The organism is Mycetohabitans sp. B46, from assembly GCF_037389205.1.
GTDB lineage: Bacteria > Pseudomonadota > Gammaproteobacteria > Burkholderiales > Burkholderiaceae > Mycetohabitans.
In genome coordinates this window covers 1-57169 of record NZ_JADBGL010000014.1, presented here as the reverse complement: position 1 = coordinate 57169, position 57169 = coordinate 1, and the positions used below count along the sequence as shown (strand labels likewise).

Annotated in this window: 51 protein-coding genes, 2 tRNA genes and 8 pseudogenes (1 of these 61 cut by a window edge); 36 read left to right on the top strand and 25 right to left on the bottom strand. The window is 60.5% G+C overall.

The features are described 5' to 3' along the window. The 3 genes and pseudogenes from IHE30_RS13655 to IHE30_RS13645 all read right to left on the bottom strand — a co-directional run. A pseudogene (locus IHE30_RS13655) lies at nucleotides 1-18 on the bottom strand (two-partner secretion domain-containing protein); its annotated part reaches 7206 nt to the left of the window's first position; the annotation flags it as partial. An 18-nt stretch (nucleotides 19-36) separates the two neighbouring features. Further along, a complete protein-coding gene (locus IHE30_RS13650) occupies nucleotides 37-321 on the bottom strand; it encodes an ESPR domain-containing protein (protein ID WP_337691336.1) in 285 nt (94 codons plus the stop codon). Between the two features lie 41 nt (nucleotides 322-362). Continuing rightward, nucleotides 363-2018 carry a ShlB/FhaC/HecB family hemolysin secretion/activation protein gene (locus IHE30_RS13645; RefSeq protein WP_337691345.1) on the bottom strand — a complete coding sequence of 552 codons (1656 nt, stop codon included), beginning with the start codon at nucleotides 2016-2018 and terminating at the stop codon, nucleotides 363-365. A gap of 241 nt (nucleotides 2019-2259) precedes the next feature. Between IHE30_RS13645 and IHE30_RS13640 the strand changes: the two genes are divergently transcribed. After that, nucleotides 2260-2415, top strand: a complete 156-nt coding sequence (locus IHE30_RS13640; RefSeq protein ID WP_337691335.1) for a hypothetical protein — start codon at nucleotides 2260-2262, stop codon at nucleotides 2413-2415. Nucleotides 2416-2848: 433 nt separating this feature from the next. On the opposite strand, the gene IHE30_RS13635 is transcribed toward IHE30_RS13640, so the two are convergent. Together IHE30_RS13635 and IHE30_RS13630 are read right to left on the bottom strand one after the other, a co-directional pair. Next, a complete protein-coding gene (locus IHE30_RS13635; protein ID WP_337691334.1) occupies nucleotides 2849-3478 on the bottom strand; it encodes a LysE family translocator in 630 nt (209 codons plus the stop codon). A 251-nt stretch (nucleotides 3479-3729) separates the two neighbouring features. Beyond that, nucleotides 3730-6222, bottom strand: a complete 2493-nt coding sequence (locus tag IHE30_RS13630; RefSeq protein ID WP_337691332.1) for a penicillin-binding protein 1A — start codon at nucleotides 6220-6222, stop codon at nucleotides 3730-3732. Nucleotides 6223-6573: 351 nt separating this feature from the next. Here IHE30_RS13630 and IHE30_RS13625 point away from each other — a divergent pair, with 351 nt between their 5' ends. Beyond that, on the top strand, nucleotides 6574-7257 hold the full coding sequence (locus IHE30_RS13625; protein WP_337691330.1) for a PspA/IM30 family protein: 684 nt from the start codon (nucleotides 6574-6576) through the stop codon (nucleotides 7255-7257). A gap of 59 nt (nucleotides 7258-7316) precedes the next feature. Next, nucleotides 7317-8531: a tetratricopeptide repeat protein gene (locus IHE30_RS13620; RefSeq protein WP_337691329.1), complete on the top strand. Its 1215-nt coding sequence runs from the start codon at nucleotides 7317-7319 to the stop codon at nucleotides 8529-8531. A 73-nt stretch (nucleotides 8532-8604) separates the two neighbouring features. Here IHE30_RS13620 and pdxR read toward each other — a convergent pair whose 3' ends face one another. Then, complete coding sequence (gene pdxR, locus IHE30_RS13615) at nucleotides 8605-10122, bottom strand: MocR-like pyridoxine biosynthesis transcription factor PdxR (protein WP_337691328.1); 1518 nt, start codon at nucleotides 10120-10122, stop codon at nucleotides 8605-8607. Between the two features lie 118 nt (nucleotides 10123-10240). Between pdxR and IHE30_RS13610 the strand changes: the two genes are divergently transcribed. After that, entirely contained in the window at nucleotides 10241-10711 is a 471-nt protein-coding gene (locus IHE30_RS13610; RefSeq protein WP_337691327.1) for a carboxymuconolactone decarboxylase family protein, read from the top strand. A gap of 268 nt (nucleotides 10712-10979) precedes the next feature. Continuing rightward, nucleotides 10980-11204: an MscL family protein gene (locus tag IHE30_RS13605; protein ID WP_337691326.1), complete on the top strand. Its 225-nt coding sequence runs from the start codon at nucleotides 10980-10982 to the stop codon at nucleotides 11202-11204. 54 nt (nucleotides 11205-11258) lie between these two features. Here the strand turns inward: IHE30_RS13605 and IHE30_RS13600 are convergent, their stop codons facing one another. The 3 genes from IHE30_RS13600 to IHE30_RS13590 are packed head-to-tail and all read right to left on the bottom strand — an operon-like array spanning nucleotide 11259 to nucleotide 15601. Then, a complete protein-coding gene (locus tag IHE30_RS13600; RefSeq protein WP_337691325.1) occupies nucleotides 11259-13262 on the bottom strand; it encodes a response regulator in 2004 nt (667 codons plus the stop codon). An 18-nt stretch (nucleotides 13263-13280) separates the two neighbouring features. Continuing rightward, the gene (locus IHE30_RS13595) at nucleotides 13281-13730 is read right to left on the bottom strand and encodes a response regulator (RefSeq protein WP_337691324.1); all 450 of its coding nucleotides are present in this window, start codon (nucleotides 13728-13730) and stop codon (nucleotides 13281-13283) included. Continuing rightward, nucleotides 13727-15601, bottom strand: coding sequence for a sensor histidine kinase (locus tag IHE30_RS13590; RefSeq protein WP_337691323.1), 1875 nt, complete (start codon nucleotides 15599-15601; stop codon nucleotides 13727-13729). Before IHE30_RS13590 ends, IHE30_RS13595 begins: the two co-directional genes overlap by 4 nt. A 270-nt stretch (nucleotides 15602-15871) precedes the next feature. Here IHE30_RS13590 and IHE30_RS13585 point away from each other — a divergent pair, with 270 nt between their 5' ends. After that, complete coding sequence (locus tag IHE30_RS13585) at nucleotides 15872-16306, top strand: hypothetical protein (RefSeq protein WP_337691321.1); 435 nt, start codon at nucleotides 15872-15874, stop codon at nucleotides 16304-16306. A gap of 55 nt (nucleotides 16307-16361) precedes the next feature. Here the strand turns inward: IHE30_RS13585 and IHE30_RS13580 are convergent, their stop codons facing one another. From IHE30_RS13580 to IHE30_RS13560, 5 genes are all read right to left on the bottom strand, one after another. Beyond that, nucleotides 16362-17288 (bottom strand): CysB family HTH-type transcriptional regulator, encoded by a 927-nt coding sequence (locus IHE30_RS13580; protein ID WP_337691319.1) that lies wholly within the window; start codon nucleotides 17286-17288, stop codon nucleotides 16362-16364. A gap of 17 nt (nucleotides 17289-17305) precedes the next feature. Beyond that, the gene (locus tag IHE30_RS13575; protein WP_337691318.1) at nucleotides 17306-18367 is read right to left on the bottom strand and encodes a sulfate/molybdate ABC transporter ATP-binding protein; all 1062 of its coding nucleotides are present in this window, start codon (nucleotides 18365-18367) and stop codon (nucleotides 17306-17308) included. Nucleotides 18368-18387: 20 nt separating this feature from the next. After that, complete coding sequence (gene cysW / locus IHE30_RS13570) at nucleotides 18388-19293, bottom strand: sulfate ABC transporter permease subunit CysW (protein ID WP_337691316.1); 906 nt, start codon at nucleotides 19291-19293, stop codon at nucleotides 18388-18390. Continuing rightward, the gene (gene cysT / locus IHE30_RS13565; protein WP_337691314.1) at nucleotides 19290-20186 is read right to left on the bottom strand and encodes a sulfate ABC transporter permease subunit CysT; all 897 of its coding nucleotides are present in this window, start codon (nucleotides 20184-20186) and stop codon (nucleotides 19290-19292) included. Before cysT ends, cysW begins: the two co-directional genes overlap by 4 nt. Nucleotides 20187-20297: 111 nt before the next feature. Further along, nucleotides 20298-21323: a sulfate ABC transporter substrate-binding protein gene (locus IHE30_RS13560; RefSeq protein WP_337691312.1), complete on the bottom strand. Its 1026-nt coding sequence runs from the start codon at nucleotides 21321-21323 to the stop codon at nucleotides 20298-20300. A 241-nt stretch (nucleotides 21324-21564) separates the two neighbouring features. On the opposite strand from IHE30_RS13560, the gene lexA reads away from it, so the two are divergent. The 3 genes from lexA to IHE30_RS13545 are packed head-to-tail and all read left to right on the top strand — an operon-like array spanning nucleotide 21565 to nucleotide 23336. Next, nucleotides 21565-22212 carry a transcriptional repressor LexA gene (lexA, locus tag IHE30_RS13555; RefSeq protein WP_337691310.1) on the top strand — a complete coding sequence of 216 codons (648 nt, stop codon included), beginning with the start codon at nucleotides 21565-21567 and terminating at the stop codon, nucleotides 22210-22212. A gap of 20 nt (nucleotides 22213-22232) precedes the next feature. Further along, on the top strand, nucleotides 22233-22649 hold the full coding sequence (locus IHE30_RS13550) for a hypothetical protein (protein ID WP_337691308.1): 417 nt from the start codon (nucleotides 22233-22235) through the stop codon (nucleotides 22647-22649). Nucleotides 22650-22673: 24 nt separating this feature from the next. Next, complete coding sequence (locus IHE30_RS13545) at nucleotides 22674-23336, top strand: DUF2939 domain-containing protein (RefSeq protein ID WP_337691306.1); 663 nt, start codon at nucleotides 22674-22676, stop codon at nucleotides 23334-23336. A gap of 28 nt (nucleotides 23337-23364) precedes the next feature. Here the strand turns inward: IHE30_RS13545 and IHE30_RS13540 are convergent. Continuing rightward, nucleotides 23365-23792, bottom strand: a pseudogene (locus IHE30_RS13540) (universal stress protein); the annotation flags it as partial. A gap of 84 nt (nucleotides 23793-23876) precedes the next feature. Here IHE30_RS13540 and IHE30_RS13535 point away from each other — a divergent pair. From IHE30_RS13535 to sctF, 4 genes and pseudogenes are all read left to right on the top strand, one after another. Further along, a complete protein-coding gene (locus tag IHE30_RS13535; protein ID WP_337691304.1) occupies nucleotides 23877-24005 on the top strand; it encodes a hypothetical protein in 129 nt (42 codons plus the stop codon). Nucleotides 24006-24525: 520 nt separating this feature from the next. Beyond that, nucleotides 24526-24749, top strand: a pseudogene (locus tag IHE30_RS13525) (IS5/IS1182 family transposase); the annotation flags it as partial. Between the two features lie 82 nt (nucleotides 24750-24831). Next, entirely contained in the window at nucleotides 24832-25125 is a 294-nt protein-coding gene (locus tag IHE30_RS13520; protein ID WP_337691303.1) for a hypothetical protein, read from the top strand. Continuing rightward, complete coding sequence (sctF, locus tag IHE30_RS13515; protein ID WP_337691344.1) at nucleotides 25126-25365, top strand: type III secretion system needle filament subunit SctF; 240 nt, start codon at nucleotides 25126-25128, stop codon at nucleotides 25363-25365. Nucleotides 25366-26172: 807 nt separating this feature from the next. On the opposite strand, the gene IHE30_RS13510 is transcribed toward sctF, so the two are convergent. Further along, the gene (locus IHE30_RS13510) at nucleotides 26173-26373 is read right to left on the bottom strand and encodes a HigA family addiction module antitoxin (RefSeq protein WP_337691301.1); all 201 of its coding nucleotides are present in this window, start codon (nucleotides 26371-26373) and stop codon (nucleotides 26173-26175) included. 149 nt (nucleotides 26374-26522) lie between these two features. On the opposite strand from IHE30_RS13510, the gene IHE30_RS13505 reads away from it, so the two are divergent. After that, nucleotides 26523-26744, top strand: coding sequence for a hypothetical protein (locus IHE30_RS13505; protein WP_337691300.1), 222 nt, complete (start codon nucleotides 26523-26525; stop codon nucleotides 26742-26744). Further along, complete coding sequence (locus tag IHE30_RS13500) at nucleotides 26741-27010, top strand: hypothetical protein (RefSeq protein WP_337691298.1); 270 nt, start codon at nucleotides 26741-26743, stop codon at nucleotides 27008-27010. The genes IHE30_RS13505 and IHE30_RS13500 overlap by 4 nt, the downstream gene beginning before the upstream one ends. A 145-nt stretch (nucleotides 27011-27155) precedes the next feature. Here IHE30_RS13500 and IHE30_RS13495 read toward each other — a convergent pair. Continuing rightward, a tRNA-His gene (locus tag IHE30_RS13495) sits at nucleotides 27156-27231 on the bottom strand. Between the two features lie 133 nt (nucleotides 27232-27364). Further along, a complete protein-coding gene (gene dusA / locus IHE30_RS13490) occupies nucleotides 27365-28390 on the bottom strand; it encodes a tRNA dihydrouridine(20/20a) synthase DusA (protein ID WP_337691296.1) in 1026 nt (341 codons plus the stop codon). 494 nt (nucleotides 28391-28884) lie between these two features. Between dusA and IHE30_RS13485 the strand changes: the two genes are divergently transcribed. From IHE30_RS13485 to IHE30_RS13470, 4 genes are all read left to right on the top strand, one after another. Then, on the top strand, nucleotides 28885-29013 hold the full coding sequence (locus IHE30_RS13485; protein WP_255710750.1) for a hypothetical protein: 129 nt from the start codon (nucleotides 28885-28887) through the stop codon (nucleotides 29011-29013). 337 nt (nucleotides 29014-29350) lie between these two features. Then, nucleotides 29351-29611 carry a type II toxin-antitoxin system TacA family antitoxin gene (locus IHE30_RS13480; RefSeq protein WP_337691295.1) on the top strand — a complete coding sequence of 87 codons (261 nt, stop codon included), beginning with the start codon at nucleotides 29351-29353 and terminating at the stop codon, nucleotides 29609-29611. Continuing rightward, entirely contained in the window at nucleotides 29608-30105 is a 498-nt protein-coding gene (locus tag IHE30_RS13475) for a GNAT family N-acetyltransferase (protein ID WP_337691294.1), read from the top strand. Before IHE30_RS13480 ends, IHE30_RS13475 begins: the two co-directional genes overlap by 4 nt. Nucleotides 30106-30537: 432 nt before the next feature. After that, nucleotides 30538-30966, top strand: a complete 429-nt coding sequence (locus IHE30_RS13470; RefSeq protein WP_337691293.1) for a hypothetical protein — start codon at nucleotides 30538-30540, stop codon at nucleotides 30964-30966. Between the two features lie 152 nt (nucleotides 30967-31118). On the opposite strand, the gene IHE30_RS13465 is transcribed toward IHE30_RS13470, so the two are convergent. Both IHE30_RS13465 and IHE30_RS15240 read right to left on the bottom strand, forming a co-directional pair. Then, nucleotides 31119-31406 (bottom strand): DUF1488 domain-containing protein, encoded by a 288-nt coding sequence (locus tag IHE30_RS13465; protein ID WP_337691291.1) that lies wholly within the window; start codon nucleotides 31404-31406, stop codon nucleotides 31119-31121. A gap of 85 nt (nucleotides 31407-31491) precedes the next feature. Beyond that, a pseudogene (locus IHE30_RS15240) lies at nucleotides 31492-31602 on the bottom strand (heme-degrading domain-containing protein); the annotation flags it as partial. A gap of 68 nt (nucleotides 31603-31670) precedes the next feature. On the opposite strand from IHE30_RS15240, the gene IHE30_RS13460 reads away from it, so the two are divergent. After that, a protein-coding gene (locus tag IHE30_RS13460) for an IS3 family transposase (RefSeq protein WP_337688634.1) occupies nucleotides 31671-32791 on the top strand; the annotation gives its coding sequence in 2 pieces (ribosomal slippage) (nucleotides 31671-31929 and nucleotides 31929-32791; 1122 coding nt in all). A 42-nt stretch (nucleotides 32792-32833) separates the two neighbouring features. Here IHE30_RS13460 and IHE30_RS13455 read toward each other — a convergent pair. Then, nucleotides 32834-33229 (bottom strand): annotated as a pseudogene (locus IHE30_RS13455) (heme-degrading domain-containing protein); the annotation flags it as partial. A gap of 227 nt (nucleotides 33230-33456) precedes the next feature. Here IHE30_RS13455 and IHE30_RS13450 point away from each other — a divergent pair. The 10 genes and pseudogenes from IHE30_RS13450 to IHE30_RS13405 all read left to right on the top strand — a co-directional run. Next, nucleotides 33457-33533 (top strand) — tRNA-Met (locus IHE30_RS13450). Between the two features lie 349 nt (nucleotides 33534-33882). Then, complete coding sequence (locus tag IHE30_RS13445) at nucleotides 33883-34428, top strand: NUDIX hydrolase (RefSeq protein WP_337691290.1); 546 nt, start codon at nucleotides 33883-33885, stop codon at nucleotides 34426-34428. Nucleotides 34429-34496: 68 nt separating this feature from the next. Further along, nucleotides 34497-35237: a leucyl/phenylalanyl-tRNA--protein transferase gene (gene aat / locus IHE30_RS13440; protein ID WP_337691288.1), complete on the top strand. Its 741-nt coding sequence runs from the start codon at nucleotides 34497-34499 to the stop codon at nucleotides 35235-35237. Nucleotides 35238-35578: 341 nt separating this feature from the next. Next, the gene (locus tag IHE30_RS13435; protein WP_337691287.1) at nucleotides 35579-36433 is read left to right on the top strand and encodes an arginyltransferase; all 855 of its coding nucleotides are present in this window, start codon (nucleotides 35579-35581) and stop codon (nucleotides 36431-36433) included. 39 nt (nucleotides 36434-36472) lie between these two features. Continuing rightward, entirely contained in the window at nucleotides 36473-37519 is a 1047-nt protein-coding gene (locus IHE30_RS13430; protein WP_337691285.1) for a quinone-dependent dihydroorotate dehydrogenase, read from the top strand. An 83-nt stretch (nucleotides 37520-37602) separates the two neighbouring features. After that, nucleotides 37603-38403 carry a cystine ABC transporter substrate-binding protein gene (locus IHE30_RS13425; protein WP_337691283.1) on the top strand — a complete coding sequence of 267 codons (801 nt, stop codon included), beginning with the start codon at nucleotides 37603-37605 and terminating at the stop codon, nucleotides 38401-38403. A 12-nt stretch (nucleotides 38404-38415) separates the two neighbouring features. Then, nucleotides 38416-39075 carry an amino acid ABC transporter permease gene (locus IHE30_RS13420; RefSeq protein WP_337691282.1) on the top strand — a complete coding sequence of 220 codons (660 nt, stop codon included), beginning with the start codon at nucleotides 38416-38418 and terminating at the stop codon, nucleotides 39073-39075. A 334-nt stretch (nucleotides 39076-39409) separates the two neighbouring features. Continuing rightward, nucleotides 39410-39718: pseudogene (locus IHE30_RS13415) on the top strand (glycosyltransferase family 4 protein); the annotation flags it as partial. Between the two features lie 69 nt (nucleotides 39719-39787). Further along, nucleotides 39788-40908 (top strand): IS3 family transposase gene (locus tag IHE30_RS13410; RefSeq protein WP_337688634.1). Its coding sequence is split into 2 segments (ribosomal slippage): nucleotides 39788-40046 and nucleotides 40046-40908, totalling 1122 coding nucleotides; the frame shifts between segments, so codons are not numbered across the junction. Between the two features lie 47 nt (nucleotides 40909-40955). Then, nucleotides 40956-41822, top strand: a pseudogene (locus IHE30_RS13405) (glycosyltransferase); the annotation flags it as partial. Between the two features lie 83 nt (nucleotides 41823-41905). Here IHE30_RS13405 and IHE30_RS13400 read toward each other — a convergent pair. Both IHE30_RS13400 and IHE30_RS13395 read right to left on the bottom strand, forming a co-directional pair. After that, a complete protein-coding gene (locus IHE30_RS13400) occupies nucleotides 41906-43798 on the bottom strand; it encodes a serine aminopeptidase domain-containing protein (RefSeq protein ID WP_337691280.1) in 1893 nt (630 codons plus the stop codon). Nucleotides 43799-44485: 687 nt separating this feature from the next. Continuing rightward, the gene (locus IHE30_RS13395; protein WP_337691278.1) at nucleotides 44486-45502 is read right to left on the bottom strand and encodes an amino acid--[acyl-carrier-protein] ligase; all 1017 of its coding nucleotides are present in this window, start codon (nucleotides 45500-45502) and stop codon (nucleotides 44486-44488) included. A 399-nt stretch (nucleotides 45503-45901) separates the two neighbouring features. Between IHE30_RS13395 and IHE30_RS13390 the strand changes: the two genes are divergently transcribed. The 4 genes from IHE30_RS13390 to IHE30_RS13375 all read left to right on the top strand — a co-directional run bounded on the left by IHE30_RS13390 (nucleotide 45902) and on the right by IHE30_RS13375 (nucleotide 50826). After that, nucleotides 45902-46537: a GNAT family N-acetyltransferase gene (locus IHE30_RS13390; RefSeq protein WP_337691276.1), complete on the top strand. Its 636-nt coding sequence runs from the start codon at nucleotides 45902-45904 to the stop codon at nucleotides 46535-46537. After that, the gene (locus IHE30_RS13385; RefSeq protein ID WP_337691274.1) at nucleotides 46534-48255 is read left to right on the top strand and encodes a mannose-1-phosphate guanylyltransferase/mannose-6-phosphate isomerase; all 1722 of its coding nucleotides are present in this window, start codon (nucleotides 46534-46536) and stop codon (nucleotides 48253-48255) included. The genes IHE30_RS13390 and IHE30_RS13385 overlap by 4 nt, the downstream gene beginning before the upstream one ends. Continuing rightward, nucleotides 48237-49493, top strand: a complete 1257-nt coding sequence (locus tag IHE30_RS13380) for a glycosyltransferase family 4 protein (protein WP_337691273.1) — start codon at nucleotides 48237-48239, stop codon at nucleotides 49491-49493. The genes IHE30_RS13385 and IHE30_RS13380 overlap by 19 nt, the downstream gene beginning before the upstream one ends. 76 nt (nucleotides 49494-49569) lie before the next feature. After that, entirely contained in the window at nucleotides 49570-50826 is a 1257-nt protein-coding gene (locus IHE30_RS13375; RefSeq protein ID WP_337691271.1) for an oligosaccharide flippase family protein, read from the top strand. A 12-nt stretch (nucleotides 50827-50838) separates the two neighbouring features. On the opposite strand, the gene IHE30_RS13370 is transcribed toward IHE30_RS13375, so the two are convergent. Continuing rightward, complete coding sequence (locus IHE30_RS13370; RefSeq protein ID WP_337691269.1) at nucleotides 50839-52452, bottom strand: hypothetical protein; 1614 nt, start codon at nucleotides 52450-52452, stop codon at nucleotides 50839-50841. 319 nt (nucleotides 52453-52771) lie between these two features. Between IHE30_RS13370 and IHE30_RS13365 the strand changes: the two genes are divergently transcribed. Next, entirely contained in the window at nucleotides 52772-53929 is a 1158-nt protein-coding gene (locus IHE30_RS13365) for an acyltransferase family protein (RefSeq protein WP_337691268.1), read from the top strand. Nucleotides 53930-54060: 131 nt separating this feature from the next. Here the strand turns inward: IHE30_RS13365 and IHE30_RS13360 are convergent, their stop codons facing one another. Beyond that, complete coding sequence (locus IHE30_RS13360; protein WP_337691265.1) at nucleotides 54061-55350, bottom strand: hypothetical protein; 1290 nt, start codon at nucleotides 55348-55350, stop codon at nucleotides 54061-54063. Nucleotides 55351-56272: 922 nt separating this feature from the next. On the opposite strand from IHE30_RS13360, the pseudogene IHE30_RS13355 reads away from it, so the two are divergent. Then, nucleotides 56273-57169, top strand: a pseudogene (locus tag IHE30_RS13355) (hypothetical protein); the annotation flags it as partial.

The window sequence follows — 57169 nt, the reverse complement described above, 5'->3', positions numbered from 1 at the left end:
ATAAGTATTGCGCGACACACCGCCCGCGTTGGGGGCTTAGATGTTAATCAGCGGCACGCCGTTGGCGGCGTTCAGTACGGTTGGCTGCTGATCGCGCGGCGCGCCAGGATCAGCCACGATCTGCGCTTGTGCGAGATCAACGACCAGCCCGAGCGACAACAGAATCGAAAAATCCAGCACCCGCATCGTCGTCAGTAGGCTGCAAGCCGATCGTGCGGCCCGAACGCCGCGTGACTTGCCTTGACTGGCGACATGCTCCGCCACGGCTATCTGTACACCACGGGCCCGATTAAAGACGACCTGATACAAATGTGAATTCATGACGGGTATCCGGTAAAGAGAACAGTCGCCAAAGTCGGTGCCTAGTATGACCAGCTGACGTTAAAGCCGGCATTGAAGCGACGGGTCTGAAAACCCGCCGGCTTGCTAAGCGGCGTACCGGCAAAAACATCCCAAAACAAGCCCTTGGCCCCGCCGCGCAGGCCAATCACGGCACCCGCTAAGTGCTGCCCAATCAAAAAGCTTGTGGACGGCCCGCCCACTTCTGCATAATCCGCACCCAGATAAAGCGTCTGACCGGTGTGGCCCAGCGACCAGCCTAGGTCATTGCGCACCAGCCAGCCTCGGTCGCCGATCAAGGCGCTTTCGCCATCAAAACCGCGCACGGTATAGCGCCCACCGATGGAAAAGCGTTCCGGCAACGCCAGCGGTGTGCGGCTCCATTGTCCGCGCCATGCCATGGTGTAGCGCAGTTGCTGTGCAGCAATGGTAAATGGAATGGTCAGTTGGGCATCCGCGGTAATCAGCGATGGACGCGACGTCCCCTCACCCAAAAATTCCTCCGGCGCCGGCTGAGCCCCCAACATGCCCGTACCCTTGCGGTACGCCACGCCGCTCTCCAGCGTGGCGGAGCCGATGAATTCGCGGTGACTTAACCCGATTTCCCAGCCTGCCGTGTGGCGGCGCTGTACCCCGATCTCGGTGCCATTAACGAAGCTGCGCGCATGGCGTAACCACCCGCGCACATGGGCGTAGGTCTTGCGCACGGCATCGCGATAAAGCAGGCGCGAGAGGCGCACCTCAGTGAAATCGCCATCGCCACCGTAGCGGTAGGTTTGGTAAGCACCCGCGACCGACTGGTGATAATCATAGCCACTGGTCGTGAAGCCCAAGAGCCAGTAACGATACGGCACCTCATAGTGAACGGTATAGCCACGCGTGCCTTTGGGGCCGCTGTGACCACCGCCAAGGTCGTGGTTAAAGCTGGCGTAAAATAAATCGTTTAGCGTCCACCAATTGTCGTATGAGACAGTCACACTACCCTGGTATCGACCGGTGTACCGGCTGCCTGCATCGTCGATAGCGACGTTCAGGCGGACCGGATGCGCCTGTGTCCACGCAATCACCAGGTCGCTCTCGCCAGGCTGGGCGTCGAGCCCTTCGGCCGGCGTGATTTGGATGTCAGCGTCGGCCGTCGGCACACGCTTAAAGTTTTCTAGCCCCTGCTCGATGTCACGCAGGTTAAGCAAGTCGCCTGAGGTAATTGGTACAGCGTTCCACCGCGTCGCGCGCGCACTGCTGTCGTCGGTGAATCGGATCGCTCGGATCCGCCCCGGAATAAGCGTCAGTGCAAGCGTGCCGGTCTTCAAATCCTGCGACGGCGCTAGCACGCGCGTGGTCACATAGCCACGCGCGACGATCGCGTTTTGCACTCGCTTCATCGTCAGGTTGATGCCTGCCGTGCCCAGGCAGCGGCCAATGGCCGGATCGCCCGGCGGATTGGCCGCCGCCAACGCCCATTGGAAGTGCATGGCCGTGTCACCGTCGAGTTTAATGCGCTCGATGCGAAAACAGGGCGACTCTTCCATGGGAAGACGCGCTTGCTCAGGTGCTAACGGGCGTGTCAGCCGCACGTCCGGCGTGGCCTCGCGCTGCTGTCGAAGTACGCGCTCACGCTCCTGTTCGCGCAGCGACTGCTGCTCGGTACCGTCAAGCGGCAGTGCATGCACCAACATCATGGGCGCCAGGCCCACGCAAAACCCTACCCCTTTTCCGCCCCACTGGCGACGACAAACCGCTGGCTTCTCCTTTTTACTTATCATCATAATCACTTCTGCCTAGCGCTGGCAGCTCAATAAAGCACGCTAGGGCCGATCCTAGCAGAACTCGCGCACCACACACTCGAGCTGCCGCCACGGCCTTCCGCTATAGGCGGGCTGCGCGCGTGAAGGCATGAGGAAGCGATCGGCCGACGCCACCATGTTGATCGATGCACGGACCCGGGCCGGCATTGTCGCGCGCATTGAGCAGGGCATCGCCAGCGGCGAACTGCACGCCAATGCCAATGTCCGCATCTTGTCTACGGTATTCGACCGTTTCCTGCTAGGGCTTTCCACTTTGGCTAAGCCCAGCTAGGGCTTTCCACCTTGGCTCAGGACGGCGTTCGCCACACCGTCATGGATACCGCTATCACCCATGTCATGTCGATTTGGGACGCATCGCGAGTAGTCACGGACAATGAATTTCCTTAAGTGAAACGCTGCTAAGCCAAGCAAGACTGGCTGCCCAAACTAGGCTGATAAGGTGCCGCTAAGGCTGCAAATAAGGCCGCGCAGACACGGCTACAAGTTGCATGGCCTGCGCTTGTCGGATGAACCCGGGCGCCAGTTCCGGTCACACGCGTAAACACGTCGGCGTGTCCGGCCTTCAACGTTTTCAAACGCTAGCGCAGTGCATCAAAGCGTCCGGCGTGCTGCGTTGGCTTGGCGAGCGGCCGTCCATTTGGATGACGCTTCTTCGGTACGGCGGCTGGCGGCGCTATGCGTTGCATGGCGCCCAATCTAATCTATTATGGCTGCATCGCCAGCTTCAGTCCAAGCAGGATGAAGATGAGGCCAATAATTTTTTTCTCCCAACGGCGCAGCCAGTGCAAACGTGACATGATGCGGCCAAGCAAGCGTATCGAAAAGATTAAAGCCGTCAAGTACAACACCCCTATGACGACAAAGATTAGCCCAAGCACGACGAACTGCCAAAACGTCGCACCGTGCTCTGGATGCGCAAACTGTGGCAGGAATGCAAGAAAGAACAACGCGACTTCTGGATTGAGCACCTCGACCAGCATCGCTTGAACAAAGGCTTTCTTAGGTGAGACCGCAGCCGGCTTCGGCGTAAGCGCATACTCAAGCGTCGGTTTCTCGAGCCACGCCTGCACGCCAAGATACAGTAGATAGGCGGCGCCGGCCACTTTAACGATATTGAATGCCAGTGCCGAGGTCATCAGCAACGCGGATAAGCCCACTGCTGCACAGAGCGTGTGGATCAGATCTCCAGCCGCCACACCAAACCCGGTGAATACGCCGATTTTGCGGCCGCCTTGTACTGTGCGCGCGAGCACCAGCAGCACGGTTGGCCCCGGAATCAGCAATAGTCCGAGCACGACCACGACAAAGGTGCCCAAAGTCGAAAATTCCAGCATCAAAAGCGCCTATCATCGTTCATTGATCACTTCAAGCCACGTCCATATGTGCTGCTATCAAGCCTGGCACATGGGCGATAATAGCCCATAGTCATTCTGGGGAGCCTGATCGTGCGCAATAAGCGCAGGAATTCGCTGCTGCGATCGCGCCGGCCCAATTCACCCACCACTTCGCCGGTGGTGATGTTCCCATTCTCGCAGCACGCTTTTTGGGTCAGCGCGTATGGGGTAGCCCGGCGACTTGGCACGCGTTACGGCTTGCTGTCGTCGAACAGGTTCATGATCTGCTGGCGCTCCGCCGAATTCACATCGGGCGGCGGCGCCGGCGGTTGCATGCCACCCGGTCCCACCGTGCCGAACTGCGCGTTCGAATCGCTTGCGCCGGCCGGCACGTTCGCGTCAAGCCCGATCGACGCGATAAAGCCGTTACCTGGCGTCTTATCCGCGTAGAACAACTCGCCGTCGATCATCGTCAACCCTTCGGGCATCGGCGCCTGGTACTGCGGCACGCCACGCAGCGCGCGTCCCATGTACTGGACCCAGATCGGCAGCGCCAGCTGCGCGCCGAATTCTCGACTGCCGAGCGATTTGGGCTGGTCGTAGCCCATCCACGCGACCGCGACCAAGGTAGGCTGATAGCCGGCAAACCAGCCGTCCTTGGCGTCGTTGGTCGTCCCAGTTTTGCCGGCCAGGTCGCCGCGATGCAACACGTTAGTTCCCGAGGCAGTGCCCACCGACGCGACCGAATGCAGCAGGCTGTTCATCACATACGCGTTGCGCGGCGCGATCACCTGCGGTGCATTCTGGCCGGCCACCAGCGGCTGGGCCTTCAGCAGCGGCTCGCCGTGCGCGTCGACAACCTGCGCGATCAAATACGGATTGACCCGGTAGCCGCCGTTCGCGAAGACCGAATAGGCCGCCGCCGACTGCAGCGGCGTCACCAGTCCGGCGCCTAGCGCCATCGGTAGGTAGGGTGGCGTCTTGTCAGGATCGAAGCCAAACCGCTCGGTCACATATTGCTGTGCGTACTGCGTGCCGATATACGACAGAATCCGGATCGATACCAGGTTCTTAGACTTTTGCAATGCCACGCGCATCGGCATCGGGCCGTCGGGCTGGTCATCATCCTTCGGTTCCCACGCCTGCCCACCCGGTGTCGTCGGCGGAAAATACAGCGGCGCGTCGTTGATGAGGGTCGCCGGGCCCAGTCCTTTTTCCAACGCGGCCGAATAAACGAACGGCTTAAAGCTCGAGCCCGGTTGCCGCCACGCCTGCGTGACATGGTTGAACTTGTTCTTGTTGAAATCGAAGCCGCCGACCAGCGCGCGGATCGCACCGTCCTGCGGCGCGACTGACACGAGCGCACCTTCGACCTGCGGCAGTTGCGTGATCAAGGCCCGGCCGTTCGCCTCGCGCACGATGCGGATCACCGAGCCGGCTCGGATCCGCACTGACGCCGACGCGCGGGGCGACAGTGCGCCTGCAGCAAACCGCAGCCCGTCGCCGCTAATCTGCACAACGGTGCCATCGGATAATTGCGCATCGACTTGCCGCGGACTCGCGTCAATGACCACGGCGGCAAGCAAATCACCGTTGTCCGGATGGCCGACGAGCGCGTCCTCGATCGCCTGGTCGCGCTCATCGCCGGCGGGCGGCAGCTCGATGCGCGCCTCGGGTCCGCGATAGCCATGGCGGTGCTCATAATCGAGTATCCCTTTGCGCACCGCGTCGTAGGCGGCGGCCTGATCCGCCGAGTCAATCGTCGTCGTGACCGTCAGCCCGCGCGTATAGGCTTCGTCGCGATATTGCGCGTACATCGCCTGGCGCACCATTTCGGCGACATATTCCGCGTGCACATTGTATTCGTTGCCCGCTGTGCACACGTGCAAGTCCTCGTGGATCGCCTGGTCGTATTGGTCCTGCGTGATGTAGCGCAACTCGAGCATGCGCTTCAGAATGTACTCTTGCCGTATCTTCGCACGCCTGGGATTGACGATCGGATTGTAGGCGGACGGCGCCTTAGGCAATCCCGCCAGCATGGCGGCCTGCGCTAGCGTGATGTCCTTCAGGTCCTTGCCGAAGTACACGCGGGCCGCCGCGGCAAACCCGTACGCGCGCTGACCGAGATAGATTTGATTCATGTACAGCTCGAGAATCTGATCCTTGGACAGCGCTGCCTCGATCTTATAGGCGAGCAACATCTCGTAGATCTTGCGCGTATAGGTTTTTTCGCTGGACAGGAAGAAGTTGCGCGCTACCTGCATCGTAATCGTGCTCGCGCCCTGCGCCCGCCCGCCGTGCATTAGATCCGTGATGCCCGAGCGCAGGATGCCGATGAAGTCCACGCCGCCGTGCTCATAGAACCGATAGTCTTCGATCGCCAGCACGGCCTGCTTCATCACGTCGGGCGTGTCCTGGATGCGCACAAGGCTGCGGCGCTCCTCGCCGAATTCGCCAATCAACACGTGGTCGGCCGTGTAGACGCGCAATGGCACCTTAGGGCGATAGTCGGTCAACACGTCCAGCGATGGCAGCTTGGGTCCCATCACCGCCAGCGCGTAGCCCAGCACCAGTGCGCCGATCATTGCGGCGCCCGCTACTAGGCCAGCAAAGCGCAGCATGAACAAGGCAGCTAGCGAGCGCGACCCGCCCCGCTGGCGTGCCGCGGCACGCTGCCGCGTCGGTGGCGCGCGACGCTCGGCGCGTTGAGGATCGGACGGATCGGGTCGTTTTACGGTAGGCATGTCAGGATAACGCCGCGGTCTCATTAACGCGCGTGATGTTACCGCCCCGTGCGGATTGCGGCGTCGCGACAAAACGCGCATTTTAATGCGTGCACGCGGCGCTCCCTCCGACTTTTTTGTAAGCAATTGCTGAGGCGCGCTGCCGCACCGCGTCGGAGCCACGTCGCGTATGATCCGCACATCAGGCAGCGCGGCGGCGCAACAAATTCGCCATCAACCCGTCAAAGCACGGGCGTAGCCTGTGCGCGACCCGGCCAATGGCGCAACAAGCGCGGCCCTTGCAACCACCCGCCCGGTCCCCCTATTCGCGACGGTCGATGCCCGTGCGCGGTCCAACCAACGGAGGAATTCATGTCGTTACTGAACACCATCTCCCGTACGCTCAAGGGCTTGCTAAACGACGCAGCCGAATCCGTCCAGGATCCCTCGCGCGACGCGCGGCAGATCATACGCGAACTGGACGACAGCATCGCGAAGGCGGAGAACGCGCTGATCGAGATTGAGGCGCAGGTCGCGATGCAGCGCAGCAAGCGCGACGTTGCCGATAACAAAGTGAAAAAATACGAAGACGGAGCGAAACGCGCGCTGCAAGCCGGCGATGAGGCACTGGCCCGCGAAGCGCTCAGTGCCCAGGCAAATGCGCAGGCTGAACACGATGCGATTGCGAAGGAACTGGCGGCATTAGAGCCGTCGGTGGGACAACTCAAGCAGCAAATCAACGAGATGCGCGAACGTCGCAACGACCTGAATGCGCGCTCGAATATCCTGCAAGCCAAGCAGCAGATCGCGCAAGCGAAGGACACGGCGGCCACTGCGCTGGGCGGCATCGGCGGCCAAAACCTGGCAGAGGACTTTCAGAAGCTCGAGGACAAAGTCGCACTGCAGAACGCGCGCTCCGACTCGCGGCTGAACTCGGCTGACGAGCGTAGTGGCCAAGCGCTGGATGACAAGCTGGCCGCGCTGTCCAAGGGGCCCTCCATTGACGATCGTCTCGAGGCGCTGAAGAAGCAACTCGGCACGACCGCCCAGTCGTAAACCGCATGCGCCACGCTCCGGCGCACCCCTATACGGCCGATGCATGGCCCGATCGAACGATGAAGACACTCCTGGCGATCATCCTGACCAGCGCCGCCATCGCAGCGTCGGCTGCAGCCTTTACGGTGCCCAGCACGCGCGATGTCGACAATGCGATTGCACGAGGCAACTGGCAGCAGGCGCACAGCCAGCTCGTCGAAGTGTTGCGCATGCACCCGAATAGCGCCCACGCGCATTACCTGTACGGCCAGGTACTTGCCCGGGAAGGCCGAGCCTCGGACGCGCTGGCCGAACTCCAGAAAGCGCGGGCGCTCGACCCTGAACTGCGCTTTGCCTCCAGCGCCGCGCAGTTCAACGCCATCGAGGCACGCATGCAGCAACAGGCCGGGCGCGCGGTGTCGCGCAGTGGGCCGCCGCCGTCTACGTCCGCGATGCTGCCCAGCACCGCCGACACAGCAGTGGCGCCCATCGCGCCGCCTGCACACGCGCCGCACCACGGCCCATCGATTGGCATGTGGATCGGCTTCGTGATCGTGCTTGCATTGGTCGTGCTGCTGGTACGGCGCACCGTGTTGCGCGCACGTTCGAACGATGACAGTCGCGTGCAGAAGCTGCGCCGCGCGCAACTCAAGCGCGCGACCGAACTGCTGAATGCGGCGCGCTCGCTCAAACTCGATGTGCGCCTCTCGACGGTGCCGGGACATGAAACGCTGCTGGCCGAAGTCGACGCGATCGAAACCGCGTTGCGCGCATTGACCGACAAGCTCGTGAACAACGGCAGCCCGGTGCCCGACTACGCACTCGAGGATCTCGAGCGTCGCCTGAACAGCGCCCGAGCCCGCACTGAAGAACGACCGGATCCGAATGCGATCGCGGGCAACGCTGGCGCCGGTACCGATATCCCGCCAAGCAGCGGGAACCCGTCCGTCTATGCCCAGGAAGCCGAACGATTCGGCCATGCAAGGGGCGGCGCGGCGGCACCGCAGCCGCAGCCGCAGCCGCAGCCGCAGCCGACCGTGATCGTACAGCAACCGGGCGGCGGTGGGGGCAGCATGGGCGGGTTGCTGACCGGCGTGCTGCTCGGCCAGATGCTCGGGGGCAGCCGCGAGCGGGTGATCGAGCGCGATGTGATCGTTGATGACGAGCGCCGGCGAGGCAATGCTGGCGCCCAGCCCGACCCGGGATTCGATGTTGGCCGTGGCAACGACGATTGGGGCGACGACGCGGGCGGTAACATCGACGTCGGCGGCAACGACGACTCAAACTGGACTTGAGCAGCCTGCGCATTGCACGCAATCGATGGGGCATCCACCGCAACTATGGCTACGACTGCGACTGCTGCGGCCCTCACGCGTAGGGTCGCTCGAATGCGGCGGCCAACCTGACTGCAACGTCGTCGGCCTGTTCAGGCAGCACGTTGGTAAAGCTCATTAACAACGCGTCGCGTCGCCGCTGCTGCCCATACCACTGCGACAGCGCATCGGGCGCAAGGCCGCTGCGCACCGCTGCCCGGGCCAGCAACACGTCGTTCGCCAACGAGCCGTCGCTTGGCGCAGAGCATTTACGCAGCCAGCCAATCAGATGCATGCCGCCGACGCTGGGCGAAATATCCAATACGCCGCCAACGCGACGGCGCAGCGCCGCGGCAAGTGCGTCGCGGCGCACCGCATACGCGGCACGCATCCGGCGAATGTGCCGGCTGAAATGTCCAGCTTCGATGAAGGCCGCGATGCTTTCCTGCAGTGTCAGGGCCGGGGGCGGGGCCAGTAATGCGGCCACCTTGACCAAGTGCCCGGCGAGCGTAGGCGGCGCGACGATATAGCCGAGCCGCAGGCCGGGCGCGAGCGCCTTGCTGAAGGAGCCAACATAGAGCACGCGCTCGCCGCCGTCCAGGCTCGCCAGCGCGGGCAACGGCCGGCCTGAGTAGCGGAATTCCCCATCATAGTCGTCCTCGACGACCCACGCGTTGGCGCGCGCCGCCCAATCCAGCAGCGCGAGCCGCCGCGGCAATGACAGCGAGACCCCCAGCGGCGCCTGGTGCGAAGGCGTGACGAGCGCCATGCAAGCTCGGGGGGCCTTCGCCACGCCTGCGTCGACATCCAGTCCTTCGTCGTCAACTGGCACGCTAACTAATTGCGCGCCGACCAGCCTTAACGCGTCGCGTGCTCGCCGGTAGCCGGGATCCTCGAACCAGATCGGGCGCGACGCCGTCTCCGGCAATAACGCCGTCATCAGTAGTCCAAGCGCGCCATGATACCCGTTCGTGATAATGATCCTGGCGGGGTCGCAATCGATTCCGCGCGCTATCGCAAGATAACCGGCAATCGCACGACGCAAGCGGGACTGTCCCTGCGCATCGCCGTAACTGAATGCCTCCGCGGCCAGCACGCGCACTTCGTGACTCGCCACCCGGGCCCACAGCTTGCGCGGGAACAAGTCCAACGCGGGCAGCCCCATTTGCAAAGGCGCCACGGCTATCGCGGCACTCACCGATGCATTGTCGGCCGACGGTGCAGGCGCAGGCTTCGTCGGCCCATGCTGTGGTGGAAGTCGTGCATTGACCCGGGTGCCAGCTGCGCCGCGCGTCTCGATAAATCCTTCCACTGCGAGCAACGCGTAGGCGAGTTCAACTGTGCCGCGGGCGGTATTGAGTTGCGTGGCAAGCGCACGTGTGGACGGCAGCCGCATGCCGGCGGGCAATCGACCGTCCAAGATGCCCTCGCGAAGCCGGGTAACCAGTTGCCGATACATAGGCTCGTCACACCGACGGTCTAGCTCAAGCGTGCAGGCCCACTCGGCCGCCGGCATGGTGCTGGGCCGACTTTTGCGCGCCACAGCCCGCTTGCCGCCGTGCTCCGCTGTCATCGCCCTGCTCCAGCTCGCATCATGGCCTACTCATTTAAACCGTTTTTGGCCTTTTACGATAACCCATTCGCCGCCTACGATAAAGGCTCCTAGTCCATTGACGCGAAAGGAAACCCTGATGAGCCAACCTCGCCTGCCTTACCGTGAACTGTCCAAGGACGCCTATCTCGCATTGGCATCGGTCAATGCCGCACTGGGACGCTCCGCGCTCGGCCAGAAGCTGTGTGATCTTGTGTTCCTACGTGTATCACAAATCAACGGATGTGCGTTTTGCGTCGACATGCATTCACACGACCTGCTTCAGCAAAGCGAAGACGTGCAGCGCCTGCTCAGCATACCAACCTGGCGCGAAACCGAGATGTTCGATGCGCGGGAGCGCGCCGCGCTGAACTGGGCCGAGCGCCTGACCACACTACCTGGTGGCCATCCAGCCGATGCCGATTTCCAGGCGCTGAAAACTCACTTTAGCGATACGGAGATTGCCGACCTGACTTTCGCGGTCGCGGTAATCAACGCCTGGAACCGCCTCGGCGTCGGCATGCAACTGCCGGTCACACGCAGTACCGCCAGCGCCGCCAGCGCCGCTTGAGTCGCTTGAGTCGCTTGAGTCGCTTGAGTCGCTTGAGTCAGTTGAGTCAGTTGAGTCAGTTGAGGCGCCTGGGTCGCTTACATCGCTTGACGCCGCTGGGGCGGAACCGTCGCAGCGGTGGCGCGGGCCCCCATTCGCACCTTTATTGATAAGATTTGCCCAGGCCCGCGCTGCTTCGCGGCCTGGCGCACATTTCTGCCGCCCACTGCCCCATCGCCCGAAACGTTGCGCGCTCAACCGCCTATGCGTTTTTCGGGGGAACCGCTCTATGAGCATGCTCAAGGAATTGAAAGAGTTCGCCGTCAGGGACAATATGATGGATCTGGCTGCTAGCGTCATCATTGGCGGCGCGTTCGGCACCCTCGTCAATTCGCTGGTCAGCAAGCTGCGCGCGCCGGCGCTGCAGGCAGCCACGCCGGCAACCCTGGCAGCACCACTCGAGGATATCGCGTTGCGGCGCGAGATCCGCGACGAGCTGAAAAACCGCGACTGACACGCCTACACAGGGTCCCGCGTGACGCGCAGCAAACGCCGCAGCGTCACAGCGTCAAGCGGTGGGCGTAGACAACGCGTCATCGCTGCCCTTAGCCATTGCGATCTCTTCGATCAGGCCTTCAAGCAGCGTGAAGTTGACTGGCTTGGTCAGATGCGACATAAAGCCGGCATCGAGACAGCGGCGTACGTCGTCATCCGAGCCATAGCCGGTCAACGCCACCGCCGGCACGTGTGCGCCGGTCTCGGTGCCCCGCAACGCCGTGATTAAGTCCAGCCCCGTACCATCGGGCAAGCCAATATCGCTGACCACCAGGTCGAAGCGCTGCTGCTGCGCGGCCTGCAGCGCTGAGGCCACGGTCCCGGTTGCGATCACATTGTGGCCAAAGCCCGTGATAAGTTGAGCCATCACCTCGGCTGTGTCCTGATGGTCCTCGACCAGCAGGATGTCCAGCGTGGCGCGCTGCGGCGCCGCCGCGATCGTACCGCGCTCCATCACCGGCCCGGGTGCCTCGACACTAGGCAACACGATCGTAAAGGTGGCGCCGCGCCCTAATCCCTCACTGGCGGCATGCACCGTCCCACCATGCACGTCGGTCAGCGCCTTGGTGATGGCCAGGCCTAGCCCCAGGCCACCGTACTGCTGGGTGGTGTGCCGCCCACCCTGCTCGAATGCGTTGAACAGTCGCCCCAGCTGCTCCGGCGCGATGCCGATACCGCTATCTTGCACGTCAATTTGAATCTGCGGCACACCCGCTTCGGATGGCGCCTCGGCATCGCGCGTGCGCAGCACGATGCGGCCATGCTCGGGCGTAAACTTGGCCGCGTTCTTGATCAAGTTCCATAGCATCTGCTGCAATCGCGCACGGTCGCCACGGACGAAGCGGTGCTGTGCAGCGCAATCCAATTCCACGCGCAATTGCTTGACCTGGATGTCGCTGCGAAAAATTTCCAACACCGCATCGATGAGTTCGTGCACATCCACAGTCTCCAGCGCCAGCAGCAGCTTACCGTTGGCTACTCGCGTCAAGTCCAGTAAATCGTCGATCAGGCGGGCCTCTAACTCGATATTGCGTCGAATGACCTTCATGGCGGAGCGCACCGGGTCGGGAACGTCACGCGCGCGCTCGAGCATTCGCGCACTGGCCAGCACCGGCGTGAGTGGCGTGCGCAACTCGTGCGACAGCATCGCGAGAAAACGGTCCTTCGCACGATTGGCCTCTTCGGCCGCCTGCCGCGCCGCCTGCTCGGACTGGAGCAGCCGCTCGCGCTCGTCGCTTGCTTCGCGCTGATCCTGGATGTCCGTACACGTGCCAAACCACTTCGCAATGCGCCCATCCGCTTCGCGCAAGGCCGTACCTCGCAAGCAAAACCAGCGATACACGCCGTCATGGCGCCGCAGCCTCACCTCGCGAATGAAGCTGTCCGCGCCCTGCCCGATGGTCTGTCGCCATGCATCACGCAGCGCGGGAAGATCATCGACATGGACCGCGTCGAACCACCCGGCACCGAGTTCCGCGCCAGCTGGCATTCCGGTGTAATCCGACCATTGCCGGGACAGAAAATCGCATTCGCCGCCCGGCGTGCAAGTCCAGACCAGATGCGGCAGCGCTTCGGCAATGGTCCGATAGTGTCGCTCGCGATCGCGCATCCGCTCAGAGTCCGCCACGACACGCCGCATCCGCGCTTCATTCAACGCACGTTCGACGGCCTCGGGCAGGTAATCGAGGTAATCGGCTGCTTTTGGCACCACATCGGACACGCCGGCACGCAACGCCTCGATGATCCGCGACTCGTCCGAAAAGCCTGTCGCTAGGATAGCCGGCAGCTTGATCCCGCGTGCAACCAGTCCACGGAAAAAATCCAGTCCGGTTTGTGGCGTACCGAGCCGGTAATCGAGCACGAGCAGATCCGGCAACGGCTCGCCGATGCAATCGAGCGCCTGCTGCACCGTCGAACAGGCACTGACGCGATAGCCGACCCGCCGCAACGCGCGCGCCGCAAGCAATAGGATACCCTCGTCGTCGTCGAGCACCAGCACGTGAGCGTCGCTGGACATAATGGCTCCGGAACGTGGTCAGCGTGCGCTCGGCCGCACGCTGCACGGCAGCTTTACGACCTGCAGGAAGAAGCCCAGCCGCCTGACCGCCTCGATAAATGCATCGTATTCGACCGGCTTGGTGATATAGACATTGCAGCCGAGTTCGTAGCACCGCTCAATTTCGCGCGGATCGTCGGTGGTCGTGAGCACGATGACCGGCAGCGACGCGGTCTGCGGCGATTCCTTCAGACGGCGCAGCACCTCGACCCCGTCCACGCGCGGCATCTTCAGATCCAGCAGCACCACACAGTTGCGCAGATCGCCGAACGGTGCGGGACCGAAGAAATAGTCTAGCGCCTGGTGACCGTCGGACAGCCGCTTAAAGCCATTGGTCAGGCCTGCGCGGCGCAGATTGCGCTCAACCAGCGTCGCATGGCCATCGTCATCCTCGATTAGGATGATGCTGACCGTCTCCCCGATTGTCATGATTTTTCCCAAGAAGTATTGTATGCACCGGCATACGGACCGAAACCGGCGTCCTCAACCCGGTGCGCGGTCAGTACATGCAGAGCAGCCATGCCCGCCTCGCGCTGTGCCCAGTAAGGCAAACGTTTGCCGCTGTCTTGATTTTTCACCTCTGGTGCGCGGCCGATCGCAACACCTCCCGGGTACACCATGCCCAGCGGCGCGTGTGCGGGTAACGCAACGTAGAACGTCGATCCTGCGCCTTCGGCCGACTCGACCCAGACACGTCCGCGATGTCGCTCCACCATCCGCTTGACCAGTGCAAGCCCGATTCCATCGCCAGGGCCCGCATCCGTATGCAGCCGCTGGAACGCGCTGAATACCTTCGGCAGCGACGCCGCCGGAATGCCGCGCCCGTTGTCTCTTACATAATAGACGCGATGGCGCTCGCCCGTGCCAGCTAGCCGCGCCGTGGCGATGCGACCGTCCGCCCCAAGTTGCATGACGTGCGCCGTGGGCGCGGCGGCTTGTGGCGAGTCGCCGTCACCGCCCGGATTGATCCAACCGACCTCGATCACGCCGCAGCGGGACGGATCTAGGTAAGCAAATGCATTGCCGAGCAACTGGCCGAAAATCTGCTCGATCGCGCCAGCATCGCCCCATGCCGGCGGCAGCGGCTGAATCAGCACGCGTGCGCCGTTCGCCGACGTTTGGCCCTTCAGCGCCCCGATCACCCGCTGCAATACGACGTTCATGTCCACCAGCGCCCACTGGTACTCGACCCGACCCGCGCGCGACAGCCGCAGCAATGCCTCGATGATGCCACCCGCGCGCGTGACCGCGCTTTGCAGGAAGCCGATCGACTCTTGGATCTCGCCGTCGACGATGCGCTGCAGCCGCTCACGCTCGGCCACGGGCAGATCCAGCTCGCTAATCGTCTCGCGCAACTCGCTGGCCGAGACCTTCAACTCGCGCGAGAACCCTTGCAGATTCACCAATGGCGAGCGCAGATCATGCGACACGCTGTAAATAAACATCTCATTGTCCTGCGTCTGTTGACGCAATTCCTCGTTGACCTGCGCAAGCTCACCGGTGCGTCGCTGCAAGTCGGCCTTCAGCAGTGCGTGCTCGCGTTCAGACCGCACCAGCTTGCGGCTCGTATCGTGCAGCACCTCATCAAGCTGCGCGATTTCGTCGCGACCACCCAATGGGGCGCCTAGCGGCTCGCCCGTACCCAGGCGCAGCGCGTTCGTCGTCAAAACCTCGATCCGCTGGCCGATGTGTCGCGCAAACGCAAGCGCTGCGATCACCGCAATCAGTAGCGACACACTCACCGCAAACCAGAGCATGAACTGTTGCGTCTTCAGCGAGCCTTGCAACTGAGCGTTACGATCCGCCTGCAGCTTGTTCTCCGCATCGACGAAGTCGCCCAGCTCGCCGCGAAATTCATTGATCTCGCGCGGCATTTCCTCACCGCGGTATGCCTCGATGACGCGCTGGCGCTCACCCTCGCGCAATTGCTCGGCCACGCGCTGCGTCAGCTTGCGATACCGGTCGATTGTCTCGCGCATACGCGCAATGCGGCCGGTCTGCTCGGGATTGTCGGCTACCGTCGCCTCGAGCGCATTAAGCCGGTCGGCCAGCTCGACCCATGTCGCGCGCTTGTCCGCGAACGACGGGTCACCGACGATAATCCCCGCCCGCAATTGCGACGCCTGGCGCAGCAACGGACCAAGCAGCGCCTCGGCCTGATTGATCACCTTTTTGGATTGCAACGCCCATCGTTCGGCGTCGGCCACTTGCCGCTCCACGCCGAATAACGCGACCAACAGCGCCAGCTCGCACACTACCGGCACCGCGACGAGCAATAGTCCCTTGGTAAAGAGCCTCATGCGCCAACCGGCATCCGCTCGAACGTCAATGCATGTCCCCTTGTAGAAGGCCGGCGTCACATTACGGGTCTAGTGCCGGCCAGCAAACGATTATCGGCCTTGCACGCCGATATTTCAATCGCGGAGCAAGCTCGCGGCGACATGATCCGGAGTCATTTTTTGAAATCGGTCAATATGCTATAAAGATCGGCATGCCTGCGCGACGAGCGCCGCTGTGTTTGCCGCAGCCGCCGTCTTTTCATTCCATCCATGCCGTTTGAGATGAATACCATGTCCACTCCGAAAAAGCGCAGACACGCATCCAGCGATGAGTCTTTTTTGGCCCAACTCGCTGGCTGCAAGCCGTTCGCGCAACTCGACACTAAGATCGCACGCGCCCGCGCTCAGGACGAACCCGTACTGTATACGGATGCGTTGCCGGGCCTGGATGTGCTGATCTGCACGGTGCGCGGCGCGCAGCCGCCCTACCCGCGTGCGGCCGAGCTGCGCCGGCGCTGTATCGAATCGGTGGCCCATGCGTTAGAGCAGCCGCTGGATGGGCTCGAGCGCGGCGGCTATTGGTACGAGGCCAACGGCGTCGGCTTCCTGGTGTTCGCCAGCCGGGCACGCACCGCGATCCTTCCGCAATTCTGCTCGGTCGCAAGCCGGCGCTCACACGGCGCCGAACGTAACATGCGACGCCCGCTGCGAACACGGCAGACCTAATCCGCGGCGTGCCGCCGAGGCAGCCGCATGTCGTTCATCGGTGGCGTTTGCGCCGTCACGCGACTTCGCGCAACTGGCCGGACACCTGGGCCTCGGTTAAGTGGGGCGCGAACATTTCGATCAACCGGTATGCATAGGCGCGCAGGAACGCGCCCTTGCGCAGTCCAACGCGGGTCGTGCTCGGCTCGAACAAGTGCTGCGTGTCCAGTGCGACCAACTCACTGTCTCGCTTCGGATCGTACGCCATCGCGGCGACAATGCCCACGCCCAGTCCCAGTTCGACGTATGTCTTGATCACGTCCGCGTCGATCGCCGTCAGCACCACATCCGGCGCAACACCAGCCCGCACGAACGCCTGGTCCACGTGCGAGCGTCCTGTGAAATCCTGGTCGTACGTGATGATTGGGTAGTCGGCAATGTCCTCCAGCGTCACTGCGGGCCGGGTCGCGAGCGGATGCTCACTTCGCACCACGACGGTGTGATGCCACGAGTAGCCTGGAAATGTCACGATCTCGCCGTAGCGGTCCAGGCCCTCGGTCGCGATACCGATGTCCGCGTCGCCGTTGATCACCATTTGCGCGATCTGGTGCGGACTGCCCTGGCGTAGCGCGAGATGGACCTTCGGATACATCTCCTTAAAACGATGCACGACCTTGGGCAACGAGTAGCGCGCTTGCGTGTGCGTGGTGGCCACCACCAGATGGCCGGTGTCCTGATCTGCATACTGCCGCGCGACGCGGCGCAGATTTTCCGCATCAAGCAACATGCGCTCAATCAGCGTGTGCACGGCCTTGCCAGGCTCTGTCAAGCCAGTGAGCCGCTTGCCCCGGCGGATGAAGATATCGACACCGAGTTCGTCCTCGAGATCCTTGATTTGCTTGGAGACCCCGGATTGCGACGTGTACAGTACATTCGCCACTTCGGTCAAATTCATGTTCTGGCGCACAGCCTCGCGCACGAAACGCAGTTGCTGGAAGTTCATTTCGTTTCCTCAGATTCTCATCGCTGCACAGGAAACACCCGCACGGCGCGCGGCACCGCGGTCACACCGTCGCCGACGTCCAGCCTCAGCGCGCGCCATGCGTCACGATCGAGCTCCGCTTCCAGCGTCTGGCCAGTCTGAGCCTGCAGTTCAACGCGCACCGAGCCGCCCAGCGGCACGATCCGCCGCACGTCCACGCGGATGCCGTCCTGCGCGGCGCGTGCCTGTGGCACCAGTTGTAGATCGTGCGGGCGCACAAAGGCAAGCGCTGGTCCGCTGAAGTCTCCCTGCGCGGCGATCCATCCGCCTTCGCCGTGCGGCACAAAGCCCTGTTTGCCCAGTGTGCCAGCCAGCCGGTTCGCCGCGCCGAGAAATTCATAGACGAACGCATTACTCGGGTGGTCGTAGATGTCCTGCGGGCTGCCGATCTGCTCGACGCGGCCATGATTGAGCACCACGATTCGGTCCGCAACCTCGAGTGCCTCCTCTTGGTCGTGCGTGACGAAGAGGGTCGAGATAGGCAGGTCGTCATGCAGACGCCGCAACCAGCTATGCAGCTCCTTGCGCACCTTGGCATCGAGCGCGCCGAATGGCTCATCGAGCAACAGCACCTTGGGCTCGATTGCCAGCGCGCGCGCCAGCGCAATGCGCTGGCGCTGTCCGCCCGACAGCTCAGATGGATAGCGTTGCGCGAGCCAATCCAGTTGCACGAGCTTGAGCAGCGCGTGGACCTTTTCCCGGATTTGCGCTTCTGACGGGCGCTCGCGGCGCGGCTTCACACGCAGCCCGAACGCGGCGTTCTCGAACACCGTCATATGACGGAACAGCGCATAGTGCTGGAACACAAAGCCGACCTGACGCTCGCGCGCGCCGACGTCGTTCACGTCCTGCCCGTGCAGCACAACCTGGCCCACCTCTGCCTGCTCCAAGCCTGCAATCACGCGCAGCAGCGTGGTCTTGCCACAGCCGGACGGCCCGAGTAGCGCGACCAGTTCGCCGGACGGGAATTCCAGCGACACATTGTCGAGCGCGGTGAAATCGCCAAAGTGCTTTTGCAAGTTGCGAACAATGATGCCCATATCCATTTCCGCGTGGATGGCTAGCTGGCTGCCGGCTCGCTCGACGTCTGGATGAGCCGGCGCTGCGCGATCAACTTCAACGCGAGCGTCACCAGCGCAAGCAACGCCAGTAGCGACGCGACCGCGAACGCGGCGACGAAGTTGTATTCGTTGTAGAGAATTTCCACGTGCAAGGGCATCGTGTTGGTCTGCCCGCGAATGTGGCCAGAAACCACCGAAACTGCACCAAACTCGCCCATGGCGCGGGCGTTGCACAAGATCACGCCGTACAATAGGCCCCACTTGACGTTGGGCAGCGTCACGCGACGAAAGATCTGCCAGCCGGAGGCGCCCAGCACGCGGGCCGCTTCCTCCTCGTCGGCGCCCTGCGCCTGCATGAGCGGAATCAATTCGCGCGCGACAAATGGAAACGTGACAAACACCGTCGCCAGCACGATGCCCGGCACCGCGAAGATGATCTGCACGTTGCGATCTTGTAGCCACGGACCAAACCAGCCTTGCGCGCCGAACATCAGCACGTAGATCAGCCCGGAGATCACCGGCGACACCGAAAATGGCAAGTCGATCAGCGTGGTCAGCAGACTCTTGCCGCGGAACTCGAACTTTGCGATCGCCCATGACGCGCATAAGCCGAATACAACGTTCAGCGGCACAGCGATCACCGCCGTGATCCCTGTCAGCTTGATCGCCGACAGCGCATCCGCGTCGATCAAGGCGTCTAGATAGGCCCCTACGCCGTTGGCTAACGCCTGATAGAACACCGCGGCCAGTGGCAACACCGGGAACAGGCCAAGAAAAAGCAGCGCGATTGCAGTCAGCGCCCACCGTACCGCACGCGGCTCGGTCGTCGCGTCCACATGCGGTGCCCGCTTTGGCTGTACGCTAGCGCCGATTGCGACCGCCGATTGAGTGGCTTGCTGACTCATCGCCCCTCTCCAGCCGTGACCACGGACGGTGCGAGGCCGAGTGGCGGCGCGCGGTGCGTACTAGACGTGCGCCGCTGCAGCCCCCATTGCAGCGCGTTGATCGCCAGCAGCAGCACGAATGATACGAGCAGCATCACGACGGCCAGTGCCGCCGCTCCCGCATAGTCGTACTGCTCCAGCTTCGTGATGATCAACAAAGATGTGATTTCAGACTTCATTGGCATATTGCCCGCAATAAAAATCACCGAGCCATATTCGCCGAGCGCACGCGCGAACGCGAGCGCAAAACCTGTCAGCAGCGCGGGCAGCAACGACGGCAGGACCACGCGGAGAAAGGTCAGCCAGCACGTCGCACCGAGGCAGGCAGCGGCCTCCTCCTGCTCACGCTCGAAGTCCTCCAGCACCGGCTGAACGGTGCGGACCACGAACGGCAAGCCAATGAAGGTCAGCGCGACCAGCACCCCGAGCGGCGTGAACGCCACCTTGATGCCGAGCGCAGCGAGCAGCGAGCCGACCCAGCCGTTACCCGAATAGACGGCGGCCAGCGCAATGCCGGCGACCGCGGTGGGCAAAGCAAACGGCAGATCGATCACCGCATCGACGAGCCGCTTGAACGGAAACTCATACCGCGCCAGCACCCATGCTATGAGAAAGCCGAATACCGCATTGAGCAGCGCGGCGCCCAGCGACGCGCAGAACGTGAGCCGGTACGAGGCCAGCACGCGCGGCGACGCGACGGCACGCGCAAACTCGGGCCACGTCAATGTCGTCGTCTTCAAGAAAGTCGCGGCGAGCGGGACCAGCACCACTAGGCCCAAGTACGCCACCGTGATACCGAGCGTGACACCGAACCCGGGCAACGCACTGGGCTGGCGAAAATAAAAACGACTCATGCCTGCTACTCGCCTCCAAGCATCGCTCGCGCCAGACCCAGGGGATCCGGGCTCAGCTTACGCCGGCGGCCCTCTCAGGCCGCGGACCCCCGCCTGGCAGCCATCGTCGGCTTACTGTGGCTGATAAATCGAATCGAATACTCCACCGTCGGCAAAATGTACTTTTTGAGCCTTCGCCCATCCGCCGAATGTATCGTTGACCGTGTACAACTTGAGCTTCGGGAACTGCCGGATCAGCGCTTCGGGCACCTTGTTCGAGCGCGGCCGATAGAAGTGCTTCGCCGCGATCTGCTGGCTCTGCTCGGTGTACAGGAAGTTCAGATAAGCCTGCGCGAGCTTGCGCGTGCCGCGTCGGTCCACCACCTTGTCGACCCACGCGACCGGCGGTTCGGCCAGAATGCTAACCGATGGCATGACGATCTCAAATTTGTCGGGCCCGAACTTTTTGAGCGACAGAAATGCCTCGTTTTCCCAGCCGACCAGCACGTCGCCGATGCCGCGCTGCACGAAGCTGGTAGTCGCGCCCCGCGCGCCTGAATCGAGCACACCGACATTCCTGTACAGCTTTGCGACGAACTCACGCGCTTGTTGCTCACTGCCACCCGGCTGGTGCAACGCGTACGCCCATGCGGCCAGATAGTTCCAGCGCGCGCCACCGGAGGTCTTTGGGTTCGGCGTGACGATGGACACACCCGGCTTGACTAGATCGTCCCAGTCCTTGATCCGTTTCGGATTGCCCTTGCGCACAACGAACACGAGGTCCGGCAAGCGTTTTTGCCAATCCGCGTCAATCCACCCCTGCTTGGCGATCGCGTCGATATCGTAGGCCAGCGCCAACGTGACGACGTCCGCCTGCAAGCCATCGATGACCGAGCGCGCCTGCGCGCCCGAGCCGCCGTGCGACTGCCTGAACGATACGGTCTCGCCGGTCTTGGCCTTCCATTCCTTTGCGAACGCCTGATTCATGTCCTGGTACAACTCCCGCGTCGGGTCGTACGACACATTGAGTAGCGTCCTATCCGCGACGGCCGCGCCACTGGCCACGAGGCCGCCCGTCAGCACCCATGCCGCGGCCAGTCGCCGCCACACTGATGCACTGGCGCGCTGCCGCGCCCGCCCCGTTACCTGTTCGCTCATTTGGATGCCCGTGGATGTCGTGAGGACCGGCCAAGTCTAACGAACGCATTTCATTATCAAAAATAATCGTTCCTTATGCTTTTATATTCAAAAGTCGTAAGACACCGGACGACGCGCCAACAACTTATGCCACGAGCGAACGGACAGTGCGTTCAAAACGGACAGCGCGTTCAAGTAGCACTTGAAATACTGTGAATACTGTATAAAAATACAGGGACCTGTTCATCCATACAGTAACCTCATGACTAAACTCACCACCCGTCAGCAGCAGGTCTACGACTTGATCCGCCGCGCGATTGAGCGCACCGGCTTTCCGCCGACGCGCGCCGAGATCGCTGCAGAACTCGGCTTCAGCTCGGCCAACTCGGCCGAAGAGCACTTGCGCGCGCTGGCGCGCAAAGGGGTGATCGAACTGGCGGCGGGAGCATCACGCGGGATCCGGTTGCTGTCAACGGAAGACGAACCGCACCCGTACACGCTGCCACATCCAGCGGTCATGCAGTTGTCGCTGCCGCTGGTCGGTCGTGTCGCGGCCGGCAGTCCCATCCTGGCTCAGGAGCATATCGCGCAGCATTACGCATGCGATCCAGCGCTGTTTGCAAGCCGGCCCGACTATCTTCTGAAAGTGCGCGGGATGTCGATGCGCGACGCGGGCATCTTCGACGGAGACCTGCTGGCCGTACAGAAACAGCACGACGTGCAAGAAGGCCAGATTGTGGTGGCGCGGCTGGGCGACGACGTGACGGTCAAGCGCTTCCATCGGCTGGTAAATGGCATCGAATTGATCGCGGAAAATCCGGATTACGAGAACATCATCGTGAGCCCGGGACAAGAAGATTTTGAACTGGAAGGCATCGCGGTCGGCTTGATCCGTCCTAATGCGTACTAAATACCGATATGGAGAAACCGATGAAACGACTTGCCCGCCTGTTTCCGTTACGCGCGTTCGGGCGCCTGCGTCATCTGCGAAGCCTCGTGCCATGCGGTGCATCGTCTCACCCCGCCACTTCGTTCGGTCTGCTGATGGGCGGCGCGACGCTGGCACAGCGCCCGACCGCACCCACGCACGATGGCGTGGCACACGTCGTGCGGGAGTACATGGAATTGCCATCCTGCCTACCAGCTTTCGCACGCGTGCCGCTGCGCCACAGCGTACCTCAGAGTGAACCGGCCCGTCGCCGCCCATGGCGGGAGGACGATCCGGTGCGCGTCTATCGCAGTGCGTCGCGCGTGGTGCTAGTGGGCCATATCGATGCGGTTTGCAGCATGATCGACCGGTATATCGCGGCAGAGGAGATTGGGGTTGCCCACGGTTTGCTGGATTAATTTACTCGCGCTACAACTGCGCATATGACATCGACCTCATTCAAGCGTCTTGTCGCCGCAGGGGTGGCGCTGGCTAGCGTGGTGGCAGGCATGCTCAGCTACGCGTCGCCTTATATCGTCCTGCACCGCCTGGAGCAGGCAGCCGATGCGCGCGACGCCGAGACGGTCAATCGATACGTTGACTACCCTGCATTGCGCGCCAGCCTGAAACAGGAACTCAATGCACGAATCAGGCGCGCGGTCAGCGCGCATATCGATGATTCGCCGCTGGCGCAGGCAGTCGCCAGTGTCGGCACGATGGTCGGTTCCGCATTGATTGCGCCCATTGTCGAAGTTTATGCGACGCCAGACGGCGTAGCCGCGTTACTGGCCGGCATGCCTCCACGCGATGTGGCGAGCGACACGGCACCGCCGGGCCCGGTGCGGGCTCCGCAAGCCGGTGCGACACGCGGCACAGCCGTGTCGGCTACCTCGGGCTCCGCCGGTTCCAGTGCACCAAGCGGCCAGCAGCCCCCGGCCGGCACATCCGTAAGCGGCGGCGCTCAAGTGAGCGCCGGCTATCGCGGCATCAACGAGTTCGTGGTCCGATACCGCGCTGGTCCGAAGGAGCCGCCGTATGCGGCGATTTTTCACCGCACCGGCGTCTTCGGCTGGCAACTTGTCGGGGTCAAATTCAATGGTTCATGATGCGGGCCATTGTGACACGCGGCAGGCCCTATACAAGCCCACCCCGTAGCGCGATGAGTCGGGCCCTTTCCGTAGCTGCGGCGGTGGATAACTCGGCGCCATCCGCTTTGCCCGCGCTCGAGACAGCAACCAGAATGTTGCAGCGAGCGCGGTCCAGCAACTGCATATTCTTTGGGCCCCTCCACCAGCGGGCCAAAGCCGGTGCGCACACGATGGGTGACCACGACGCGGTCCGTCTGCACATGCGACGCGCACTGAGCCATTTCGTCGATCGGCTTGCCCAACGCGAAATGGCCATGCACGCTCAGGCTCCGTTCTTTGAGCCAATCCCCCCCTTCCTGCAGGATGTTTCGCGCCGCCTGCTAAAACTTGCCCACACGCCACGTCGGTCATCAGGCCCGCACTTTGCCCAATGCTCGAGCGCATGTTCACGACGGCCAGTACATGCGTCTGCGCGCTGAAAGTGCATTTTCGACCGCCGGAATCCACAAAAATGCGGGAAAACGCGAATCCAGGAATTGATTACCATGATCGACCTCTATGCCGGCTCTTTCCCCGATGCCCGAACACAAAATTGAATTTACCGGCGTCAAAAAAGCCTATACAAATAAGGCGATCGTCAATGCTCTGTCGTTTATTGCCAAAAAAGGCGGTGCTACGGGTTACTGAGATCAAACAGCGTCGGCAAGATGACCACGTTGCGTATGTTGCTCGACATGGCATCGTCGAATGCCGGCACCATTCACGATCTCGGCGGGCCCGTGCGTGCAAGGGGTGGTGTGCCGCAACTTAGCGCTCTCGATCCGGACTTCCCGTCATCAAAAATCTGCACATGCTTAGCGATACTTCGTCATTCTGGCGCGCACGGCTAATGCGCGAGCGCCCTCGCTGCTCAAATTCGCATGGCTCGAAAAAGGCTCACTCCCGTGTCACGGGCGGCATGAAACGGCGCCTGACGCTGGCGCGCGCATTGATCAACGACCTCGACCTACTCGTGAGAAACGCACTCACAACCGGCCGGACCCACAGGCGCGTCATCTGGTCTGGCGAGCGCCACTAATTAGCACTGCGCAGGCGGCAGCGCTCAAGGGTGGGTTCGAGCAACAAAATCTCATGCGCATGTTGCTCTGGCGGTGCCTCACGCACTAAAGCACCCGGCAGATAGCCGTAACGCGCTGCCTAGTTGAAGGTTCGGCGATGCAGCGCAATCGAGCCAGTCATCGGCCATATGAAAGCAGACAGCAAGCTCTACCAAAACTGGCTCAAAGGTACGCTGGGCGATGCCATCATGCGGTCCTGTGCGGCGCCGGCCACAAACTACGGACGACCCTGCGCAAGCTGTGGCTTTTCTACGCCCTGATCCTTGGTGCTCTGCTCAGAAGTAAGGTCAGCTTGACTGCAACGTGGTGGTAATATAGATTGAGTTTGTTATTCTTAATAGCATTATTCATTGTCATGTTGTACTTTCCGCTTTGAATCAATATACATTAGGTGGATGATGCAAAAAAATTTAGCTCTGTTAAACCAGATCAAGGCAGAGATAAAGCAACCAGATCTCCCCTCTGATCAGCTCGCCAATGAAGTTTTAGGTACTGATTCAGTGGTACCTGGCGTTCAAGCCGTTCAGCGCTTTTTTTCCGCCCGACGACATCCGGGGGGTACTGAAAGCATCGTTCCCTCCGAAGGAGAAGCGATCGGTGGGTTAAACACTGATCAAGAAGGTTTATGCGCCAATTTCTCGCAATCCAAATTAAAAAATAAATCCTTAAACTCAAATAAAAATTTATGAATAGATCACTATAATTATTATATCGAGAGCGCAAATAAAATATTTTACAATAATACTCAAAAACTCAAAGATAAATTAGATGCGGCACTGAAAGACCTGGCACGCGAACCTGACAACCCGACACTCATTGCTCAGTATCAGGCAATTTGTTCCGAATACACCCTTTACCGCAATGCACAATCGAATATGATAAAATCTTTCAAGGATACCGATTCAGCAATTATTGCCAATTTCCGGTAATCGGAGCAGTCGTCCAATGTTTGAGCGCACATTCGTAACGGAAGCGTTCCCTATGGATGATCGGCTCGACTTCGGATTCTTGTGGTATTTATTAAACTACGATGGTTGCCGTCATCCGCAAACTAAGCGGGTTCATTTGGGACATCAGCCGGCTCGCATATCCCTCGTTGTACGTTCCTGGGGTTTACCCACAAGTTACGGATTTGAATTAAAGACTCTGCCCTTCAAAATTCAAACTTTGGATGGCGGATTATTTGGCATTTTTCATCGATTTTTACATCGGCATGTTAATTGAGCTTCTCACACTAGCCATTGAAAGAAACGCATGTTACGCTTGGTGAGGCGATAATAAATAACTGGTTGCTAGCGACACATTCACATACATGGGAAATTCCTCTTGCACCAGCTGATAAGCCTGTTATAAGTGCATTTCCGTCTGTATTGCGCTGCACCCCTTAACTTACCTATTAAATAATAAATTTTAAATCTATTCAGCGGTGCGTCGTTACCGGTAAAGAATAAAGCTTGACGCAATGCCGAAGTTGCTGCGGACGTTTGCCGGCTTGTCCTGAACTGCAACCTGACGGTCTGAATGGCCGATGAGCCAGTAAACGCAAAAACCCTCTGGCTTTCGCTTAGCGGACTTTAAATGTACATATGACATATAGCAAATATCGCAGATTATTGTGCGTAATTTACGCTATGTCAAAGCGACGTTGCATGTTGCCGGATCGCAGCGATCTTCTCAGCGCCGATTCGTTCCTTCGTCATTTCGGTATCATAGTACGTCTGTAGGTTCACCCAGCTTTATAGATCAACACTAAAGAAAGCACCCAACCGCGCAGCCGTATCGGCCGTGATGGCACGACCGTGTTTAATAATCTTGTTGATACGACGCGGTAGCTCCTCAATCGCTTTCGCCAAAGCATATTGCGAAATGCCCATCGGATCAAGCCATTCGCGCGCCAAAATTTCGCTGGGCATCGCCAGCGGAACTTCCCGAGTCATAGGTTCATCCCCCGATAAGTGGTTAATGGTAGTCGACAATTTCCACGGCAAAAAGCCGTCCTGCTATCAGACTTAACTGGCCTTACAATCGACCGTGGTGAAGCGGAGCACAATCCCTGTCGTGAAATGCGGCGCAACGAGGAGCATCCGTGCATCGAGGCACCGAGACCGAAGACTTTCTGGCGTTCGCGTCTTGGATCACATTGCTCAGCGGTCAGAAAGCCATCGTCGGGATAGCTGCGAAATACGCCGCATTGGCGGGCAATTGTAAGGTCGAATTCCTCGACCTGTCTTGGCTGCAGATAGACGAGACGGTCGCATCATCCGGATTAAGCGCACAAAGCAGCGCGGCAAAAAGCGTGAAGAGGTGATCGAACATATCGAGATCACGCCAGCCATTTCGAAGGGGCTGGCGCGCCTGCGCACGACCCGCAAGGATGATTTGCCTGTATGTGTTCCCGAACCGCTATGGAACGCACTATACGCCGCCGACTTCAAGGCGGAATGGTCGAAGCTGACGGGCAAAGCCCTTGAGTTGAAAAAGATCGAAAGGGGTCACGTCTACAGCCTGCGCGCCTACTACGTGACCTGGCATAAGGCAAAACGCGGCATGCTGCCGAATCTTCATGCAAATTGAGCGGCGACCGCACGCGTCTACGACCGCTAAAGTTCGTGAAGCGGCGAGGCATGTAATGCCTAAATGGAAGCAGATGACAAAGCAAAAGCGTCACTGAATTTTTATTCAGTGACGCTTTTAAACGCTTGATTGCTTAGAAATTCTTTGGGGTGGCCGATGGGACTCGAACCCACGACGACAGGAATCACAATCCTGGACTCTACCAACTGAGCTACGGCCACCACTGCAGGAACCGATACATCGAGGCACGCTGCACGCCGGTAAAAACAAACACCAGCGAAGACCGAAATTATACGCAGGAATTTCCCATTTTGCTAGCGGTGGGACGCAAAAAATTCGGTCCAGATACTGACTTCACTCGGCATACGCTTCCACCATGTGATCATGCCCGGCCGGGCGGGCATTCAACATGGCGCGCGCCTCGTCGAATATGCGCGTATCGCCAGTGGCCAGTTTTCGATGATCCGATAATACGCGGCGCCAACCTCTCGCGCCAGGCTGGTCGCGATAAAGCCCAAGCATATGCCGCGTGACGGCGCCGATGTAGGTACCTCGAGCCTGTTCGACCCTAATGTACTCGATCATCGCCTGTTCGACCTCGCCGCGCGTGCGCGCCAGTGCCGACGGCTCGTAGAAGCGCCTATCCACATCTGCCAGCAGAAAGGGGTTATGATAGGCTTCGCGTCCGATCATCGCGCCATCGATGTGATGCAAGTGTTCATGCGCCTCATCCAGCGTCTTGATGCCGCCATTGATGACGATTTCGAGTGCAGGGAAATCACGCTTGAGCCGGTACGCGTAGTCATACTTCAACGGTGGAATCTCGCGGTTCTCTTTTGGCGACAGTCCCTTCAATATCGCGTTGCGCGCGTGCACGATGAATACGCGGCATCCACCTTGCGCCACCGTGCCCACGAAGTCGCGCACGAACCCATAGTTGTCGATCGCGTCCACGCCGATCCGATGCTTGACCGTCACGGGCACCGCGACAGCATCGCACATTGCCTTCACGCAATCGGCGACCAACGCTGCCTCCTGCATCAAGCACGCGCCAAACGCGCCGCGCTGCACCCGCTCGGACGGACAGCCGCAATTCAGGTTGACTTCATCGTAGCCCCACTGTTCTGCAAGTTTCGCGCAGCGAGCAAGCTCGCCCGGCTCGCTGCCGCCGAGCTGTAAAGCAATCGGGGCCTCCTGCGGCGTGAACGACAGGTGTCGTGCGACGTCGCCGAACAGCAGGGCGCCAGTCGTCACCATTTCCGTGTATAAGTAGACGTGGCGGGATAACTGCCGGTGGAAATAGCGGCAATGGCGGTCGGTCCAGTCCATCATCGGCGCGACGCAGATGCGTCGAGCACGATGGGTGTCGAAGTCGGTCATCGGAGCAGCAGTCGTGGAATACGCGAGTATCGCGGGCAAACCGACATTTTATCGTCTCTGCGGTGGCCTCACACTTGCGCGTGTCTTTGCGCAAAAAACCCCGCCCGCGACAGCCTAGGGAGCCCCTAATTCAAAGCATCCTCCCACCAGCGTGGCCAGCGCCTGCAACAGCGCGCAGTATCCTGCGGTGCGATTTATACTTCAATGGGAATGGAATCGAGTTCGCGCAGGCGCTGGCCGCTGTGGTGCGACAAAAGGAGAAAGCGATGAGGCATATGACATGGCTGGCCATATACAGCGTCGCAGTGGCGACCGCCTCCGCAATCGCTGCGCCCTCCGCCGGCTCCGTGGCAGACCATCCCGCACCGCGCTCCGGTTGGACGACTCTGGCCGGCGCGGCGGCGTCGCCCGCTGTAGCGGTTTCATCCGGTACGAGATCCGCCCATGCGGACATCGGGTCGTCTGCGCCAGTCCCAAGCAGTGGCGCAGGCGGCATGTCAAAACGTCCTGAAGATGCAGGCAAGGCCAATAACCCGGACAACATGCCGATCAAGCGCCCGGATTCAAAGACCAACGACCGCATCCTGAGAGATCACCTGCCAAGCGACGCGATCGCCCGGTAGCACGGCACGGCATGCAGCAGCTAAACTGCAGCGACGATTGCGCTATCGACGCGCGATGACAATCCGCGGTGGTTCACCCCGCCTAGCTGCACAAGATTAGTGACGAGGCAAAGCACGCACTAGTCCAGTTGTTTTACGGGTTGAAGAACTGATCCACGCTTTTTAAAGCGCATCTTACGGGGCGTAGGTCTCTGTTCAGTCAAGACGCTTGTAGCAAAAGCAACACGTTGCCGCGTGCGGATCCAGGGCGCCGCACCCATGCTGACCAACGGCTCTATCGTGTTGACAACAGATATACATTCATATAGTGTATCTGTTGTATATACAAGGAGCTAGCATGCGAGACGCCGCTATCAATCTACGTGCCCTGCCTGAACAGCGCGATCTGATCGACCATGCCGCAAGCTTACTAGGCAAAAACCGCTCTGACTTCATGCTCGAAGTCGCGTGCGAGCGCGCACAAGCGGTTGTGCTGGATCGGGTCTTTTTCCATTTAGACGCTGACAAGTTCCAGCAGTTCGTGGCCATGTTAGATGCGCCGCAAAGCGCCAATCCGGGCCTTCAGCGCTTGATGAACATTAAGGCTCCCTGGAAGTGAGCGTGGAACTTTTTGCCCCGCAGTCCCTATGCGCTCAGCATCAGCTTGATGAGTTTGACTGTGGCGAACCAGCTTTGAATGAGTGGCTTAAGCGTCGAGCGTTAATCAATCACCTGAGCGGGACCAGTCGTACGTTTGTCGCGGTTGATGCTGGCCAGCGCGTCTTCGGCTACTATGCGTTGGCAGCAGGGGCGGTTTCACATCAGCAAGCCACCGGCGCGATTCGTCGCAATATGCCGGATCCGGTTCCGGTCATGGTACTGGCTCGGCTTGCAGTCGATCTACGGGCTCGGGGCATTAAACTCGGTGCGGCCTTGCTGCAAGAAGCGGTATACCGAGTACAGGCCGTATCGGAGAATGTTGGCGTTCGGGCCTTGCTTGTCCATGCGCTGCATGAGCGTGCACGTCAGTTCTACGAGCGCTACGGATTTCAATCCTCGCCAGTGCATTCTATGACGTTAATGTTGCGACTACCGCAAAGCAGCCATACGTAAAGGGCCGCTAGCTGCTACGAGGTAAGCCCCGGCACTTACGCCGGATGGCCGATGCGACGTTGATCCCGTCCAAGCGCTCGCCCGTCTTGCGGCGAACGGTTCCAGATCTTCTCGCTTCTTCCGAGTTTCTTTTGCTCGCCAAGAACGCAATTTTCCGCAGCGTGTCCACCCATCCTGTCAGGGCGTCTCACGATTGCTTCAAGAGCCGCTAAGGGAAATTTCTCAAAAGCTAGCATGCGTGAGACATGGAATGCAGTCCCGATGCCAGAAGGATGTCGGCGCAAGTTAATCCAGACTCTTTGAAACCGGACAAACTGTCTATTTTTTCCGTTTCAGTTGTGGCAATTCGTAATATGGCGCGCCCCCACGTGAGGTCACTATAATGAACATCCTGAGCGTGCAAGCGCGCACCTGCCATCTGCGAATCCCACCATGCAAAGCGTCATTTTGCCGTTCATTGCCGGCTTTCTCGCCGTACTGTTTTTTCACGAGGCAACGATCGCGTTACTGCACGCGGCCGAATTGACCGACCAATTGCCGTTCTCGACCACACCGTTCGCGCCTCTCGGCGTCCCTGCGTTCCTGCTCACCGCGCTGCTCGGCGCGCTATGGGGCATCGTGCTGGCGTGGCTGCTGCGCGTCGGTCCGCAACGGCCTGCGCCGTGGCTCGGCTCCTTCGTATTCGGTGGCGTCGTGCTGACCGCAACGACGGTGTTCGTGCTCGATCCGATCCGCGGCATCTGGCCAAGCGGCAACATGCTGCCACGCCTCGCGCTCGGTTTCGTCGTCAACGCGATGTGGGGATTCGGCGCGCTGGTGTTCATGCGCGCGTTCATGACGGACAGTGACAAGCCGTCATAAACCGCCTGCGGCACGCAAGCCTGCTCAAGCAAGGCCGAAACGCCGTTGCGACCGTGCAGCGCGACGATACGACAGGCTACAGCAGCGGCGCGGCGCATCGTCCGTAGCCGGCAGGGCCACCGTGCGGCCCGCGGCCCGGCGGTGCACGCTGGTCAGCCCCGTAACGCGTCGCCAGGACGAAAATGACCGCTCTTGAGCAGCACCGGGTGTCCGTCGCAGCGCTTCAAATGCTCGCGCGCTGTTTCGAGGATACGCGCGCGGCCCCGGTCGAACGCGCGGATCCAGCCGTCGCGGTCATTCGATACCACACCGAAGTGATCCTCCAGGGCTTCAACGGAGATGGCGCAGCGCACCCGTTCGCCATTGACAATGGCATCGAACTCCACGGTCAGATTGCTGTCGCGGTACGCTCCGGCTTCAGCGGGAAAATCAATCTGCATGCCAGCCTCAGAAATCGGACGGGGATTCTCATTTTAGCGAGCCACGGCATGGCCAGCCAAGTCGGCCGATAGTCGGGGTGCCGATTCAGTCGTGCGGCAACGCCAATCCGCTGTAATCGTGCCCAAGCAGCGCACAGAGCGCTTCCACCACGAGCTCGTGGTCCTGGCGTTGCGCAAGGCCCGACACGGTCACCGATGACCTGCCCCCGGCAAACAGGGCCGGCCGGAGTTTAGTAAAGTTCGTTTTCGGAGAAGAAGACGAACATGAAGAAGCGCTTTACGGAAGAACAGATCATCGGTTTTCTGAAGGAAGCCGAGGCCGGCAGGCCGGTCAAAGAGTTGTGCAGGCAATACGGGTTCAGTGACGCGTCGTTCTACACGTGGCGCGCGAAGTTTGGCGGCATGCAGGTGTCAGAAGCGCGCCGGCTCAAGGAGCTGGAAACCGAGAACGCGCGGCTGAAGAAGCTGCTGGCCGAGGCGATGCTCGATATGCAAGCGTTAAAGGTTGTCGTCAAGGGAAAGCCCTGAGCCCGCAAGCCAAGCGCGAAGCAGTCGCGGCGATTCGCAAGAAGGTGAATATCTCCGAGCGCCGCGCCTGCCGGCTTGTCGGGCTTTCTCGCAGCGTGTTGCATTACGAAGCGAAGCTGGACCACGAGAATGATGTGTTGAGGGCTCGCCTGGTGGAACTGGCGCACGAGCGTCGGCGGTTCGGTTATCGGCGATTACACGCGATGATGGAGCGCGAGGGTATCCAGGCGAACCATAAGCGCGTGCATCGCCTTTATCGTGAAGCGGGGCTTGCCGTACGGCGCCGTCGACGGCGCCACGGCGTCATGATTGAGCGCGAGCAGTTGGCGTTGCCAAGCGGACCAAACCAGGTGTGGTCAATCGATTTTGTGATGGACGCGCTGTCCAATGGGCGGCGTCTGAAGTGCCTGACCATCGTGGACGATTTCACCAAAGAGGCCGTGGATATCGTGGTGGACTACGGCATGTGCGGCTTGTATGTCGCGCGAGTGTTGGAGCGCGCCGCGCGTTTCCGAGGCTATCCAAAAGCACTGCGAACGGACCAGGGACCGGAATTTACGGGCCGGGCGCTTGATCAATGGGCGTATGCTAACGGGGTGAGCTTAAAATTGATTCAGCCGGGCAAGCCGACGCAGAATGCTTACATCGAATCGTTCAACGGCAAGTTCCGCGATGAATGCCTTAACGAACACTGGTTCACGAGTCTCGCGCACGCTCGCGCGCTTATTGCCGCGTGGCGCCAGGACTACAACGAGCAACGGCCGCACAGCGCACTGAATTACCTTTCGCCCGCACAGTTTGCGGCGAAATATCGGGCAACAGCGGATGCTCCTGCCGCTTTCCAGGAGCTGGTTTAAAAGGACTTTGCTAGAAGCCGGCTGGCCCTAACCAAGGGGGCAGGTCACCGAACCGATCACGCCCGCGCCATGCACGGTCAATGGAAACGCGCCGCCGTGCGGGGCATAGTCGGCGCACGACAAGCCATACTTGTCGGCCAGCGTGGCGCCGGACTGTGCAAGGCGCAGGCCCACCGCGTACGAACTACGCCGGAAATGCGCGACCGTATTGCGCTTGCGGCGCACCCACCGCGCATTATCCGGTGTCGCGCCCTGCAACGCACAGTAAAACACCGGATGGCCGAAGGTGCACACGTCGATCGCGACCGCATGCGCCCTCGCCTTGGCAAGCTCATGCAAGTGTGCGCCGATCTGCCATCCAAAATCCGCGTCAAAGCGTGGCGCGACGAGCGTCTTTTCCTGAAGGGCAATGTGCTGCAGGTCTCGAGTGATGTTCATGGGCAATGGGTCCGGCCAGCCATGCCGCCGGTCAATAAGAAGTCGGCAAAGCCGGTCAAGATGAAGCCGATGCAGTCGTAGGCGCTTGCATAAACCATCATTCTAGCGGCATGGCGGCGCTGCACAGTGCATTCGCGAACCAGGCAGTCTCATGTTGCTTTGACATTCCGCGCTGCATGTCCTTGCACCGCAGAACGGACCTGTGTATAATTTAATTCTTCGACGGACGCGGGGTGGAGCAGTCTGGCAGCTCGTCGGGCTCATAACCCGAAGGTCGTAGGTTCAAATCCTACCCCCGCAACCAAGTCATTTTTCGCAAATCCCGGATTTCGCCCGAAACCCGGGATTTTTGCTTTGTTTATCCCAGCGAGGCCCCCTCGCCGGATGCGGGATTCGGCGAGCCATTGAGCCAATCTGAGGCCGCAAAAGCAGTTCGGGCGCGTTTGATCAAAACCGTAGCCGTTTCCGCGTTGATGTAAGGCCTTTCGCAGCCATAGAACCCTCCCGCTGCCTATCGACATGCGTCGCGCCTTTATTGGCGACGCAGGCGAGCCGATCGCGGGCGCGCTAGACCGTCGGCAATGCAAAACGCCAAATGTCGGCCACGCGCCCGATGTTAAACTGCGCACCATTGTCCCACCGACCCTCGATCGATGAAATTTTGTTCTGTCTGCGGCCACGTGGTGAGTCTGCGCGTGCCTCCCGGCGACAACCGCGAGCGCTTCGTGTGCGACAGCTGCAATACAATTCACTATCAGAATCCGCGTAACGTGGTCGGAACAGTCCCGGTTTGGGACAACAAGGTGCTCCTGTGCCGCCGCGCGATCGAACCGCGCTATGGCTACTGGACATTGCCGGCTGGCTTCATGGAAATCGGCGAGACGACAGCGGAGGGGGCCGCACGCGAGACGCTGGAAGAAGCGGGCGCGCGCGTCGAGGTTCAAACACTGTTCACGCTGCTCAATGTGCCACATGTGCACCAGGTTCACCTGTTCTACCTCGCGCGGCTGCTCGACATCGACGTGCAGGCCGGCGAGGAAAGCCTGGAGGTGCGGCTATTCGATGAAGCAGATATCCCTTGGGATGAAATCGCGTTCCCAACCGTTGGGCAAACGCTGCGCTTTTTCTTCGCCGATCGCGTCGCGGGCGGCTTCGGCCTGCACACCGGCGACATCTTTCGTTCACTGCGTGGCAGCTAGTCCCGCGCGCGGGTCATACGTCGCGCAGCGTCGCGGCGCAACGCCCGTGCCGGCACGCCGATCTCACTATGGTCCCCTGGCTCAGCCCCGACGATCCGTTTCCGCCGCTTGAGCGCGCGCTGGACGAAGCCAGCGGCGCACCCGGCCTGCTCGCCGCGAGTGCCGAACTGGATCCGCGACAACTGCTCGATGCGTACCAGCACGGCATCTTCCCGTGGTACGCGAAGGGCCAGCCCGTGCTGTGGTGGAGCCCCGATCCGCGCATGATCCTGGTGCCCAGCGAATTCAGGGTGTCGATGTCGCTGCGCAAGACCCTGAAAAAAGTCCTGCGCGAGCCTTCATGGGAGATCCGCGTGGACGCTGGCTTTGCCGATGTGATGCACGCATGTGCAAACGTGAACCGGCATGGGCAGCATGGCACGTGGATCACGCCCGAAGTGATCGCCGCCTATGAGGCGTTGCACCGAGCCGGCCTGGCGCATAGCGTCGAGACCTGGGTCGAGGGCCGACGCGTCGGCGGCCTGTACGGCGTGAGCTTGGGTCGCATGTTCTACGGCGAATCGATGTTCGCCCACCGTACGGACGCGTCGAAGATCGCGCTCGCCGCGCTCATCGCGCATTTGCACGAGCACCAGGTTGACATGATCGATTGTCAACAAAACACCGCTCACCTTGCCTCGCTAGGCGCGCGTGAAGTATCGCGTCGCACGTTTATCACCCACATGCATGCCGCGATACGGCACTCGTCAATCCCGTGGCAATTTGATAAGCGCGTGCTGCATCGATACTGGAACAACAGTCACGACTAGCGTGCCCGGACCGCGCGACCGGGTGCTGCCGCTGGAGTTGAAAGCAATTTGCAAGCTGCGCGTCCGATGCAACGCGGTGCGCTGGCCCACGCTGTCCGATAAGCTTATCGCAGTGGCGGCCTTATAAGTGACACGCTGCTGCTTGGCAAGAGCCCGCGTACGGTGGAAGCCTTCGACTATGCCGCTCGGGGGACCTGTGGCACAACCTGCCATCATTTCGTGATACCGTTGTTACAGCCTCGTGTGCTAGCTGGACTTGGCCGCCGCAAACAGGCCATCGGCACCGAAGCGATCTGATGTCGCCACATATTGGGCAAACGATTGCTGTGTGAAGGGCTGACGTGACCTACCTTAACGAACTGCCGATATCGCCACTGTCGGCGCTGCAATTCTATGCGACAGCGCCCTACCCCTGCAGCTACCTAGAAGGACGCATTGCGCGTTCACAGGTCGCCACGCCAAGCCATCTGATCAACTCAGATGTCTACACCGAGTTGGTGAAGGCAGGCTTCCGGCGCTCTGGGGTCTTCACTTACCGGCCCTATTGCGACGGCTGCCGCGCCTGCGTGTCGGTGCGCGTGCCCGTCGAGCGCTTCGATGCAAGCCGCACCCAGCGCAAGGTGTGGCGCCGCCATCATGAGTTAATCGCGACGGTCTCGCCGCTGCAATACGACGAGGAACACTACGCGTTGTACATGCGCTACCAAGCCGCCCGGCATACCGGCGGCGGAATGGATCATGACAGCCGCGATCAGTACGAGCAGTTCCTATTGCAAAGCCGCATCAACTCGCGGCTGGTCGAGTTCCGCGAGCCGTACGAGCCACGCGGCACGGCGCGCTCGCGTGCGGTGCGCGAAGGCGCGAGCCTGCGCAAGGGCAAACTGCGCATGGTCAGTATGATTGACATCCTCGGCGATGGCTTGTCCTCAGTCTATGCGTTCTACGAACCCGATGTCGAGCGCTCGAGCTTCGGTACCTACAACATCCTGTGGCAGATCGAGCAGGCACGCAGTCTGAAGTTGCCGTACGTGTACTTGGGCTACTGGATTCGTGAAAGCAGTAAGATGGCGTACAAGGCGAATTTCAGGCCGCTCGAGGGATTGGTCGAGGGTCAATGGCGCGATCTGGAGCCGGCAGGGGCCGACACGCCGCCGCTCGATGCCGCCATCGAACAGCTTGCGCGCCCGGTAAAATAGCGGGCTTTCGACTCAGGGCCGTCGGCCCAGCCCACTTCCGTGCTCAGTTCCCTTTATCCGCTCGCCCGGGCGCGCCTGTTCCGCATGGATGCGGAGGACGCCCATCACTTGACGCTGCGCCTGCTGGGCGTGGCCGCCCGCGCCGGCCTCGCGCGTTGCCTCGCCCCGCACGCGCCCGATGCGCCGCGCACCGTGATGGGCTTGACATTCCGCAACCCGGTGGGGCTTGCCGCTGGCCTGGACAAGGACGGTGCTTGCATCGACGGTTTGGCGGCGCTCGGCTTTGGCTTTATCGAGGTCGGCACGGTGACACCGCGCCCGCAACCGGGCAATCCGCGCCCGCGACTGTTCCGCCTGCCCCAGGCCGATGCGTTGATCAACCGGATGGGCTTCAACAACCATGGCGTGGACGCGTTCGTCGCCAACGTGCGAGCCGCACGCTATCGTGGCGTGTTGGGGCTAAACATTGGCAAGAATGCCGATACGCCAATCGAGCGCGCGCTCGACGACTACCTGTACTGCCTGGAGCGCGTCTATCCGTTCGCCAGCTATGTGGCGATCAATATCTCGTCGCCGAATACCAAGAACCTGCGCCAGTTGCAAGCGGCCGGCGAACTGGATGCGCTACTGGGCGCGCTTAAGGACAAGCAACAGCGGCTGGCGGACCGACACGGCAAGCAGGTGCCGCTGGCGCTGAAAATCGCGCCAGATCTTGACGACGAACAGATCAAGTCGATTGCAAACACGCTGCTGCGGCACCGTATCGATGGCGTGATCGCGACCAATACCACGCTGTCGCGCACCGCGGTGCAGGGCCTGCGCAATGGCGACGAAGCTGGCGGCCTGTCCGGGCGGCCGGTGTTCGACCCATCCAACCGAGTGATCCAGCAATTGCACGCGCAATTGGGCGACGCGGTGCCGATCATCGGCGTAGGCGGGATTTTGAGTGGCGAGGACGCGAACGCAAAGCTTGCAGCCGGTGCATCGTTGGTGCAGCTTTATACCGGCCTGATCTACCGCGGCCCGACGCTGGTGGCCGAATGCGTGCGTGCCACCGCTAGCCATCGCAATCCACACGTAATATAGGCATCTGAAATTGATATTTAAGTTTTAATGTCGGTTTCGTTATGATAACCGCCATCTGTCACTACCCGCCAAGAGGGAAAACGATGAAACTTTCGCTGCTCAGGAAATGGCTCGCCGCGACGCTGGTCGGCGGCGCACTCGGTGCGGCCGCCGTGGCGGCACCAGCCGCCGACCTACTCGACCAGGTCAAAGCGCGCGGCACGCTACGCATCGGTCTCGAAGGGACTTATCCGCCATTCAACTCCCGCGACGCCCATGGCGAACTTGTCGGCTACGACGTGGACGTGGCCAAGGCGATCGCGCTGCGGCTCGGCGTGAAGCCCGAGTTCATCACCACTGAATGGAGCGGCATCATCGCCGGACTGCAGGCCGGCAAGTTCGACGTGATCGCGAACCAGGTCGGTATCACGCCCGTGCGGCAGCAGACGTTCGACTTTTCGCAGCCCTATACGTACTCGGTCGCGCAACTGATCCAGCGCAAGGACGATTCGCGCCAGTTCAAATCACTCGACAACCTGAAAGGCAAGAAGCTTGGCGTGAGCTTAGGCTCAAACTACAACGACATGGCCAAGTCGGTGCCTGGCATCGAGGTGAAGACCTACCCGGGTGCGCCCGAATATCTGCGCGATCTGGCGGCGGGCCGCATCGACGCGGCGCTCAACGACCGGCTGATGCTCGCCTACCTGATCAAGACCAACGCGTTACCATTGCGTGCAAGCGGCACGCTGGGCCAACAGGAAAAGGTGGGTATCCCATTTAAGAAAGGCAACCCCAAGTTCGCCAAGGCCATTGACGACGCCATTGCGCAACTCGAGGCCGACGGGACGCTGCCGAAGATCTCCGACAAGTGGTTCGGCCTCGACGTGACCCGACCACTGAAGTAAGCCGCCACCTCGATGTCACCGTTGACGTTATTGCTGCAGTCCGCACCCGCGCTCGCCGCGGGTGCGTTGCTGACGATCAAGTTTGCGCTGTTATCGATGGCATTTGGGCTAGCCGGCGGCATGGTCATCGCGCTGATGAGCATCAGCGAACGGCGTTGGCCGGTGGGCGCCGCACGCGCATACGTCAGCATCTTGCGCGGCACGCCGCTGCTGGTGCAGATCTTCGTTGTCTACTACGGCCTGCCGAGCGTGGGGATCGAGTTGGATCCGACGCCGGCCGGCGTGCTGGCGTTGTCCGCGAACGTCTCCGCGTACCTGTCCGAGAGCATGCGCGGCGCAATCCTGGGCATCGCACGCGGCCAATGGCTCGCCGCGTACAGCCTAGGCCTGTCGCGCCAGCAGACGCTGCGCTACGTGGTCGGGCCTCAGGCGCTGCGTATCGCGGTGCCGAGCTTGTCCAATAGCCTAATCAGCCTGGTCAAGGACACCTCACTAGTGTCGGTGATCACCGTGACCGAGCTGCTGCGCAGCGCGCAGGAAGTGATCGCGGCCACCTACCAGCCGCTGCCACTCTATGTCGGCGCGGCAAGCGTGTACTGGGTGCTGTGCCACCTGCTCGAAGGGCTCCAGCACCGGCTCGAACGCTACCTCGCACTGCCCACGCGGCACTGAGCGGCCATGCGCTCGGTGCCACGCCGATGTCAATTTCCCGGCGGATCTTGTCCTTCCCGGCCTTGACTGACCTTAGCTGATCTTGGCTGATCCACGGCAGTTCGGTCAGCCGCTATGACACATACCAGGTTTTCAATACGTTGCGACTTGGCCACGCGGTGCACCGGTTGGGAAAGCCCCCCATTGTGACCGACGCGCATCATTGTGCGCCCCCGTACATAGATAACACCGAGTGCTGCCGATAATGGCCCGAATGGCCATGATGCACAGGGCGCTCGCGGCGGCGACACCGCGTCGGCCGCAAGGCCGAAACCCAATCCGAGAGGACCCACGCTTGAAGGTAGCGATTGTTCACGATTGGCTGGTCGTCCATGGCGGCGCCGAACGGGTGCTCGCCCAGATGATCGACTGTTTCCCGCAAGCGGACATCTTTAGCCTGGTCGACTTCCTGGAAGAGCGCTCGTGCCTGCGCGGCAAGCCGGTCCACACTTCGTTCATCCAGAAGCTGCCCATGGCCCGACGCAAGTACCGCGGCTACCTGCCGCTGTTTCCGCTAGCGATCGAGCAATTTGATCTGTCCGGCTACGACGTGATCCTGTCCAGCTCGTACGCCGTGGCCAAGGGCGTGCTAAACGGGCCCGATCTGACCTGCCCCCGGCAAACAGGGCCGGCCGGAGTTTAGTAAAGTTCGTTTTCGGAGAAGAAGACGAACATGAAGAAGCGCTTTACGGAAGAACAGATCATCGGTTTTCTGAAGGAAGCCGAGGCCGGCAGGCCGGTCAAAGAGTTGTGCAGGCAATACGGGTTCAGTGACGCGTCGTTCTACACGTGGCGCGCGAAGTTTGGCGGCATGCAGGTGTCAGAAGCGCGCCGGCTCAAGGAGCTGGAAACCGAGAACGCGCGGCTGAAGAAGCTGCTGGCCGAGGCGATGCTCGATATGCAAGCGTTAAAGGTTGTCGTCAAGGGAAAGCCCTGAGCCCGCAAGCCAAGCGCGAAGCAGTCGCGGCGATTCGCAAGAAGGTGAATATCTCCGAGCGCCGCGCCTGCCGGCTTGTCGGGCTTTCTCGCAGCGTGTTGCATTACGAAGCGAAGCTGGACCACGAGAATGATGTGTTGAGGGCTCGCCTGGTGGAACTGGCGCACGAGCGTCGGCGGTTCGGTTATCGGCGATTACACGCGATGATGGAGCGCGAGGGTATCCAGGCGAACCATAAGCGCGTGCATCGCCTTTATCGTGAAGCGGGGCTTGCCGTACGGCGCCGTCGACGGCGCCACGGCGTCATGATTGAGCGCGAGCAGTTGGCGTTGCCAAGCGGACCAAACCAGGTGTGGTCAATCGATTTTGTGATGGACGCGCTGTCCAATGGGCGGCGTCTGAAGTGCCTGACCATCGTGGACGATTTCACCAAAGAGGCCGTGGATATCGTGGTGGACTACGGCATGTGCGGCTTGTATGTCGCGCGAGTGTTGGAGCGCGCCGCGCGTTTCCGAGGCTATCCAAAAGCACTGCGAACGGACCAGGGACCGGAATTTACGGGCCGGGCGCTTGATCAATGGGCGTATGCTAACGGGGTGAGCTTAAAATTGATTCAGCCGGGCAAGCCGACGCAGAATGCTTACATCGAATCGTTCAACGGCAAGTTCCGCGATGAATGCCTTAACGAACACTGGTTCACGAGTCTCGCGCACGCTCGCGCGCTTATTGCCGCGTGGCGCCAGGACTACAACGAGCAACGGCCGCACAGCGCACTGAATTACCTTTCGCCCGCACAGTTTGCGGCGAAATATCGGGCAACAGCGGATGCTCCTGCCGCTTTCCAGGAGCTGGTTTAAAAGGACTTTGCTAGAAGCCGGCTGGCCCTAACCAAGGGGGCAGGTCAGATCAGCTACACGTGAGCTATGTGCATTCGCCAGTGCGCTACGCATGGGATTTGCAGCACCAGTACCTGAGCGAGGCAGGGCTCACGCGCGGCGTGAAATCCGTGCTCGCGCGCGCGCTGCTGCACTACATCCGCAACTGGGACGCACGTTCAGCCAACGGCGTGGATCTAATCGCGGCAAACTCCCGTTTTGTCGCGCGGCGCATCCGCAAAGTTTATCGTCGCGATTCGACGGTCATTTATCCGCCGGTGGACGTCGAGCACCTGCAGTTGCATGCTGCCAAAGAGAACTTCTATCTGACCGCGTCCAGGATGGTGCCCTACAAGCGCATTGACCTGATCGTGGACGCGTTTTCCCGGATGCCACAGCGCAAGCTGGTCGTCATCGGCGACGGCCCGGAGATGGTCAAGATTCGCGCGCTAGCGGGCCCGAACGTGACGCTGCTCGGCTATCAATCCTTTGACGTGCTGCATTCGCACCTGCAGCGTGCCAAGGCCTTCGTATTCGCCGCCGAGGAGGACTTCGGCATCTCACCGGTAGAAGCACAGGCGTGCGGCACGCCCGTCATTGCCTACGGCAAGGGCGGTGCACTTGAATCGGTACGCGCCCATACCGACGCACAACCCACCGGCCTGTTCTTCGATGCGCAAACCACGCCTGCGTTGATCGATGCCATCGAGCGGTTCGAGGCGCTGCCCCACGGCACGTTCGAGCCGCTCGCTTGCCGCGCCAACGCGCAACGCTTTTCTGCGGATCGCTTCCGCGCCGCGTTTTCCAGTCTGGTCATGGAAGGCTACCAGCAGCTGCAGACTGAACTGGCGACGTCAGACGCACAACGCGGCCAACGACTCGCACGAGCGGGCTGATTGCTCTCCCACGTTGGCTGGCCAATACCGCGTCGGCCAAGCGCGTTCGGCCGGATCGCACCGATCCGGCCCCTGCGTTCCCGCTATAGCATCGCCTCTTCAGACGGCAGCGTCGGCGTAGCTGCCGGCACAGGCGCGTGCGCATACGACGCGCGGGCAAGCTCGGCGCGCAGCGGCGGGTGAGCCTGCCGCTCATCGAGCACGTCGACGAAAAGCTCCGTGAGGAACGCCTCGCACAATGCCGCGACGCGCTCGCGTGCTGCCGAATTCAGCACCTCATGGTCCATGTTGGGTATCACACGGGCATGCGCACCGCCAATCCGTGCAAGCCGTTGGCCACCATGACCGAAATGGACCTCGAGTTCGTCCAGGCCACGGTCCAGTGGACTAAACAGCAATTGCACGCGAACCCCGCGCGCGGCCAGCTCTTTCATCTGGCGCCGCGCCCGCTGGCTGCTGCCTGGTGCATCCCGCATGTCTTGCGTCCAGGCGGCCGCGAGGCCCCGCGTGCGCGCCACCGCATAGCGGCACAGCGTGCCGATGACCGGCCGCAAGCTGACCTCGCCGCGCAACACTTGGGCCCACTTCTGCGCGCGCCACATCGAGCGGAAATGCGCGCGGGTCGATCCGGCGCCCACCCGGCCGGCGTCGCGCATCGTGAATCCAGCGGGAAACGAAAAGCCGAGCAGGTTCACCAGCATCAAGCCCCGGATCGCCGCATTGTCGAGCGCGGCGCGCAAGCCCAGGTAGGCACCGGAACAAATACCGAACACCGCAATGCCCGGATGGCCGCGCGAGCGTGCCCAATCGACCGCATCGGACGTGTCGGCGGCCAGCACGTCGAAACTCAACGAGCCCGGATCGATCTGTGTAGCCGCCGCCGCGCTGTCGCCCAGCCCGCTCGCATCAAGCCGCAGCGAAGCAAACCCCGCACGCGCGAGCTGGCGTGCCAACTCGACATTGAAGCGTCCGTCCCCCACATGATGCGTGGCGGCCGTGTTGGGGATCACCACCAGCGGCGCACGGCCTAATCTGCTCGTCGGCTCGCAAAGGATGCCGAACAACCGGCCCTGATCCAACTTGACCGGCTGCTCCACCATCCAGTCAGTCTGAAGCGGCGCACCGGCACACACCGGTATCGGCGATGCGGGACGCGATGCACCCGCCGAGGCGGCCTGAGACGTCACCTCTTCGTTCACCAGCCACTGCGTGACGGCGTCAAGCGTAGCCTGCGGTACTTCGGCGAGCCAGGATGGCTGCATCGCGCCCGGGTATTCGGCGAACCAGCCAGCGTCCACACGTGCGCCCTGCGACCGGTACACATCGGCGAGCGCATGGCTCGGATCGTGCGGGTCAACATGCATGATCAGCACTGACGCCGCAGGCGGTGCCTGGACGCGGCGCAAGTCGTGCTTCGCCACCTGCTCCATCGCGGCCAGGTCGAACCGATGCCCGAGCACATCGAATGCGCCAGCCGGTGGCGCGTCAGTCTGCACGTGCGAGCCCGTCTTCTCCCGCCACGTCTGCTGCAGCACCTTGAGTTCGCGCACGAACTGCCGGCCCGAGACGATGGGCGCCATCAATACGACGCGCTGCGCGCCGACCTGGGGCGCGGCCTGCGCGGCTACCATCGCGCCGTAGCGCGCCCCGATTAGCGCAATGCGTTGCACCCCTGTCACACGACGCAGATGTTCGACGGCGCTCACCGCTTCACCCGTCCATCGGGTCGGCTCGACCAGCGTGTCGTGATCCAGCGAATCGCCGGTGCCTGCATAGTCAAAGCGCAGCACCGGAATGCGCCGCGACGCCAACCGCTCGGCCAATTGCCGCATCATCTGGTGCAACCATAATGCTTCATGCCCGAGCGGGCTGCACAGCACCACGCCCCAGCCCACCTCTCCCGGATCGCCAGCCAGCGCGCCATGAAGCCAGCCGAAATGCCCATCAAACGAGATAGGCCGCATCATCGTGTCCATTCTTTCACTCTCTTTGTTCTTTCACCCGGCGCCTGCGTGCCACAGCGCATAGGCCAGCCGGCCACCCCCTTCGGTGACGACGCGTCCACGGCACGGATGCGCCGGTTAGTAGGCAGCATCCACAGGGTTGGGGTCAGTGCGCTGACACACCCAATCGGGCCATACTCGTCGTCGTGCGTGTGCCGCCTTCGCGCTGCCCCCCGCGCCGAAGACGGATATCGGGTTTAATCACGGGCTTTCTCCCAACGAAATAGGGGAAAATCCGGCCATCTTTTTGTCCGTTACCCCTGGAATGTTCTTCTGGGTTAACACACACTTGATGCCAGGAGGACCCTCAAGTTTTGCGCAGTGCTGCCGATAGGCAGCAATAGTGGCCAACAGTGCAACGGCGTGCATCTTGCCGAACCTTGCGCTGTCGGGTTTGGGGGACGCGCCGAACGAGGCGGTGCGTCTGAAGGGGTAAGACCGTGAATAACATGCTGCATATCGTCATCATCGTGCTCGCGATCCAAGCCGTCGCACTATTCGTTGCCATGGCGTTCGGGCGCGCGGCCAAGAGCGGGGATTATTTCGAAGGGCTGAATGAATCCGACCACGCGCGCGTCATCACGGCGACGCTGCCCGCGCGTCGCGAGCCACTCGGGTGGTACAGCCGGCGCAGGTGCAACAAGCGAGCCATTGAGCGGGCTACTGGCTGCATGGCAACTTCCATAGGGTTTGCCGCACCCGCTGCGGCCAGGCGGCGATATCGAAACCATGCAACTTGAACAGCGACAGCGCAATGCGTTCAAGCCCAAAGCCGCAGCACCCCGTGTGCGCGATTTCGCCCGTGTCGGTACGGATGTCCCACGTCTTGCCGAAGTTGTCCATATGGTAGTTGAAGCTGCCACACGCGGTCGGCTTGTTCGGATTCAGCACGCTCACCGCCGCCTCGAACTTGAGTTGCAGCGCACGTTGGCTGTTTGCCACGACGCGCCCGCCACGACCGAAAAACGGATCGTTGGCCAGCTCCAGCGACATGGGCAATTCCAGTGCGTCAAACATCCAGCGCGCATGGTCCATCCAGTTTTGCCGGAAAGCGAGCACTTGCTCGGGCGTGCCCATCCTGACGAACTCGCGCTGCCGAAATAGCTGCATCCGCTCCGGCTCCAGTGACGGCTCCTGACGGAAAACATACGAAAAAATATCGATCAGGTGGCCTTGTGCCGGCACCGGACCACGCCTAGCCATCACCGAGTAGACGGGATAGCAGGCTACTGGCGTCATCATGATGCGTGTGGGCTTCTGCTCGGCGGTCCAATCCTCGCCTTTATCCAGGCAGGCGAGCAAACGGGGATGGCTGAAGTCATTGCCGCAGAAGCTGAAGACCGTGCCAGCCAACTGCGGAAAGTTCTTCAGGTAACCGCTCTGCTCGAGCAACGTGCGGCTCATCGCCGGCGGAAACCGCATCACGTCGGCGCCGCGCGCCACGCCCCATGCACCGATCAAGTCGCTGATGCGCTCGACGACATCCTCGAACACGGCACCACGGCCATATAGCCCGTCGACGTCGCTCGGAATTAGCAAGCCGCGCTCGAATAACTGTTCCAGAAAGCTGGTGGCGCCCGCTGCGTCGCTCAGCTCGCGAGCGGCCGCCGCGCGATCGCGCTTGTCCGGCACGGTATCGGGACCGGACCGTTTCAACTCCAGATTGGCACTCCCCATGTTCGGCTCCTTTGGCGGAATTCGTGTCGCATGATCGATGCTGCGCTTTGCAGGTTCTGGGCGGCTGGAAACGGCGCGGCAGACGCTGTCCGGGAACGCCGCCGTGCGGCACCGCAAGCGCAAGTTGTACGCGAAAACCCGCTCGGGCATCGGTTCGCTGCCGAACAGTGGATCAGTGCACGTTGATTGTGCAATGCACAACGCCAGCGTCGCAACCCTACGGCCCGCGGATCCATGCCGAATAGTGCGCTTGCGAACAGAGCTTGCACGCACTCGCCAGTACCTTCGCTCCATAGGGTGCGGCCGCCTTTGCGCATTGCAACATTGCGGTGCCGGCTGCGCACGGTGCTATCCGGCCACGCCTGGCGTTTTACGCGCTGGCCGAACGAGGAACACATCATGGACTGGAAGTGCTGCGAATTCAGGCAACTGAGTTCGGACGAGCTATATCTGATCCTGCGCGCGCGCAATGCCGTACTGGTTGTCGAGAATGCCCACGTGCACCTGGACATCGACGGCAAGGACGAGCATGCGTTGCACGTTTTCGCGATCGATACGCGCGCGCAGCAGCGATCGGTGGGAGGCTACGCGCGCCTGCTGCCGGGCGATGACATCGACCCGGAAACGATGATCGACAAATTCCTGACGAGCGCCGCGCGGCGCGACGATGACACCGCCGAGCAACTACTTAGGCGGGCGCTGGGCCATGCGCGCGAGCGTTGGCCAGGCACGCCGGTGCGAATCCACTCGCCGATCTACCGCGAAGCGTTTTATAGCCGGTTTGGTTTTCGCAAAGTCGATGGACCCTTCCTCGAACACGGCATGCCGTACATCGGCATGATCCACGCAATGCGCGACGCGCCCCTGTCCAGCCGCGGCCTGCTGCGCGGCATGCGCGGCCTCGTCGAGCCGGTGGCCGACGCGCTGCGCAGCGTCGCCCAGCCGGCCTGCGCGACGCATGCCGACGCGCGCACCGAACCGGACGCTTGCGCATTCTCACCTCGCCTTCCCGCAGATTCCGGAGTAAATCGATGACCGGCACCGAGTCTACATTCACGTCTTGCGTCCCGGCCGACGCGCCGCCGCACCTACTGCCGGTGATCCTGGCCGGCGGTTCCGGCACGCGGCTGTGGCCGCTGTCGCGCGAGCACCACCCAAAGCAATTAATTGGCCTGATTGCCAATGAATCGTTGCTGACGGCAACTGCCCGTCGCTTGGACGGCATCAGCAGCGCGACGCTAGATGACGAACTGCTGCTCATATGCGGCGAGCACCACCGCTTCATGAGCGCCGCGCAGGCACGCGCCAGTGGCAAGTCCGCCCGCATCCTGCTGGAGCCGGTCGCACGCAACACTGCACCGGCACTCACGCTTGCTGCGCTGGACGCGCAGGCGCGTCACGGCGACCCGGTGCTGGTGGTGATGCCCGCCGACCATGCCGTCACTGATCCGAAGGCGTTTCAGGACGCCATCGCGCTGGCCGCCCGCTACGCGCAAGCCGGCGCCATCGCCACGCTCGGCGTGCTGCCCCGTCACGCGGAGACCGGCTATGGATACATCCGAATCGGTGCGCCGGTGCAGCATGCCAATGGCACGTTGGGCGGCCACGCAATCGAGCGTTTCGTCGAGAAACCGCATCAGGAGCTGGCCCGCCAATATTTGCAATCCGGCGAATATTGGTGGAACAGCGGCATCTTCGTGGTACGCGCATCGACCTGGCTCGCGGCGATCGCCACGCTGAACCCGCCCATGCATGCCGCCTGCGAGGCAGCTTGGCGAAGCGGCGCAGAGCAAGCCGGTGGCTTTTTCAAAGCGGACGCGGCCGCCTTCGACGCATGCCCGTCCGATTCAATTGACTATGCCGTGATGGAGCGGCTCGCCGATCCAGCGGGTCCAGGCATCCAAGGCGTCGTTGTGCCCTTGGCGGCCGGCTGGTCCGACGTCGGCTCATGGGACGCTATCTGGGAAATCATGCCGAAGGACACAGCCGGCAACGTCTCGCGTGGCCGCGTGATCTTCGAAGGTACGGAGGACAGCTTCGCACATTCCGAAGGACGCCTGATCGCCTGCGTTGGCTTGAAGGACGTCGTGGTGATCGAGACCGCCGATGCAGTGCTGGTCGCCAACAAGCATGATGTGCAGCAAGTCAAGGCCGTGGTGACGCGGCTCAAGTCCGAGCAATACGTCGAAGCCGAAGATCATCGCAAGGTGCATCGCCCTTGGGGCTATTACGATTGCATCGACCACGGCGAGCGTTTCCAGGTCAAGCGCATCGTTGTCGAGCCGGGCAAGCAACTGTCGTTGCAGATGCACTACCACCGCGCGGAGCACTGGACCGTGGTGCGCGGCACCGCGCGCGTGACTTGCGGCGACAGGACGTTCCTGCTCAGCGAGAACGAATCGACGTATATCCCGCTGGGCACGGTACACCGGCTTGAGAATCCCGGCAAGACGCCGCTGGAGATCATCGAGGTGCAGTCGGGACACTATCTGGGCGAGGACGATATCGTGCGGCTGGACGACCAGTACGGCCGAGCCTCTCAGCTAGCGGCGGGCGCACCCAGCGCTACGCCAGGCACAACGTCCTGCGCCACGCCCGGCGCAGCGGCTCATGCAGCGGAAGCCGCCGATGCCGTGGGAGTCGCCGATACCGTGCAAGCCGCTCCAACCACGGCCGCCTCCTTCGCTGCGGGAGCGCCAAGCGCCACGGCCATGCCGCGCGGCAACGTAGACGCATGGCGGGCGGGCCATTGACCGTGCGCACCACGGGGCCTGCCATCGCCGAGCGCGAAATGAGGGTACTGGTCATCAACGATTTCGTGCGCAAAGGCGGGGCGGAGGAAGTGTACCGGACATCGGTAGACGTACTGCGGGCGTTGCCCGGCGTAGACGCCGAAGGCTTCGATGAACGATCGGTGGCCACCGCGCCTGGCAGCGCGCGGCGCGCGTGGAATCCTGCCGCGGCGCGCGCGCTGGCCGCCACGATCGAACGCGTTCAGCCCCAACGGGTGTTGGTGCATAACTATCACAGTCTGCTGTCGCCATCGATTCTGCCAGTCATACAACGATACAAGCGCAAGCTCGGGTACCGGACCTTCCTGACCTGCCATGACTACCATATGGTGTTCTACAACCCGAACCTGCTGACCTATCCGCAGCCGGGCGTGTCCAAGCCTCTGCCGCTGGAGGCGCTGGGTGATAGTCGGCGGCTGCTCGCATGCGCCAGTGCGCACGGCTTGCTGCACGATGCGGCGAAAAAGCTTCATTGGCACGCGGTCAATATGTTGCTGAACCCGTCCACTGTCTTCGACCAGTTCCTGTGCCCGAGCCCGTACATGCGCGAGGCACTGGCACGGCGCGGCATCACGCGCTCAGCGATCCTGTCCAATCCGGTCAATACTCACATCGCCCCGGCAGCGCCCCGCATCCTCGATAAGGACCGCTTCGACCTGGCATTTGTCGGACGCATCGAGCCCGAAAAAGGACTGGATCCGTTTCTCGAACTAGCCAGCCACACGCAATGGCATCGGCTCGGCAGCGTGACCCTCTACGGCGACGGCTCGCAACGCGATGCCCTGCGCACGAAGTACACGACGCTGATCGACAGTGGCCGACTGCGCTTCGCAGGGCGGCTCGACCACGCGCAATTGTTTGAGGCACTGCGAGCGCACGATGCGGTCCTGCTGCCGTCGATCTGGGCTGAAAACGCACCGTTGGTGATCGTCGAGGCGGCAATGATAGGTCTGCCGGTGCTTGTGCACGATCTGGGCAGCCTGGCCAGTTTTGGCGATGAAATTGGCAACAAGATCAAGTACCAGCGCACACCCGCCAGCCTGGTTGCCGCGCTCGATGCACTGGGCATGCATTTGCGCGACACGCAGCGCCGCTACGATTGGTCCCAGTACACGCGCGAGCACTATGCGGCACGGTTGAGCGACCTGCTCGATTTGCGTGCCGGCATTGAACCCGATACCGTACGCAAATGGGCATGATCAATCAGCGCGACACCTGCGCAAAGCTGCCGTGCACGGCCTGCGCCGGTTCATTTTGTCCAGTCCGGAGCCGGACATGTCGTCCGTAAAGAAGAACTTCCTGTTATTGATGACGCTGCAGGTCTCGACCTACGTCGTACCGCTGCTTACGCTACCGCTGCTCACCCGCGTGCTTGGCCCCGAAGGCTACGGCCGGCTGGCGTTCGCATTGGCTGTCATCGCGTACTTCATCAATTTCACCAATTACAGCTTCGACCTCACCGCCACGCCGCGCATCGCGCTCGCACGCAAGAACCGCGCCGAGCGTTCGCGCGTGTTTTGGGCGACCTTTCTCGCGCAGGTTGCGGTCACCGTAGCCGGATTCGTGATCCTGCTCACGTTGACCTTCATCGTCGATCGCTTCGCGCTCGACCGCACGCTGCTGATCATTGGCTTCGGCATGACCGTCGGGGCCGCACTCACGCCGAGTTGGTACTTTCAGGGCGTAGAGAACCTGCGCACGATAAGCCTGCTGCTGTTCGCCAGCCGCGCGCTCAGCGTCCCCGCGATGTTCCTGCTCGTGCGCGAGCGCTCCGACGTCACGCTCGCGATGGTTGTCAATGCCGCCGTGCCGCTTGGCTCGGGCATCGCGATCTTCATCTATATGTTCATTCGACGCGAGGTTGAATTCGTTCGGGTGAGCATTGCAGACATCGTCGATGCGCTGGCCGGCGGCTGGCAAGTATTCCTTGCATCGACGTCGGTCGCGTTCTATGCATCGACCAATACCGTGCTGCTTGGCTTTGTCTCAGGCAACATCGCCGCCGGCTATTTCGCCGCGGGCGACAAGCTGATTCGCGCCGCAATCAGCATGTTGCAGCCGATGAAAGCCGCTGCGTACCCGCATATCAGCTACTTGATGCACCATGCACGTGCGGATGCGATAACCTTCCTGCGCAAGTTATTCATGGTTCAGGGCGCGATGGTGTTGACAATCTCGCTATGCATCTTTTTCGGCGCGCCGCTCGCGGTGCGCATTCTGTACGGCGCGGCCTACGAGCCGACGATCGGCGTGCTGCGCTGGATGGCATTCATTCCATTTATGGCGGGGATGACGGACCTGTTCGGCGTGCAAACGATGCTGCCGCTTGGCATGAAGACTGCCTTCAGCCGCGTGCTGATTTCTTCCGGTTTCCTCAACGTCGCCTTGCTACCGTTGCTCGCGAAGTGGTTCGCTGAACAAGGCGCGGCGGCCGCGGTACTAGTCGCGGAGAGTGCGGTAGCAGCCGCCCTTGCGTATATCCTGTATGTACAAGGCGTGTCGCTAATCGGGCGCGCCGCTCCGCGTCAATGACTATAGTTATGCTTAAGGAAAGATGCTTTCAACGGGATGCGCAGCAAAAAATTGCTGTAATCGTGAATAACGTTCCTTAACCGACGCACCATCGCTACCCACGACTCCATAGCGCCCATCGTAGGCATCATCGTAATGCTCGAATAGCATGATGTTCTGCACGCCATACCGGGGCGCCACGCCTATTAATGTCGGATATCCGCCTCTGTTAAAACCATGGTCCAGAAGCCAGTCACTCATTTGCGTTTCAGTGGGTGTACTCGCTACGCCAGGAATGCCATTAGCATATGGACGCACACCAAACTCGGTCAACCAAATAGGCAGACCCCGCGCAGCCTGCAGCTCTGAGAGCACGTTATGTGTTCCCGAGCCCCCCGACGCACTCAGAATATTTCCCATATCGGAGTACCAGTGCCACGACTCAATGTCCCAGCGAACTAGCGGATTTCCTGTTCCACCATTCGGTTGCACGCCGTTCCACAATAAATCGAGGAACGCCAAGTGCAGCCAACTGCAGGCTGGCCCTATAATCGCTGCAGATGTATCGACGGATTTGACGCCATCCGCCAAGCCACGGACCAATCCGCGTGCGAGAATAAACCATTGATTATCGTAATCGGTCGGACTATTTCCGTCGACTGGCGCTGATATGAGCGCTTGACTATCAATCTCATTACCAATTTCATAGTACTTAACCAATCCCTTTAAGCCATTTGCAACCCGGGCGCCGGTTGAAAACCCGATATCATAATAATATGGTTCACTGTAGGCAAAAGGACTCGTATTTGCATCTTTCTTCAAATATACATCGAGACATGGATATGCTTGCATGCCGGTTCCTACCAACGCTTGCAGCAGCGATCGCATACGGGCGATTTCACTGTCGGTAGTTACACCGACGCGAATCGTTCTGGCTCCCAGATTCATCATTTGCCTTAATTGCGTACCCACCGCAACTGATCCATAGGCGGATTCTCCCCGAGGGTAATGGGAATTGATTCCATAGAATAATTGATTTTTCAGGGGACGTGGATCACCCGTCATACTGATCCAGTCACCGCCATTCCATGCCCACCACTTCCCATCCGAGTTCTGCTGATAAATTACACCCTTGTAGTGCACCAGTAGCGTCACTTGCTCGGTAAACGCCGCATTTGCTCCATTTTTCAATACAACGCCACCACTGACCACCCATACATTTTTCGCGCTATCAACGATTCGCGTAGCCGGAGGACAAACTGTACCATTAGACGATATGTTTCGCGGATCCCTTGCAACGGACACCCATGTCGAATTAGTCCAACTCCACCAGTTTCCGTCCTCATTCTGCTGGTAAATTTTCTCGCCATAGTAAACAAGCAAAATAACTTTTTCGGTAAAACCAGCATTTTCACCGTTTAGCTTCACCACCCCATCTACAACGGTCCACAGTCCATTTTCTGAATCGTCAATAAAAGAAAGTGGAGGAATTGCCGATCCGTCAGGTGAAGGCCCATTAGCATTTTTTACCGATGCCAGCTTCATAGCAAGATTGCCCACGCCACTACTTGTGCCTGCGCACGGAGTTAAAAATAGACTACCCGCGACAGTAACTGCAGAAGCGATAAATTCACGTCGATTTTTCATTTTTATCTCCACTCAATACAGTTTATTTACTGAAACGCAATTCTAGTCAAAATTCTAGTCAATTTTATTCAAGCCACCATATTAATTATAGCCAGCAAAACGCTCAACAAGTATATTTGGAGCGTTCCTACAGATTTTTTTACGGATGTGCGGCGACGCACCGAAGTATGGCGCCTCTTATGGTAGCGTGGGAACATCACGCGCTCCCTCGGCGACCACAGTGCCATGCTGCAAAGCCGCAGGAGGAGTCGATGCTTACCCTAATGATGTGAACTGCTTACATGCGCCATATTTGTGGCAACCGATCGGGAACTAATGCATGACACATGCTCGAGCAAAAGGTCGCTTTGACTACATTGACGCGATGCGTTCTATCGCGGTATTACTAGTCATTTGGACGCACTATGCCGAACTGCTTGCTCCTCTTGCGGGCTCTCAGAACTGGTTAGATACACTACAGCGTTGTGTCAACTTTGGACGCGTCGGCGTCGTGATTTTCTTTGGAATTAGCGGGATGCTGATTCCAAACTCTTTGCGGGGACCGGTTGCCGATGGTACACGCAAATTCTTGATACGTCGGTTCGTGAGGCTGTATCCCGCATTCTGGCTTTCGATACCGATCGGGTACCTCGTATACTGGACTCTGTTCCAGCAAAAAATGAGCATCATCGGCATTGCAGCGAACCTCACGATGATTCCGTCCGCGCTCGGCTTCGATGCAATCATGGGCCACTACTGGACGCTCGAAACAGAATTGTATTTCTACGTCCTTTGTCTACTATTGTTTTGGGGCGGCTTGCTGCACCAAATGCGCTCGTTGATCACCGTAAGTGCCGGTTTGTCCGCGCTATTCCTATTGACCACGGCGTTGCACGTCATCCCCAATGACGCACTCGGACAATATAAGGGAATGTTGTATCACTTATCCATTATGTTCTGGGGCGCGGTGTTTCGTAAGGCATACGACACTCCCCGTGCAACGCTAGTCGTCTGGCAAGGCCGGGGTACTGCTGCCGGCCTGTCGGTGACCTACCGGAGCGCGTTGGTTATGCTAACGATGCTGGTCACGCTAATTGCTGTTGCAATGATCGTCTACGATCTTCGCCGCCATGATTACGCACATGTCTCATCGTCGATCGGCTATCTTTTCGGTATCACACTGTTTATCAGTTTCGCCACAGTACTGAAAATCCACTACCGGCCCTTTGTATGGCTTGGCGAAATCAGCTATTCGGTCTATCTGCTGCACGGCGTGCCGCTGTATCTCATTTTCTGGCTGTGCAAGCACTATCAATGGACCGGTGCACCGCTCAGCGTCTACATGGTCGTTCCGTTGGTGCCGGCCGTTGTATTGTCCTGGGTCAGCTTTCGCTTTTGCGAAGCGCCCAGTATCCGTCTCGGACACGCGCTAACGTCCGTCCCCAACGTCGACTTGGTAGGCCGAACCGGGGCCATTCAAAAAAATAAACTTTACTAGACTCCGGCTGGCCCTGTTTGCTGCTGGCAAGTTCCTGTTTGTTAGGACAGTTCACGACCACAACGACATGAACGGTACTGGCCTACACTTGACACGGTCGCCATGCATGAAGCCCACAGGTTACGCCATCGTTACCTGCTGCTGGCGATGACTGCTTTGACCGCGCTATAGGCTGGCTTTTTCGTGACGCCGTCCGACTTGATCAAGCCATAGCCATCGTCGGCCGACATGTCAAACAGCTCATACAGCTGGACCGACTGCAGCAAGCTGTACTGCGATTTGAGCTTCACGAATTCCTGCATTTGATTGCTCAGGTAGCTCGCTTGTGCATTAAGCAGCGTGTTTTCGGACTGACCATACGGTCGATAACCATACTCGGAAATCCAGATCGGTCGTCGGAAGCGCCGCGTCAACTCTTGAAGCACGTTGATGCCGTTCGCATCCGTGATGTCTCCCATATCGCTATACCAGTGCCAAGAGGTGACATCCCAATTGACACGTGGCCCACTCGTTCCACCTTGAGGATCCGTGCCGTCGGCCAGCATTTGCAGAATACCGAAGTGCAACCACCCGGCGGTAACGGCCACTGCCGCGCGGGGATCCGCGGCGCGTACGCCATCGATCATGCCGCGTATCATTCCACGGTAAATAAAGTACGGCGTCACGCGGTAGTCGGTGCGAAAGTTGCCACCACGGGATACAAAACCGATTTCCATTTCGTTACCGCACTCATACAACAACACCTTGCCCTTTAGAATACTTGCAATGGAGTACGCAAGTTGAAAGCTATTGCTATACGCAGAGGCCTCATCGGTATTGAATAGCTTTGGGGTGATCACCACTGAGACGCTAATGCCAGTCCCCCTCAGTGCATCAACGAAAGATGCAATGTTCTTTGCCCCAATCGTATTCCAGACGTCTTGGCGAACATTCGACACCCCAAGATCGCGCATGTAGGCTGCCTGTGTGGCAAACGCCGTGCCATACGCATTACCCGAATTAATGTGTCCGTTAATCCCGAAGAACCCGGATGACACTGCATTGTAGCTATTCGACGACATGGAGCTAGATGTTGCGGCAGCACTAGATGTCGTCGCACTGACGGTTGTGGTATTAGCAGCACCCGATGCCGATGTCCCTGAACCTGACCAAGTCGCACCGCTGCTGGGCCAGCGGCGCGTACGGTCGGGGCTAGCAGCCCCGACTTCGCTGCTTGCCCACGCCCCCAGCGCCATCGTACCGGCGGTAGCAACAAGTGAGCGAAGGAATTCACGTCGCACGCATACCGCACCTTTCGCACCGTCCTGAGAGGCCAAATCGACGTTTGAGGCGCAGTGGGAGGGACTTTTAGATGAATGTCTCTTCTTCGAAATCATGAATTTGAATGGATAGTCATACAAAGGCCGATAATCGAAACGCACGTGCCTTCGCCAAACATTTGACGAAAGCACTTCGTGCCCGTGCCGCATTGGACGCGACGAAGCACCGCATCCCTGGAACACTGGGCGTCACCTTGCACTTCGTGGGAATAGGACTTCTTCGTGACGAAACGGTGGATTAAAGCCGGACGCACAGTGACACATGGTGCGGATGGCAATCGACAGCCGAATCGACGGACCTGAAGCTAGCCAGTGAGCGAATTATCCGCATGCAAAGGCTAAGAGAACTAGGATGACGCTTCATGCGTCGAAAGAACGAGCGCACATTCTACTGGAATCGAGCGCTTGAAAAGATTAATGTTTCGCTGCACGCGCGCTGACGGCGCATAACGTAGCCAATTACCGTGCCCGACCCAGTGTGCCCAGCCACATGATGCACTCGGCATGGCTGCCGCGCCGACACCGACAGCAAGCCCCCTTTATCCAGGTAGACGCCCGCCGCCCGAGGGCCGGCACGTTTTTGGTTGAAAATGGTACGCCAACGCACTGATACGCGTTGAGTCGTGCGCGATGCTATGCCGAATGACCAAAGCGTATGCGCCCTTCCCGACGCAAGTACGTCGCATGAGGTGACGGTAATGGTCCGATGCCATGACGACAATCGCCAGCGGTTGCCTCAGTCATTGATTGCGTAACACTCTGTGAGATGAACGACACGAACTCGAACCATCGCGGCCGCACTCTGTATGCCGCGCCAGCACGCCCCGGCGGTGGGCCGCAAGTCGTCGCTCCATCATGGAACGGGAAGTCCGGCTTTGCTACGGCACGGGGAGCCTTTAAAGCGGTAGATCGTTATTATCTGGTGTGGGCATTTTTTGTACCAATCACGTCCGTGCTGGTGTTTCCCAGCGTGCAAGGCACTACGCCGGGCTATTTGATGTGCTTCTTATCACTAGCAATCGCTATGCTGCATGGAGGCGGCGAGCGTACCCGCTACTTGCGCATCCTTTTAACAGCGATCTTTGTCTGGGTATTGCTGTTTACACTGACGCAACTAGCCGACCTGACCGACGGCTATACCCCTGACCTAGGCACGTTGTCGCTGGTCAACCCGTATGACCATTCGTTTGTCATGCGCGCTTCGCTTTTCACGCAATCACTATATGTCGTCGCAGTGGTCCTCTATGGCACCTACCTGTACGTCTACTACAACGATGCATGGGATCGCATCATCGTTGCCTCCGGCGTACTGTTTGCCGTGTATGGAATTTATGAGTGCGCCTACTATTTTGTGACCGGCCAGTCGGGGGACTTCCTGTCCAATCGCCAGTTCACCAACACGCTGGCCCGGCCGCTGCCCAAAGATATCGTCACGGGCAGCGACTTTCAGACAATGGGCGTCGGTGGAATCTCGATGCAGCGCTTGAAGTCGCTAACGGGCGAACCGTCGATGTATGCGTTGTCGATGTTCCCGTTCTGGGTCTACGCCCGCACCGTGCAACGATCGCGCTGGCCCGCGATCATGATTGGCGCGTCGCTCGTGATGACAGCCTCCACGACGGCGATGGTCGGCTACCTGTGCTACCTCGGCATCCGGATGATGCGCACGCGGATCAATATCATCAAGCTGGTGCTGGCCGCGTTTGCCATCATCGCGATTATCATCGTGTTTAACGAGCAAGTCGTGCAATTGGCGGATGACGTGGTGATCAAAAAACTCACCGGCGCCAATTCGTCGGGCCAGGAGCGCTCGGCCGGGTTCATGGCTGCCGTCGACTTCTGGCTCAATGCGCCCGTTGCAAATAAGCTGGTGGGAATCGGCTTCGGCTACATCCGCACCACCGACATGTTCTCGACGCTG

Coding starts and splice junctions, on each gene's coding strand:
- IHE30_RS13650 (WP_337691336.1), bottom strand. CDS start 321: ATGAATTCACATTTGTATCAGGTCGTCTTTAATCGGGCCCGTGGTGTA.
- IHE30_RS13645 (WP_337691345.1), bottom strand. CDS start 2,018: ATGATGTTGGTGCATGCACTGCCGCTTGACGGTACCGAGCAGCAGTCG.
- IHE30_RS13640 (WP_337691335.1), top strand. CDS start 2,260: ATGTTGATCGATGCACGGACCCGGGCCGGCATTGTCGCGCGCATTGAG.
- IHE30_RS13635 (WP_337691334.1), bottom strand. CDS start 3,478: ATGCTGGAATTTTCGACTTTGGGCACCTTTGTCGTGGTCGTGCTCGGA.
- IHE30_RS13630 (WP_337691332.1), bottom strand. CDS start 6,222: ATGCCTACCGTAAAACGACCCGATCCGTCCGATCCTCAACGCGCCGAG.
- IHE30_RS13625 (WP_337691330.1), top strand. CDS start 6,574: ATGTCGTTACTGAACACCATCTCCCGTACGCTCAAGGGCTTGCTAAAC.
- IHE30_RS13620 (WP_337691329.1), top strand. CDS start 7,317: ATGAAGACACTCCTGGCGATCATCCTGACCAGCGCCGCCATCGCAGCG.
- pdxR (WP_337691328.1), bottom strand. CDS start 10,122: ATGACAGCGGAGCACGGCGGCAAGCGGGCTGTGGCGCGCAAAAGTCGG.
- IHE30_RS13610 (WP_337691327.1), top strand. CDS start 10,241: ATGAGCCAACCTCGCCTGCCTTACCGTGAACTGTCCAAGGACGCCTAT.
- IHE30_RS13605 (WP_337691326.1), top strand. CDS start 10,980: ATGAGCATGCTCAAGGAATTGAAAGAGTTCGCCGTCAGGGACAATATG.
- IHE30_RS13600 (WP_337691325.1), bottom strand. CDS start 13,262: ATGTCCAGCGACGCTCACGTGCTGGTGCTCGACGACGACGAGGGTATC.
- IHE30_RS13595 (WP_337691324.1), bottom strand. CDS start 13,730: ATGACAATCGGGGAGACGGTCAGCATCATCCTAATCGAGGATGACGAT.
- IHE30_RS13590 (WP_337691323.1), bottom strand. CDS start 15,601: ATGAGGCTCTTTACCAAGGGACTATTGCTCGTCGCGGTGCCGGTAGTG.
- IHE30_RS13585 (WP_337691321.1), top strand. CDS start 15,872: ATGTCCACTCCGAAAAAGCGCAGACACGCATCCAGCGATGAGTCTTTT.
- IHE30_RS13580 (WP_337691319.1), bottom strand. CDS start 17,288: ATGAACTTCCAGCAACTGCGTTTCGTGCGCGAGGCTGTGCGCCAGAAC.
- IHE30_RS13575 (WP_337691318.1), bottom strand. CDS start 18,367: ATGGGCATCATTGTTCGCAACTTGCAAAAGCACTTTGGCGATTTCACC.
- cysW (WP_337691316.1), bottom strand. CDS start 19,293: ATGAGTCAGCAAGCCACTCAATCGGCGGTCGCAATCGGCGCTAGCGTA.
- cysT (WP_337691314.1), bottom strand. CDS start 20,186: ATGAGTCGTTTTTATTTTCGCCAGCCCAGTGCGTTGCCCGGGTTCGGT.
- IHE30_RS13560 (WP_337691312.1), bottom strand. CDS start 21,323: ATGAGCGAACAGGTAACGGGGCGGGCGCGGCAGCGCGCCAGTGCATCA.
- lexA (WP_337691310.1), top strand. CDS start 21,565: ATGACTAAACTCACCACCCGTCAGCAGCAGGTCTACGACTTGATCCGC.
- IHE30_RS13550 (WP_337691308.1), top strand. CDS start 22,233: ATGAAACGACTTGCCCGCCTGTTTCCGTTACGCGCGTTCGGGCGCCTG.
- IHE30_RS13545 (WP_337691306.1), top strand. CDS start 22,674: ATGACATCGACCTCATTCAAGCGTCTTGTCGCCGCAGGGGTGGCGCTG.
- IHE30_RS13535 (WP_337691304.1), top strand. CDS start 23,877: ATGCCGGCTCTTTCCCCGATGCCCGAACACAAAATTGAATTTACCGGC.
- IHE30_RS13520 (WP_337691303.1), top strand. CDS start 24,832: ATGATGCAAAAAAATTTAGCTCTGTTAAACCAGATCAAGGCAGAGATA.
- IHE30_RS13510 (WP_337691301.1), bottom strand. CDS start 26,373: ATGACTCGGGAAGTTCCGCTGGCGATGCCCAGCGAAATTTTGGCGCGC.
- dusA (WP_337691296.1), bottom strand. CDS start 28,390: ATGACCGACTTCGACACCCATCGTGCTCGACGCATCTGCGTCGCGCCG.
- IHE30_RS13485 (WP_255710750.1), top strand. CDS start 28,885: ATGTCAAAACGTCCTGAAGATGCAGGCAAGGCCAATAACCCGGACAAC.
- IHE30_RS13480 (WP_337691295.1), top strand. CDS start 29,351: ATGCGAGACGCCGCTATCAATCTACGTGCCCTGCCTGAACAGCGCGAT.
- IHE30_RS13470 (WP_337691293.1), top strand. CDS start 30,538: ATGCAAAGCGTCATTTTGCCGTTCATTGCCGGCTTTCTCGCCGTACTG.
- IHE30_RS13465 (WP_337691291.1), bottom strand. CDS start 31,406: ATGCAGATTGATTTTCCCGCTGAAGCCGGAGCGTACCGCGACAGCAAT.
- IHE30_RS13445 (WP_337691290.1), top strand. CDS start 33,883: ATGAAATTTTGTTCTGTCTGCGGCCACGTGGTGAGTCTGCGCGTGCCT.
- aat (WP_337691288.1), top strand. CDS start 34,497: ATGGTCCCCTGGCTCAGCCCCGACGATCCGTTTCCGCCGCTTGAGCGC.
- IHE30_RS13425 (WP_337691283.1), top strand. CDS start 37,603: ATGAAACTTTCGCTGCTCAGGAAATGGCTCGCCGCGACGCTGGTCGGC.
- IHE30_RS13420 (WP_337691282.1), top strand. CDS start 38,416: ATGTCACCGTTGACGTTATTGCTGCAGTCCGCACCCGCGCTCGCCGCG.
- IHE30_RS13400 (WP_337691280.1), bottom strand. CDS start 43,798: ATGGACACGATGATGCGGCCTATCTCGTTTGATGGGCATTTCGGCTGG.
- IHE30_RS13395 (WP_337691278.1), bottom strand. CDS start 45,502: ATGGGGAGTGCCAATCTGGAGTTGAAACGGTCCGGTCCCGATACCGTG.
- IHE30_RS13390 (WP_337691276.1), top strand. CDS start 45,902: ATGGACTGGAAGTGCTGCGAATTCAGGCAACTGAGTTCGGACGAGCTA.
- IHE30_RS13385 (WP_337691274.1), top strand. CDS start 46,534: ATGACCGGCACCGAGTCTACATTCACGTCTTGCGTCCCGGCCGACGCG.
- IHE30_RS13380 (WP_337691273.1), top strand. CDS start 48,237: ATGGCGGGCGGGCCATTGACCGTGCGCACCACGGGGCCTGCCATCGCC.
- IHE30_RS13375 (WP_337691271.1), top strand. CDS start 49,570: ATGTCGTCCGTAAAGAAGAACTTCCTGTTATTGATGACGCTGCAGGTC.
- IHE30_RS13370 (WP_337691269.1), bottom strand. CDS start 52,452: ATGAAAAATCGACGTGAATTTATCGCTTCTGCAGTTACTGTCGCGGGT.
- IHE30_RS13365 (WP_337691268.1), top strand. CDS start 52,772: ATGACACATGCTCGAGCAAAAGGTCGCTTTGACTACATTGACGCGATG.